Below are 56893 nucleotides of genomic sequence, written 5' to 3'. Positions count from 1 at the left end.
CGGGCACGGTGTACTGCGGTGTGGGAGAGGTGTCGGGCACGGTGGGTCTCCTCGGCGTGCCCTCCCGCGGAGGGCTTGGGGAACATGCCTCTCCCATGGGAGCACCGCCCGCCGCGCTCGGCGCGCCGGGCGGGGCGCCGGGCCGCCGTCCGGGCGACGCCGCGCCGGGTCAGCCCGCCCGGCGGCGCGGCCAGGGGCCGCGGGCGCCCGGACGGCTCAGGCTCCGGCGCGGGCCCCCGCTCCCCCCGAGCAGGGCCGGGGCCCGCCGGGTGAGCGCGGTGCACAGGACGCCGATGACGGCGCCGGCGAGCACGTCACTGCCGTAGTGAGCGCCGGACTGGACGCGCTGCACGGCCACGAGGGCCGCGGGCACCGTGAGGGCGGCGCCCACCGCGGGCTGCCGGAGGGCGACCGCGCTCGTGTAGGCGGTCGCCGCGGCCACGTGGCCCGAGGGGAACGAGGAGCTGCCGGGCCGGCCGGCGATGTCGCCGTGCCGCACCAGCGACCTGGGCGGGCGGTCCCGGTCGTACGCCTGCTTGGCCAGGGCGTTGCACAGGACCTGCGTCACGCCCAGGCTCAGCAGGCCGGAGAACGCGGACGCCCGGCCGGGACGGCCGCCGAGGGCCGCCTGTACGGCCGCCGCGCCGACCCACAGCTTCGTGTGGCGGGAGGCGGTGCCGACGTGGCGGAGCGCCGTGACGAGGCGGGGCGCGCGCAGGGCGGTGAGCCGCCAGGTCAGTTCCCGGTCGGCACGTCGGATGCGGTCCGCGGTCGTCACGGGCGCTCGTCTTCCCGGCCCCGGCCCGTTCACACCTCCGAGGGACGGCCGCGCCGCACGGCCGGGAAGTTCCGGAACTCCGCCCTCCTTGACGGGTTCTCGTCAAAGCAGTTAACTCGCAGAGCCGAACTGGTCCGGACCTTCACCGCTTCCGGTTCACTTCTTGCAGCCACACGTCTCAGCGCTCCTCCCTCATCGAAGCGCCCCCACCGCACGGACGAGGAAACCGCCATGCTCTCGCGCCCCCGCAGATCCCGTACCCGCGCCTCGGCCCTCACCGCACTCGGCCTCGTGTCCACCCTGTGCTGGTCGCTGCTCGCCTCCGGTCCCGCAGCGGCCGGGCCCGAGGCGCGGCCCGGTCCCGCCCAGGCGCCAGGCCCGCTCGCCGTCGTCTTCGAGGACACCTTCGACGGCCCGGCCGGAGCCGCCGTGGACGGCTCCAAGTGGCAACTGGAGACCGGCGACAACGTCAACAACGCCGAACGGCAGTACTACACCTCCGGCAACCGCAACGCCGCGCTCGACGGGCGGGGCAACCTGGTGATCACCGCCCGCCGGGAGAACCCGCAGAACTACCAGTGCTGGTACGGGCGGTGCGAGTACACCTCGGCCCGGATGAACACCGCCGGGCGCTTCGCGGCCCAGTACGGCCGGGTGGAGGCCCGCATCCAGGTGCCGCGCGGCCAGGGCATGTGGCCCGCCTTCTGGATGCTGGGCAACGACTTCGGCGACGTCGGCTGGCCCGCCAGCGGCGAGATCGACATCATGGAGAACGTCGGCTTCGAGCCCGGGACCGTGCACGGCACCGTCCACGGTCCCGGCTACTCCGGGTCCGGCGGCATCGGCGGCGGGTACACCCTGCCGGGCGGCCAGGCGTTCGCCGACGGCTTCCACACCTTCGCCGTCGACTGGGCGCCCGACTCCCTGCGCTGGTCCGTGGACGGCAACACCTACTTCCAGCTCACCCCCGCCGACCTCGGCGGCCGCCAGTGGGTGTTCAACAAGTCCTTCTTCATGATCCTCAACCTGGCGGTCGGCGGGCACTGGCCCGGTGACCCGGACGGCGGCACCGTCCTGCCGCAGCGCATGACCGTGGACTACGTGCGCGTCTCCACCGGCTCCGGCGGCGGCGCGGGCGGCCCGGTCACCGGCCTGGGCGGCAAGTGCGTCGACGTGGCCGGCGCCAACCCGGCCAACGGCACCCCGGTGCAGCTCTACGACTGCAACGGCACCGCGGCCCAGCGCTGGACCCGCGCCTCCGACGGCACCCTGCGGGCCCTGGGCAAGTGCCTGGACGCCGCCGGTGGCGGCACGGCCGACGGCACCCGGGTCCAGCTGTGGGACTGCAACGGCACCGCGGCCCAGCAGTGGGTGGTCACCGGGGCACGGGACATCGTGAACCCGCAGGCCGACAAGTGCCTGGACGCCGCCAGCCACAGCTCGGCCAACGGCACCCGGCTCCAGCTGTGGACCTGCACGGGCACGCCCAACCAGAAGTGGACGGTCGCCGGCTGAGCCCGGCGGCCCCCGCCCGCACCGGCCAAAAGCCGGGCCCCACCGCGTGACGCGGCTGCTCCCGCCCCCTGCCCGGGGCGGGAGCAGCCGCGTCACGCGCGCCGCCGCCCGTGCGCCCGCCGGATCGGCGGCCGTCCCGGCCGGTCCGGCTGACCGGCGGACCGGCTGACCCGGTTGGCGCAACCGCGCACCGCCTTTCCGCCCGTGAGGGAGCACGCTTGAGACAGCGTCGGCTCCACGCGGGAGCGCGGAGCCGGACACGTCGCCGGGAGGGAGGACCCATGACCGCAGCGCCGTCCGGGGAACCGGACGCCGCGACGCCGTTCAGCGGCCTGGCGGCGGTGGTCCTGGGCGCGGACGGGCGGGTGCTGCGCTGGTCCCGCGAGGCGGCGGCGCTCCTCGGCCGGCCCGCACGGGACGTCGTGGGCCGTCCGGCCCGTGACCTGGTGGCCCCTCCCGCCGTGCTGCGCCGCCGGGGCGGGCGCCCGGCCCAGACGGTGTACGGCGGCCGGGTCATGTGCCTGCTGCACCGCACGGGCCACCCGGTGGAGACGGTGGTGCGCCTGGTGCCGCTGTCGGGGACGGCCGACGTGGTGGCACTGGCGGCACCGGCCGGGCACGCCCTGGTCTGGGAGCAGGACCGCGCGATCGGCCGGGCCCTGTTCACGCAGGACCGGATGGCGGTGGCCCTGCACGACGCGGAGCAGCGCCCGGTGCGCGCCAACGCCGCCCAGGAGAGGCCGGACTGGCCCCGCACCGGCGACGGCAGGCCCGCGCACGTGCTGGACCTGGTGTCCTGGGAGGGGCACGAGGAGGCGGCCGGGCAGCTCGCGCGGACCCTGCGCGACGGCGTTCCGCTGCCCACCACGGAGCAGCGGCTGCGGGAGCCGGGGCCGGGAGCCGCGGAACGGGTGCTCACCCTGACGGCGCTGCCCCTGCGGGACGCGGACGGCGGCCCGTTCGGCACGCTGGCCGTCGTCACCGACGCCACCGAGCAGCGCCGCGCCTGGCACCAGCTCCAGCTCGTCTACGACGCCTCCCGGCGGATCGGCGGATCGCTGGACGTGACCCGCACCGCCCAGGACCTCGTCGAGGTGCTCGTCCCGGTGCTCGGTGACATGGCGACGGTCGAGATCTCCGAAACGGTCCTGGCGGGCGGCGACCCCGCCGCCCGCATACGGGGCTCCTCCCTCGAACCGACCCGGCGGGTCGCCGCGAAGCACGCCGCCGGGGCTTGGCCCGCCGACCTCGTGCAGCCGGGGCAGCTCCTGCCGCGCATCCCGGACCGGCCGGAGTTCAGGCGCGTGGGCGTCGGCGGTTCGATCATCGCCAGCGACGCGGCGCAGTCGCGGGCGATGCTCGGCGACGACCCGGAACTGGTGAGGCTGATCCTCCCCGAGGGCCTGCGCGCCTCCCTCGGCACGCCGCTGTTCGCCCGCGGTCTGCCCCTGGGTTACGTCCTGGTCTACCGCACCGAGAACCCGGTGCCCTTCGACGAGGAGGACACCCGGCTGCTGCGCGAGATCGTCACCCGCGCGGCCCTGAACGTGGACAACGCGCGCCGCTACACCCGCGAGCGCCGCATGGCGGAGATGCTCCAGCGCAGCCTCCTGCCGCCCGTCTCGACGAGCACGGCCGCCGCGCAGACCTCCGGCCTGTACCTGCCGGCCGGGGGCGGCGCCAGCGTCGGCGGCGACTGGTTCGACGCCCTGCCGCTGTCCTCGCTGCGCGTGGCCCTGGTCGTCGGGGACGTGTACGGACACGGGCTGCGCGCCACCGCCACCATGGCGCGGCTGCGCACCGCCGTCCAGACGCTCGCCGAACTCGACCTGGAGCCGGACGAGCTGCTGATCCGGCTGGACGACCTCGTGCAGCGCATGGCCGGGGAGAGCGACACCCCCGACGCCATGGGCGCCACCTGCCTGTACGCCGTCTACGACCCGGTCACCGGATGCTGCCGGGTGGCCAGCGCCGGGCATCCAGCGCCCGCCGTGGCGCGTCCCGACGGCAGCTCCGCCCTGATCGGCGTCACACCGGGGCCGCCGCTGGGCGTGGGCGGCATGCCGTTCGAGATGACCGAGACAGAGCTTGTGCCGGGCAGTGTCCTCGCCCTCTACAGCGACGGACTGGTCCGCCACGGCCCCCGCTCGGCGTCCGGCGCCCCCGACACCGGGGCGCTGCCCGCGCGGCTGGCCGCCGCCTGCCGGCCCGGCCGGACGCTGGAGGAGATCGGACAGGAACTGGCCGGCCCGCTGACCGCCTCCCCGCCGCCGGACGACGTGACCCTGCTGCTGGTGCGCACCCGCACCCTGCCGGACGCCGCCACCGCATGCTGGCAGTTCCCCGCCGACCCGCAGGCCGTCGCCGAGGCCCGCGAGGCGACGGCGGGCCAGCTCGCGGACTGGGGCCTGGAGGAGCTGTCCTTCACCACGGAGCTGGTCGTCAGCGAGCTGATGACGAACGCGATCCGCTACGCGGGCGGCCCCGTGGGCCTGCGGCTCATCCGGGACAGCCGGCTGGTCTGCGAGGTGACGGACACCAGCAACACCCAGCCCCGGCTGCGCCGGGCGCACACGACGGACGAAGGGGGCCGGGGCCTGTTCCTGGTGGCCCAGCTCACCAGCCGCTGGGGCAGCCGCTACGGCGCCCGCGGCAAGACGATCTGGACCGAACAGGCGATCGGGCCGGACTGAGCGCTCACCCGGCCCCTCCCCCGCCGCGGACGTCCTCGGCCACGGCACGCAGGTCGCGCTCGGCCAGGATCAGCGCGCGCTCGCGCACGCAGTCGGCGTGGACGACCACCTCGGTGGGGTCCAGGGCGTCGATGGCCGCCTCCACCTCCGTGAGCGCCGCCCGGTACGCACCGGTCTTCCGCAGCGCGAAGGCGCGGCGGAAACGGGCCTCCGGGTCCGCCCCGCCGGCGAAGGCCGGGCCGTCCAGCACGGCCAGCATGCGCCGGGCCTGGCCGGGGAGGTCCTCCCCCAGCCACAGGCCGTGCAGCACGGCGTGGGCCACCTTCGCGTCCGTCCCGGCCCGGGCGAGGACGCGGTCGGCGGCGGGCAGGCCCTGCGGCCGGGACCGGCCGAGCAGGGCGAAGACGCGCAGCGACTCGGTGTACGGGTCGAGTCCGTCGAGGGCACCGTCCGGCAGCCTCCCGAAGAGGGCCGTGACGGCGCGGCAGCGGAAATCGTAGCGCAGGGTGGTCAGGTAGAGGTGCCACAGCGCACGGCCGCGCACGGTACCCGGATCGGTGAGCGCCACCTGCTCCTCGGTGAGGAACTCCAGGGCGCTGCGCCGTTCGGCCCGGGTGCGCCAGGCCAGGTCGGAGGTCAGGCGCGCCGACCGCGCCCAGGAGGCGCCGCCCCGCTCCAGCCACGCCGCCGCCTCCCGCGTCCAGTCCCGTCCGGCCGCGGCCTCCTCCAGGACGCGCACCCGCACCATCGCCCAGCCGCGCTCCCGCACCTCCCGGTCCGCTCCGCCCGGCGCCGCGTCCCCCGCATCCCGTCCCGGCTCGCGTTCCGCTTCCCGCCCCGCTGGGGTCAGCGCCTCGATGACCGCCTCCGCGGCGCCCGGCAGCCGCCACACGCCGCTCGCCGCGCGTTCCGCCGCCCGGGGCGGCTCCCGGGGCAGCGCGCGCAGGGCGGCCAGCGTCTCGGGGACGCCCGAGCCGCCGGGCGGGCGGACGGGTCCGGGCGGGGGCGCGGCGGGGGAAGCGGGCATGCGGGCATTGTGCGCGCGGCCGCCCGGCGCTCCGGCCGACGCACCCGGGCCCCGGCGCGGACTCACCCGTCCCGGCCCGCCGGACGGAGCAACCGGGCACGCCGGGGACGGCTGGACGGACGGGCCGGGCCGGAGTCAGACTGCCCCCACTGTGAACGCCTCTCCGCCCGGCGCCGGCCAGGGCGCGGCCCCGCCCGCCGTCCGGCCCGCCGCCCCGCCGACCGAGCGCCTGACCTCGCGCGACTTCCTGTTCTTCCTGGCCGCCCGCGCGGTCGCGCGGCTGGGCGACGCCATGCTGCCGGTGGCCCTGGCCGCCGGGCTCATCGCGCACGGCCTGGGGGCCGGGGGCATCGGACTGGCCATGGCGTCGTACTCGGTGTGCTTCGCCGGGTTCGTCGTCTTCGGCGGCGTCTTCTCCGACCGCACCGAACCGCGGCGCCTCATGGTCACGGCGGACGTGGTGCGGGTGGGGACGCAGGCGCTGGCCGCCGCCCTCTTCCTGTCCGGGCACGTGGTGCTGTGGCAGATCTGCGCCATCGGCGCGGTGAACGGCGTCGCGGCGGGCGTCTTCCAGCCCGGGGTGGCGTCCGTGGTGCCCCGGATCGCGCGGGACGTGCAGGGCGCGAACGCGGTGATCCGGACGGCGGAGTCCCTGGCGCTGCTGGCCGGACCGGCCGCGGCCGGGCTGCTGGTGGCCACCGTCTCGCCCGGCGGGGTGCTCGTCGCGCACGCCGCGACGTACGCCGTCAGCGCCGGGTGCCTGGCGTTCGTGCGCCTGGGGCGCCGCGGGAGCCGGGCGGCGGGCGGCACCGCGCCTCCGGTCGGCTACTTCGCCGACCTGGCCCAGGGCTGGCGCGAGTTCAGGTCCCGGTCGTGGATGTGGTCGGTGATCCTGCTGTGGATGGTGCTGATGGTCACCGTGTGGGGACCGCAGACACCGCTGACGGCCGGTGAGATCATCCCCCGGCACGGCGCGGACGCCTACGGGCTGGTCAACTCCGCGCTCGGCGGCGGCACCGCGCTCGGCGGGCTCCTCGCCTTCCGGCTGCGGCCCGCGTTCCCGCTGCGGGCCGGGGCCGCGGCGCTCTTCGGCGCCGCCCTGTTCCCGGCCGCCGTCGGCGCCGGGCTGCCGGTGCCCGCCGTCGCCGCGTGCACCGCCGTCGCCGGGGCGGCCGTCGGGTTCTGGGGCGTGATGTGGATGACCTGCGTGCAGACCCAGGTGCCCGGCCCGGTGCTCGGCCGCATCCACGCCTACGAGGTGGCCGGCTCGCTGGCCATGATGCCCGTCGGGCAGGCCCTCGCCGGCCCGGCCGCCGGGTGGCTGGGCGCCCGGGTGGTGCTGCTGGCGGGCGCTGTCGCCGCCGTCGTGGTGAGCGCGACGCTGCTGGTCCTGCCCGCCGTCCGCGGGCTGCGGCGCGTCCCGGCGCCCCAGCCCGCTCCCCCGCCGCGCTGAGCCGTGCGGCGACCGGGCGGTGCGGCACGGCACCGCCCGGGGCGTGCTCAGGCCGTCGTGCGGGAGACGGCGTCGGTGACGACGTCGCGCAGGCTGCCCGTCCTGGTGTGGCGGGCGCGCTGCCGGGCGGCGCCGTTGCCCCGGTGCAGCAGCTCGGCCAGCCCGTCCTTGACCAGTTCCAGGTCCCCGGCGTCGGTAAGCGCCGTCCGCACGTGATCGACCAGGGAGCGCACGACCGTCCCGGCCGGTGCCGGGGTCCAGGTCAGCGGGTGGACGAGTTCCTCCGTCAGGCCCGAGCGCGCCGCGCGCCAGGCCGCGAGCCGCAGCAGCCGGGCGCTGACCGGAGCGGGCGGCTCCCCCGCCTGCCAGGCACGCGAGGCCGTCTCCACCAGGCCGCGTACGAGAGCGGCCAGGAGCACGGTGTCGGCCCGGTCCAGGCAGACGTCGGCGACCCTGATCTCCACGGTCGGATAGGAGCGGGAGAGCCGGGCGTCGAAGTAGATCATGCCCTCGTCCAGCAGCGTGCCCGTCTCCAGCAGGGTGCGCACCTCGTGGTGGTAGCGCTCGGGCGAGCCGAAGACCTCCACCGGTCCCGCCGAAGGCCACCGCCCCCACACCTGCGTGCGGTAGCTCTCGTGGCCGCTGTCCCGGCCCTGCCAGAACGGCGAGTTCGCGCTGAGGGCCAGCAGCGGCGCCAGCCACGGCCTGATCCGGTCCAGGACGGCCACGCCCTCCTCGTCACTGTCCACGCTGACGTGGACGTGGCAGCCGCAGGTGAGCTGCTCGTCGGCGGTCATGCGGAACTCGTCGCGCAGCCGCTGGTAGCGCTCCCCGGTACTCACCGAGGGTTCGACGGGCAGCGGCGACGTGGCCAGCGCCGCGACCTCGGCGCCCGCCTGGCGCGCGCGGTGGGCCGCCTCCCTGCGCCAGCGCAGCACTTCGGCGGCGAGGTCGCCCATCGACGTCCTGGGCCGGGTGCCGGTCTCCACCTGCTCACGCTGGAGTTCCTTCTCCAGCCGGGTGTCGTCGTCGGCGAACGCCAGCACCGCGCCGGAGACGGCCCGCGGCTCGCCGGTGTCCGGGTCCACCAGGAGGAGTTCCTCCTCCACACCCACGCTTCGCATCATCGCGGCCTCCTGTCCGTCCGTGGGCTGGCCGTCTGCCCCCGCGGGCCTGCCCTAAGCGCGCCGCGGGTCACCGGCCGCGGGATGCGCGGGGTGCCACCTCCCGCGTTCGGCCTGTGAACGCGGGAAACCGTTCCGGCCCGTGGAGTTCCGGAACTCGCGTGAAGTATTGACGGCCGGGTTTCGGGACGGTTAACTCACCGCCCAGTCACCGAAACCGGTTCCGGAATCGGTACCGGAAGCGGTACCGGGCAGGCAGCGCCGCCGCCTCCGGTACGTTTCCCCTGGCTGACCCGGGCTGCCCCCGGGCCCCCCGTGCCCGTGCTCACCTGCGGAGCACCAGTTCCTGGAGGATCGGAATGCGCGTCACCATCGCCGACGTCGCCCGCGAAGCGGGCGTCAGCAAGACGACGGTCTCGCGCGTCCTGAACACCAAGGGTGAGGTGGACGACCGGACCGCGGCCCGCGTGCGGTCCGTGATCAGCCAGCTCGGCTACGTGCCCAGCTCACGGGCCGTGGGCCTGGCGCGGGGCAACAGCCGCACGGTGGGCATGCTGGTGCCGACGCTGACGTGGCCGTGGATGGGCGAGGTCCTCCAGGGCGTCGTGGACACGGTCGAGGCGGCGGGCTACGGCATGCTGCTGTTCACCTGCAACCGAGGCGTGGAGTCCGTCGCGCGGTTCACCGGCCAGGTGTCGGCGCGGGCCTTCGACGGCCTGGTCGTCGTCGAACCGGAGAACACCCTGGAGACGATCACCGGGCTGCACCGCAAGGGCCTGCCCGTCGTGCTGATCGACGACCGGGCGCAGAGCCCCGCCTTCCCGTCCGTGGCGACCACGAACCGGGAGGGCGGGGCGAGCGCCGCACGGCACCTGCTGGCGGGCGGCCGCTCCCGGCCGCTGGTCATCACCGGGCCCTCGCACTTCGGCTGCGTCCACGACCGGCTGGCGGGCTTCGGCGGCGTCCTCGCGGAGGCCGGACACGGGCTGCCCCCCGCCCGCGTCCACCACGGCGACTTCACCGAGGCGGCCGGCTGCCTGGCCGTCCAGCAGCGCCTGGCCACCGGCGAGGAGTTCGACGCCGTCTTCGCCCACAACGACGTCAGCGCCGCCGGTGCCCTGCGGGCGCTGCGCGCGGCCGGACGCCGGGTGCCCGACGACGTCGCCGTGATCGGCTTCGACGACGTCCCCCTCGCCTCGCACACCGATCCGCCCCTGACCACCGTCCGACAGCCCATGCGGCGCATGGGGGAGACGGCCGCCCGCGTCCTGCTGGACCACCTGGGCGGCACCCCGGCCCCCGGCACCCCCGTCGTCCTGCCCACCGAACTGGTGGTGCGCAACTCGGCCCCGGCCGCCTGACCCGGCCGCGCCCCGGCTCCGCCCACCGCTCCCTCCCCGCCCGGCCGCGCTGCCGCCACCCCGGCACCGCGCGGTCCCGCACACCCGCACCGCCCTCCTCACCCCCGGGCACGGCCAGCCCTGCCCTGCGTCCTTGCTTTTGCCCCGCTTCCTCCGCATCTGTCGTCCCACCCGGTCCACCGCACGCGATTCCCGCCAGGAGTTCCCCATGAGAGACACCCGCCCGCGTCACACCACCCGCGTCATCGCCGCGGCCATCGCCGTGGCGGCGCTCGCCACCGGCTGCTCGTCCGCCAACAGCAACGCCAACCGCGGCACCGGGGCGTCCGGTGTGCTCAGCATCGGCATGCCCAACGGCCCCCAGACCAACAACAGCAACCCGTTCCTCGGCACGTCGGCCGGCGCGTCGCTCGGCTACCGGTTCATGATCTACGAGCCGCTGGTGATGACGAACATCATCCGCCCCGGCGAGGAGGGCACGCCCTGGCTGGCCAAGGAGTGGGCCTGGGAGGACAACTTCACCAAGGTCACCTTCACCATCGACTCGCGGGCCACGTGGTCCGACGGCGAGCCGCTCACCGCGGAGGACGTCGCCTACACCTTCGGACTCCTGAAGGAGCACGAGGCGCTCAACGGCAACGCCATCCCCTACGACGGGATCACCGCCTCCGGGGACACCGTCGAACTGACCTTCACGTCCTCGCAGTTCGTCAACCAGATGAAGATCCTCAGCACGTTCATCGTGCCCCGGCACATCTGGGAGAAGGTCGAGGACCCGACGACCTGGCCGAACCGCGAGCCCGTCGGTTCCGGCCCGTACACGCTGAAGACCTTCACGCCGCAGACGACGACGCTGGTGGCCGCGCCGGACTACTGGAAGGGCGAGACGCAGGTCAAGGAGCTGCGCTACACGTCCTACAACGACAACAGCGCGCAGACCACGGCGCTGGCCAACGGCAAGACCGAGTGGTCGTTCGTGTTCATGCCGAACCACGAGGAGCTTTACACCTCCAAGGACCCGGAGCACAACAAGCTCTGGTTCCCCTCCGGGCTGGGCATCCACGGCCTGTGGTTCAACACCACCCGGGGGGCGCTGGGCGACCCGGCGCTGCGCAAGGCCATGGCGATGGTCATCGACCGCGAGGCGATCCACGTCCAGGCCCAGGCGGAGCTGTACCCGGAGATCACCAACCCCACCGGCATACCGCTCCCGGCCGGTGAGCCCTTCCTCAGCCCGAAGTACCGCGACGCCGAGGTCGAGGTGGACGTCGAGGGCGCGAAGAAGGTGCTCGACGAGGCGGGTTACGAGCTGAGCGGCGGCACCCTCAAGGACCCGGACGGCAAGCCCGTCAAGATCACCCTCACCGACCCGGCCGGGTGGAACGACTACATCACCGGCCTGTCGATCATCAAGGACAACGTCAAGAAGATCGGCGTCGAGGCCAGCGTCAAGACCCAGACCGCCGAGGCGTGGACGGCGGCCGTCTCCAACGGCGACTTCGACGCCACGCTGCACTGGACCAACACCGGGCCCACGCCGTACGACATGTACCAGAACATCATGGACGGCGAGCTGCTCCAGCCCGTCGGCAAGAGCGCCCCGCTCGGCAACTTCGGCCGCTTCGACAGCCCGGAGGCCACGAAGGCCCTCAAGGAGTACGCGAACGCCACCGACGACGCCACGCGCACCGAGGCGCTGAACACCCTCCAGGACGTGATGGTCGAGCAGGTCCCGATGGTGCCGACGGCCGCCGGACCGATCGGCGCCGAGTACTCCACCAAGAACTGGACCGGCTGGCCGACCGAGTCGGACCCGTACGCGCCACCGCAGCCCACCCAGCCCAACGCGCTGGACATCGTGCTGCGGCTCAAGCCCGCCTCCTGACAGTCCAGGGCCCTTCGAACGGAGCGAAACGGAAGCCGGTCATGACCGAACACCGCGAGAGCGAGACCGTGCTCGAGGCACGGACCGTCACCAAACACTTCCCCGTCCGCCGCACCGCCGGCGACCTGCTCGCCCGCAGGCGGCGCACCGTGCACGCCGTGGACGACGTCTCCCTGAGCCTGCGCCAGGGTTCCGTCACCGCGCTGGTCGGCGAGTCGGGCTCGGGCAAGTCGACCGTCGCGCGGCTGCTGGCGCAGCTCTACCCGCTCACCTCGGGGGAGATCCTCCTGGCGGGGCGGCCCACGGTGGCCGGGCGCGGCCGGTCCTTCCGCCGCTACGTCCGCCGGGTCCAGATGATCTTCCAGGACCCCTTCGCCTCGCTGAACCCGGTGCACACCGTGCGCTACCACCTCACCCGTGCCCTGCGCGTCCACGGACGCCAGGGCACGGACGAGGAGCTGGGCGAGCTGCTGCGCCGGGTGCAGCTCACCCCGCCCGAGCGCTACCTCGACGTGTTCCCGCACGAGCTGTCGGGCGGGCAGCGCCAGCGGGTGGCGATCGCCCGCGCCCTGGGCGCCGACCCGCAGGTGCTGCTCGCCGACGAGCCCGTCTCCATGCTGGACGTGTCCATCCGGCTCGGCGTGCTCAACCTGCTGCGCGACCTCAAGGAGCGGTGGCGGCTGGCGATCCTCTACATCACCCACGACATCGCCTCCGCCCGCTACTTCGCGGACACCACCCTGGTGATGTACGCGGGCCGTATCGTCGAGGGCGGCGACAGCGAGCGGGTCACCCAGTCCCCGGCCCACCCCTACACGCAGCTCCTCATCGCCTCGGCGCCCGATCCCGACCGGGCCGGCGAGGGCGGCGAGGGCGGGGCGCGGGAGACGACCGGCGGGGAACCGCCCTCCCTCATCTCCCCGCCCGACGGCTGCCGGTTCCATCCCCGCTGCCCGCACGCCATGGAGCGCTGCCGCACCCAGGTGCCGCCGCGCTTCCCGCTGGCCGACGGGCACTGGGCGGCCTGCTGGCTCTACGCGGACGGCGGCGCGCAGCCGCAGGCCGCCGGCGCGGCGGACGCGCAGACCCCGCAGGGCGCCGGAGCCGCGAAGGACACCCCGGGCACGGCCGCGGCGCACGGGACGGCGAAGGGGGCGGTCCGGTGAAGTACTTCCTCCAGCGGCTCGCGTTCTACCTCGTCACCGCCTGGGCGGCGATGACCATCAACTTCCTCATCCCCCGGCTCATGCCGGGCGACCCCGTCCAGGCGCTGATGACGCGCTTCCAGGGGCAGCTCGACAGCAAGGCGATCGCGTCGCTGCGGGCCCTGTTCGGGCTCAACGAGGACGCCTCCCTGTGGGAGCAGTACACCGACTACTGGTCCCACCTGCTGCGCGGCGACCTCGGCATGTCGTTCACCTTCTTCCCCACCCCGGTCGGTGACGTCATCGCCCAGTCGCTGCCGTGGACGCTCGCCCTGGTGGGCACCACGACGCTGATCAGCTTCCTGGTCGGCACCGGCATCGGGGTGTTCAGCGGCTGGCGGCGCGGCTCGTGGCTCGACTCGCTGCTGCCGGTCACCACGTTCATCTCCGCGATCCCCTACTTCTGGCTCGGCCTCATCGCCATCGCGGTCTTCGCCGTGGCCTGGCCCCTCTTCCCCGCCGCGGGCGGCTACGACCCGGCGCTCATCCCGGCGTTCGACTGGCCGTTCATCTCCAGCGCGCTGTACCACTCGTTCCTGCCCGGGGTGACGATCGTGCTCAGCGCCATGGCGGGGTGGGTCCTCGGCATGCGCAACATGATGGTCACCGTCTCCTCCGAGGACTACGTGACGGTCGCCCAGGCCAAGGGCCTGTCCGAGCGGCGGGTGATGTTCTCCTACGCCGCCCGCAACGCCGTCCTGCCGAACATCTCCGGCTTCGCGCTCTCGCTGGGCTTCATCGTCGGCGGAACGCTCCTGGTGGAGATGGTCTTCTCCTACCCCGGCATCGGCTTCCAGCTGTACCAGGCCGTCAACGCGAAGGACTACCCGCTCATGCAGGGCGTGTTCCTGATCATCACGCTCTCGGTCCTGGCCGCCAACCTCCTGGCCGACCTGATCTACATGCTCCTCGACCCCCGCACCCGCAGGGAGAACTGAGCCGTGACCGCAACCGTCTCCCAGCCGGCGGCCACCGAGGCCGACGCCCCCGGCACCCCGCACGCCTCGCCCGCGCGGCAGCGGCTGCGCTTCCTGCGCGGCGGCAAGACCCTCACCGGGCTCGCGCTCCTCGGCTTCTTCGTCGTGCTCGCGGTCGTCGGCCCCTGGCTGGCGCCCTACGACCCCGACGCGATGAGCGACGCCATCCTCCAGCCGCCCTCGGCCGACCACTGGCTCGGCACCACCCAGACCGGCCAGGACGTGCTCTCCCAGATCCTGGTGGGCACCCGGGGCGTCCTGGTGGTCGGCTTCCTGGCGGGTCTCATCGCCACCGTGCTGTCCGTCCTGATCGGCGTCAGCGCCGGTTTCCTCGGCGGCGTCGGCGACGAGCTGCTGTCGGCGCTGAGCAACATCTTCCTCGTCATCCCGGGGCTGCCGCTCATCATCATCGTCGCCAGCTTCGTCGCCGACACCAGCGACCTGTTCATCGCCGCCGTCATCGCCCTGACCTCCTGGGCGTGGGGGGCGCGGGTGCTGCGCGCCCAGACGCTGTCGCTGCGCGGCCGCGACTACGTACAGGCGGCGCGCGCGACCGGGGAGCCCACCTGGCGCCTCATCTGCTGCGAGGTCCTGCCGAACCTCACCGCGGTGATCGCCTCCGGGTTCGTCGGCACCGTCATCTTCGCCGTCCTGTCCGAGATCACCCTCGCCTTCATCGGCGTCGCCGACATCTCCAACTGGAACTGGGGCACGGTGCTGTTCTGGGCGCAGTCCAACCAGGCGCTCGCGCAGGGCGCGTGGTGGTGGTTCGTGCCCGCGGGCCTGTGCATCGCCCTGCTCGGCACGGCGCTCGCGCTCATCAACTTCGGCATCGACGAGTTCGTCAACCCCCGGCTGCGCGTCGCCCCCGGCGCCTCGCGCACGGTGCGGATGCGGGTCGGGTTCACCCCGGTGGCCCGCCGCCCGGCGGCACGGGCCACGGCACCGGCGGCACGCCCGGAGCGCGCCGATGACCCCGTGGAGCACAGCCCGCACGACAAGGAGCACCCCGCATGACCGGCACCAGGCAGCCCGTCCTGAGCGTCCGCGAGCTGAACGTCGACTACGGCACGGGCGACGGCGCCGTGCACGCCCTGCGCGACATCGACCTCACCCTGCACCGCGGCGAGGTCCTGGGCCTCGCGGGCGAGTCGGGCTCGGGCAAGTCCACGCTCGCCTACGCCGTCACCCGGCTGCTCGCGCCGCCCGGGGTGATCACCGGTGGCGACGTGCTCTACCACCCGCGCGAGGGCGCGCCCCTGGACATCCTCGCCCTCACCCCGGCGGAACTGCGCGCCTTCCGCTGGCAGGAGCTGTCCATCGTCTTCCAGGGCGCGATGAACTCGCTCAACCCCGTGCACACCGTGCGCAGTCAGCTCACCGACGTGCTGAAGGCCCACCGGCCGGGCATGACCCGCCCCGAGCGCGACACCAAGGCCGCCGAACTGCTCGCCCTCGTCGGCATCTCGGCCGACCGGCTGGCCGCCTACCCGCACCAGCTCTCCGGCGGCATGCGGCAGCGGGTGATGATCGCCATGGCCCTGGCCCTGGACCCCGAGGTCGTCATCATGGACGAGCCGACGACGGCGCTGGACGTCGTCATGCAGCGCCAGATCCTGCGGCAGCTCGTGCGGCTGCGCGAGGAACTGGGCTTCTCGGTGGTGTTCATCACCCACGACATCTCGCTGCTCGTGGAGTTCTCCGACCGCGTGGCCATCATGTACGGCGGCCGGGTGGTGGAGGAGGCCACGGCCGGGGCACTCTACCGGGATGCCCGCCACCCCTACAGCCACGGCCTGCTGCACTCCTTCCCCGCCCTGCACGGTCCGCGGCGCGAACTGAGCGGCATCCCCGGTTCCCCGCCGCACCTGACCGCGATGCCCTCCGGCTGCGCGTTCCACCCCCGCTGCCCGAAGGCGTTCGAACCCTGCGCCGTCCGGGTGCCCTTCCTCGGCCACCCGGAGGGCGAGGAGGAGCGCACCGTCGCGTGCTGGCTCCACCACGACCACGATCACGACCACTGATCCGCCGATCTGCGAAACGGGAGACTCCCCCATGACCGTGACCCCCACCCGCTCCCTCACCCCGGCGGCGGTCCCCGGCATCCCCGCCGGGTTCCGCTGGGGCGTGGCCACCTCCGCGTACCAGATCGAAGGGGCCGCGGCCGAGGACGGCCGGACGCCGTCGATCTGGGACACCTACTGCCGCGTTCCCGGCGCCGTGGCCGGCGGCGAGAACGGCGACGTGGCCTGCGACCACTACCACCGCATGCCGCAGGACGTGGAGCTGCTCGCCGGGCTGGGTGTGGACACCTACCGCTTCTCGCTGTCCTGGCCGCGCATCCAGCCCGGCGGACGCGGCCCGGCCAACGCCAAGGGCCTGGACTTCTACCGGCGGCTCACCGACACCCTGCTGGAGGCGGGCGTCACCCCCTGGGTGACCCTCTACCACTGGGACCTGCCGCAGGAACTGGAGGACGCGGGCGGCTGGCCGGCCCGGGAGACCGCGTACCGGTTCGCCGAGTACGCGCAGCTCGCCTACGACGCGCTCGGCGACCGGGTGGAGCACTGGACCACCCTGAACGAGCCCTGGTGCTCGGCGATGCTCGGCTACGCCTTCGGACAGCACGCCCCGGGCCGCACCGACCTGCCCGCCGCGCTGGACGCCGTCCACCACCTGCTCCTCGGCCACGGCCTGGCGGCCCGCGCCGTGCGGGACGCCGCCGGGAGCCGCCCGCTGGAGCTGGGCATCACCCTCAACCTGGGCACCGCCGACCCGGAGACGGACTCGGACGCCGACCGTGAGGCGTGCCGCCGCGCGGACGGCATGGGCACCCGGCTCTACCTGGACCCGCTGGTGCACGGCCGCTACCCGGCCGACGTCCTGGCGGACCTGGCCGCCCAGGACATCGAACTGCCGGTGCAGGACGGGGACCTGGAGGTGATCGCCACGCCGCTGGACGTGCTCGGGGTGAACTTCTACCGGGGCGCGCTGTTCTCCGGCGTCACCGAGGACGGCTCGCCCACCGGCCAGGACGGCCTGCCGGTGACCCGCGCCGTGGAGCGGGACCTGCCGCGCACCGCGATGGACTGGGAGATCACCCCCGGCTCGCTCACCGACCTGCTGGTGCGCCTCCAGAGGGACTACGGCCTGCCGACGGTGATCACCGAGAACGGAGCCGCCTTCGACGACGGGCCGGTGACCGGCGGCGCCGTCCACGACGAGGAGCGCGTCCGGTACCTCGCCGACCACATCGCGGCGGTCGCCGCCGCGCGGGAGCAGGGCGCGGACGTGCGCGGCTACTTCGCCTGGTCCCTGATGGACAACTTCGAGTGGGCCTACGGCTACGACAAGCGCTTCGGCATCGTCCACGTGGACTACGCCACGCAGGTCAGGACGCTCAAGGACAGCGCGCTGTGGTACCGCGACACCGTCCGCCTCACCCGGCAGGCGGCGCGCTGACCCCCGCCCGGGGGCGCGGGCCGGCGCGCCCGCGCTCCCGGGCGCGGGTCCGCCCGGAGCGGCACCCGGTGCCGGCCCGGGCGGGCCGTGCGTAGGCTTCCGGCATGCCCGTCCCCGCACACCGCGTCCTCACCGGCACGGCGGCCGCCGCACTCGCCGCCGTGCTCGCGTGGGACCTCGGCCACCTCGACGGCGCGCCGCCCGGACGCGTCGCCCTCGGCTGGGCGCTGACCCTGACCGGCTGCGGCGCGCTGTACTGGCGGCTGCGGTGGCCGGTCCCCGTCGCGGTGGTGGTGCTGCTGTGCAACACCGCGTACTACCCGCTCGCCCAGCGTGACTGGCCCCTCCTGCTGCTGGCCCTCGCCCTCGCGCTGTACACCGTCGCCGTGCGCGGGCGCCTGGCCGCCGCCGTCGCCCTGGCCGCGGTGACCCTGCTGGCCGTCGTGGCCGGCGAGCACGCCGCCGCCTCGGACGCACGGCACGTGGACAACCTGGCCCTGTTCCTGCTGGCCGGGCTCGTCGCCGTGGGACGCGCCCTGCGCGTGCGCCAGGCGTACGCGGTGACGCGCTGCTGGCCCCCTCCGTCACCCGGCGGCTCATCGCCGAGTTCGCCGCGGCCGGCCCCGCCAGGCGCCGGCCCGACCCCCGGCAGGCGGCGCGGCTGCGCGCGCTGACCGAGCGGGAGCGGGAGGTCATGGAGCTGGTGGGGGCCGGGCTGTCGAACGACGAGATCGCCCGCCGCCTGGTGCTCAGCCCGGCGACGGCCAAGACGCACGTCAGCCGGGTGATGACGAATCTCGGCGCGCGGGACCGGGCGCAGGTGGTGATCCTCGCGTACGAGACGGGGATGGTCGCCCCCGGCTGGCTGAGCTGACCGCGCTTGCCCCGGCACAGGCGCCAAGCAGGCTCTGTGCGGCGGAAGTTACGGCCGGGGCCTGGTGTGGCGCCATGGAGAGCGGTTACCGTCGTGACGAGGCGCGTCGGCGTACGGAATGCGACTGGTTCCGAGCACTTCCCTCACCTGTGGCCGCGCACGACCGGTACCGGTCGGCGCGCCGCGGACCGCGCGCGTCTCGTCGCCCGTGAAAGCGCCCCCAACGCGTCCTGGAGCCACCATGTTACGACGGCGATGGTCCGGTCCCCTGCTGCTCGCGCTGCTGCTGACCGTGATCGCCCCCCTGCACGCGTCCGCCTCCGCGTCCCCCGCCGGGACGCTCCCCTCCCCCGCGCCGACCGCCTCCGGGGCGGACGCCGCCCCGGCGCCCCTGGCGGACATCACCACGACCACCACCCAGGTCGCCTACGGCCTGAGGCGCCCCACCGCCATCGTCGCCCCCGACGACGGGACCGGCCGCCTGTTCATCACCGAGAAGCCCGGCACCGTCCGCGTCTACCACCCGGACACCGGCCTCGCGCAGACCCCGCTCCTGGACGTCAGCGAGGCCGTCGACACCTCGGGCAACGAGCGCGGGCTGCTCGGGATCGCCCTGGCCCCGGACTTCGCCACGAACCAGGACCTGTACCTGGCGTACACGGCGCTGCCCGACGGCGCGGTCACCCTGGCCCGCTACCGGCTGGACGAGAGCCGCCTGGAGGTGCTGCTGTCGCAGGAGCACTCCGAGTACAGCAACCACAACGGCGGCCAGATCGCCTTCGGCCCCGACGGCCACCTGTACTGGAGCATCGGGGACGGCGGCGGCTCCGGCGACCCCTTCCGCAGCGGCCAGCGCCTGGACACCCTGCTCGGCAAGATCCTGCGGATCGACGTGAGCCGCTCCTGCGGTGACCTGGCCTACTGCGTGCCCGCGGACAACCCGTTCGCCGGGGTCGAGGGCGCCCGTGACGAGATCTGGCTCTACGGGCTGCGCAACGCGTGGCGGTTCTCCTTCGACCAGGCCGACGGCTCCCTGTGGATCGGCGACGTCGGGCAGGGCCGCTGGGAGGAGGTCAACCACCTCGCGCCCGGTGAGGGCGGGGCGAACCTCGGCTGGTCCTGCTACGAGGGGCTGGAGATCTTCGACGCCGGCCACTGCCTGCCCGGCGAGGAGTACACCGAGCCGGTCTTCACGTACTCCCCGTACACCGGCGGCTGCTCGGTCATCGGCGGACACGTCTACCGCGGCGAGGAGTCCGCCCATCTGGTCGGCGGCACCTACATCGCCACCGACTACTGCTCCTCGACCGTGTGGGCGCTGCGCGAGGACGGCAGCGGCGGCTACCAGCAGGCCGAGATCGGTGAGATGCCCACCCAGGTGACGGCGATCGGCACCACGGCCGAGGGCGAGTTCTACGTCGTCAACGACCTGCCCGGCGGTCTGCACCGGGTCTCGTTCGAGCGGGAGCAGGCCACCTGCCGCGTGGACCTCGCCTCCACGTCCTGGGGCACGGGCATGACGGTGGACCTCACCGTCACCAACACCGGCACCACCCCGGTCGACGGCTGGGCGCTGAGGTTCCCGGTGGCGCTGGGCCAGACGGTCATCTCCGACTGGAACACCGACCTCACCCAGCTCAGCAACGTGATCACCGCCTCCGCCGCCACGCACAACCGCACGATCGCGCCGGGGGCGAGCGTCACCCTCGGCTACCTCGTCGAGCACACCGGCGACACCGGCCTCCCGGAGCGGTTCACGCTCAACGGCGACGCCTGCGCCATCGGCGGCTGACACCCGCCTGCGCGCCCCCGGCGCCACCCCGCCCCGGCCGGTCCCTCCGGCCGGGGCGGTGGTGCGTACGCCCCGGCCCGGACGGCACGGCCGTCTCCGGCGACGGCACCATCGCCCACGCCGCGGTGACGCCGGAGACCCGCGCGGAGCGGATGCCGCCGCAGGACACCCGGCGCATCATCGACACCGCGCGGGGCGCGGCAGGCGGCGGCCTCACCGTCGAACTGGGCGGCGAGGCCGTGCGCGGCGCCGAGGAGGGCGGCGGCGGGGCGGCCGAGGGCGCGGGGCTCCTGGGAGCCCTGGTGATCCTGGTGTTCCTCTTCGGCTTCCTGGTCGCTGCGGCCCTGCCGGTGGTGACGGCGCTGTTCGCGGTCGGCGGCACGCTGGGCTGCATCGCCCTGGCCTCCCGCCTCGTCACAGTGGCCGACTTCACCCCGCCGCTGATGACGCTGGTGGGCCTGGGCGTCGGCATCGACTACGCGCTGCTCGTCTTCTCCCGCTACCGCACCGAGGTGCTGGCGGGCGCCGGACCCGAGCGGGCGACGCGGGCGGCGCTGCTGAACCTGCTGAGCATCGGGGCGTCGCTGGGCGCGGTCACCCTGGTGTTCCAGCACGGCTGGCTGGGTCCGCAGCCCGGACCCGTGGAGGCGTTCATCCCGGTGATGATCTTCGCCATCGTCTTCGGGCTGTCGATGGACTACGAGGTCTTCCTGCTGTCCCGCATGCACGAGGAGTACCGGCGCGGCGGCGACCCGCGGGCGGCCGTGCGGGAGGGGCTGGCCCACACGGGCCGTGTCATCACGGCCGCCGCGGCGATCATGATCGTCGTCTTCGGGGCGTTCCTGCTCAGCCCGGACCGCATGCTCCAGCAGTTCGGCCTCGGTCTCGCGGTGGCCATCGCCCTGGACGCGGTGGTGATCCGCTGCCTGATCGTGCCCGCCGTGATGCAGCTCCTGGGCCACCGCGCCTGGTGGCTGCCCGGGCCGCTGGCGCGGTGGCTGCCCGCCGTCGCGCTGGAGCGGCACGGGCGGCACTGACCCGAAGCGCGCACGGCGCGGCCCCCGGACCCGTCGAGCGGGTTCCGGGGGCCGCGCCGTGCGCGTGCCGGTCACAGGGCCAGCAGACGCTCGGTCAGTTCCCGGTACTGGCGCAGGGCCAGCCGCAGTTCCTCCGTCTCGCCCTTCGCCCCGCCGCCCTGCCAGGGCTCGCGCAGGGTGTGGCGCCGTTCGTTGAGGGAGTCGGTCAGGTTCCGGACGGCCTGCTCCAGGACACCGTCCGCGGCCTCGACGGACTCGTGCGGGCTGTCGACGAACGTGTTCACCGCGTGGTGCAGCTGCTCGCCCAGCCGGTCGCGCTCGCCGTGCGGCAGCAGCGTCTCCCGGTGGCCGGCGTGCCGGCCCGGCTCGTCGGCGTGCGGGGCGGCGCCGTTGCCGTAGCCGGTGCCGTTGCCGAGACCGGCACCGTTGTCGTAGCCGTTGCCGGTGTCGTAACCGGCGGCCGGAGCGGCCACCGTGCCCGGGGCGGCGGGGCGTTCGTGCGCGGCGCCGGGCGGGCGCTCGTCCGGTGCGGTGACCGGGCCGGGCGCCGGGGCCGCGTCCGGCGCCCCCTGCTGCGGCCCGCCGGTGCGCAGACCGGCGGTGGGCTGGTCGAACTGGTCGCGGTGCGTGCCGGTGCCGTACTCGTTGTGCGGGGTCACGACGTCTCCCTCTCCTTGCGGTGGTGGCTGCCCGTCGACGCGTCGGCGCCCACGAGGTCGTCGAACAGGGCCCGTGCCTCGATCATGGCTCCGCGCATCTGCTCGGTGCCGTACTCGCCGCGGGCCGCCGCGTGCACCTGCCGGTAGCCGTCGACGTGGTCGGCGTGGTGCACCGACAGGGCGTCCACCTGCTCCTCGTAGGGCTGCGCCGGGGGGAAGCCCGTCTCCTGGGCGACGTGGGCGAGGAGCTGCTCCGCCTCGGCGACGGCCTGCTGCGGCGCGTCGACGAACCGCTCCTGGACGGCCGTCCACTGCTGGGCGTAACCCTCCTTGGCCTGCGGCGGCAGCGGGTGCGGGCGCAGCGACCCGTGCCGGTCGAGCCGGGCGCCGAGTTCCTCCTCGGCTGCCTTCTTGTCACCGTGGTGCCGGTCCAGGACCCGTTCGTACTCGGGCCCGAAACGGCGTTTGAGGTCGCGCCCGCCGCCCTTCGCGCGGGCCATGTACAGCCCCGCGGCGAGGAGGACGACGAGCACCGCGACCACTGCGATGATCACGACCGTGTTCATGCTGGGGTACCCCGGCTTCTCTCGTCTTCGGGTTCGTCCCACGGTCGGATTGCCAGGAAGGTGATCGGTAAACCGCCGCGGCGGGTACCACTTGGCCGCCGACGCCTCCCGGACCGCCCCGCCAAGGCGCCCCTCCGGGACGCCGCGCCCGGGTGCCCCGGGCGGAGAACCCGCGGCGCCCCAGCGATTGACAGCCCGTCCGGCCCACGCCACCATCCCCCTTTGGGAGCGCTCCCACTCCCGTAGGGCCGCACCGACACCCCAAGGAGCGACACATGACCCGCACACGGACCGGCTGGGCGGGCCGGTTACGCCTGCTCCTGGCGGGCTCGCTGCTCGCCGGGGCGCTGGTGCCCCTGAGCGCGACGGCGGCCCAGGCCGCTGCTCCCCGGTTCGACTACGGGGAGGCGCTGCAGAAGTCGATCCTCTTCTACGAGGCCCAGCAGTCCGGTGAGATCCCGGAGTTCAACCGGGTCTCCTGGCGCGGCGACTCGGGCATGGCGGACGGCGCGGACGCCGGCGTGGACCTCACCGGCGGCTGGTACGACGCCGGGGACCACGTCAAGTTCGGCTTCCCGATGGCGTTCTCGGCCACCATGCTGGCCTGGGGCGCCGTCGCCAACGAGGACGCCTACGCCGACGCCGGGCAGCTCGTCCACCTCAAGAACAACCTGCGCTTCGTGAACGACTACTTCGTCAAGGCGCACCCCGAACCGGACGTGCTGTACGGGCAGGTGGGCCACGGCGGCAGGGACCACGCCTGGTGGGGCCCGGCCGAGGTGATGCCGATGGAGCGGCCCGCCTACCGGATCGACGCCTCCTGCCCCGGTTCCGACCTCGCCGGTGAGACGGCGGCGGCCATGGCGGCGTCCTCGATCGTCTTCGCCGGTGACGATCCGGCCTACTCCGCGACGCTGCTGGAACACGCCGAGGAGTTGTACGCCTTCGCCGACACCCACCGGGGCAAGTACTCCGACTGCATCACCGACGCCCAGAGCTACTACAACTCCTGGAGCGGCTACCACGACGAACTGGTGTGGGGCGCGCTGTGGCTGTACCAGGCCACCGGGGACGCCGCCTACCTCGCCAGGGCCGAGGACTCCTACGCGGACCTGGGCACCGAGCCGCAGACTGACACCAAGTCCTACCGGTGGACGATCGCCTGGGACGACAAGTCCTACGGCGCCTACGTCCTGCTCGCCCAGCTCACCGGCGAGCAGCGCTACCGGGACGACGCGAACCGGTGGCTGGACTACTGGACGGTCGGCGTGAACGGGCAGCGGGTGCCCCACTCCCCCGGCGGGCAGGCCGTACTGGACCGCTGGGGCTCCCTGCGCTACGCCGCCAACACCGCCTTCGTCGCCCTCGTCTACGCCGAGTGGCTTCCCGCCGACGACCCGCGCAAACGGCGCTACCACGACTTCGCGGTACGCCAGATCGACTACGCGCTCGGCGACAACCCGCGCGGCTCCAGCTACGTGGTGGGCTTCGGCGAGAACCCGCCGCGCAACCCGCACCACCGCACCGCGCACGGCTCGTGGACGGACCAGCTCAGCAGCCCCGCGGGCAGCCACCACACCCTCTACGGCGCGCTGGTCGGGGCCCGAGCGGGCCGGACGACTCCTACACCGACGAGCGTGACAACTACGTGAACAACGAGGTGGCCACGGACTACAACGCCGGGCTCACCGGCGCCCTGGCCTACCTGTACGAGGAGTTCGGCGGCAGTCCGCTGGCCGGTTTCCCCCAGCCGGAGGCACCGGACGGCCCGGAGATGACGGTGCGGGCGTCCGTCAACGCCGCGGGTGAGCACTTCACCGAGATCAAGGCGTACGTCGTCAACACCTCCGCGTGGCCGGCGCGGGCGCTGACCGAGGGGACGTTCCGCTACTACTTCACGCTGGAGCCGGGCGTCGACCCGTCCGACATCACGACGACGACCCGCTACAACCAGTGCGGCGAGGTGCGCGGACCGACCCGGTACGCCGGTGACGTCTACTACGTCACCGCCGACTGCTCGGACACGGTCATCGCCCCGGCCGGGCAGTCGGCGTACCGCAAGGAGATCCAGTTCCGCCTCACCTCGGCCGGCGCCTGGGACCCGTCCGACGACTGGTCCTACCAGGGCATCCCGGCCGTCCCCGGCAGCACGCCCGTCCCCACCGAGCGGATCGTGCTCTTCGACGGCGCGGACGAGGTGTGGGGCCAGCACCCCGACGGCACCGCTCCCGGACCCGGCCCGGAGCCGGACCCGGAGCCCGAGCCGGAGCCGGAACCGGAGGAGCCTGAAGAGGGCTGGTTCTGCTCCGCCACCCTGGCCGTGACCAGCAGCTGGAGCAGCGGCTACACCGCGGAGGTGACGATCCGCAACACCTCGATCACGCCCGTGGACGGCTGGACGCTCTCCTTCCGCCTCCCGGGCGGCGAACGCATCGTGCAGAGCTGGAACGGCACGGCCACCCAGGAGGGGGACACCGTGACCGTCACCGACGCCGGGCACAACGCCGCCCTCGTGCCCGGTTCCCCGGTGACCTTCGGGTTCCAGGCGTCCGGCACCGCGAGCCCGCCGGAGGGGTGGCGGCTCAACGGCACCGACTGCGCCTGACGGCCGGGGACCGGCCGCGCCCGGCGGACGCGGCCGGTCCCCGGCGGACGCACCGGATCAGGAGTCGGCGGGCTCCTGGTCCGGCCCGCCGCCGGCCTGCCGCCGTTCCTCGGCGCGGCGCCGCTCCAGCCGTTCGCGCTGCGGCACGACCGTGTATTTGGGGTCCTCGGCGGAGGCGATCCCGGCGTGGAAGACGCCGAGGCGGGTGCACGCCGAGGCGGCGAGCAGCGCCGCGCCCGAGACGGCCGCCGCCGCCCGGCTGCGGCGGCCCAGCAGGGCGGCACCGGCGGCGCCCGCCACCGACAGGGCCTGCGCGGCCCGCAGGTACCTGCCCGCCCTCCCGGTGCGGTAGGTCTCGGCCGCCAGTCCCATCCGGTGCTCCATGGTCTTCGTGGCGGCCACCTCGGCCACCGCGCCGAGGACGGCAGCGCCCCGGGCCGGGCCGTTCTCCCGCACCGGTGAGGCGGCCAGTGCCATCCCCGAGGCCGCGACCGCGGCCGAGCCGGTGAAGACGAACGGCATCTGGCGGTAGCCGTCGTGCCAGCCGGGCACGGCGGTGTCGGACGCCAGCACCGCCGTGTAGGCGGCGACCGCGGGGCCGAGCAGCGCCGCGGCCCCCGTCGCGGCGCGCTCGAGGCGCGGCAGCCGGCCCCACACGTCGAGCACGGCGGCGGCGCCGGCCGCCGGTCCGTAGGCGGCCAGCAGCCAGGAGCCGACGCTCATGGGGGACGTCGGCTTCACCACCCGCAGCATGTTGGCGAACCGTCCGGGCCTGCCCAGGTCGTGGATGAGCAGCCCGGTGGAGCCGGAGACGGCGGCCAGCGAGGACACCTTCATGGCCCGTGCCATGCCGGGCCGTCCGGTCAGCGCGGCTCCGGCGGCGAGCACGGACCCCGCCCCGGCCAGACCCCCGAGGAAGAAGTACCCGGCGATGTCCCGGGCGCTCCACGCGGGCGCCTTGATGACCGGCCTGCCGTAGTAGGAGGAGAACTCGGCCTCCGGCACCATGAGCTGCTCGCCCCTGCGCCCCCGGCGGCGGCCGGAGCGGCGGCCGTCCGGGCGGGTCCCGTCGGCACCTGCCCCGTCCAGGCCCTGGCCGACCAGGGCCTCCCGCGGGGGCCGCTCGCCCCGGATGCCCTGCCGGGTCACGTCACCGCTGTTCATCGACGCCTCCCGGGCAGTCGTCCGCTGGCCGCGAAGACGGCGGCCAGGCCACCGAGCAGGGTCGCGGCGGCGGCACCGGCGTGCCGCCACATCGAGGACAGGTCCCGTGTGGTGACGACCGGGTCCGGCGGCAGTCCGTAGACCTCCGGCTCGTCCAGCAGGAGGAAGAACGCGCCGTCGCCGCCCACGCCGTCGTCCGGGTCCTCGCCGTACAGGCGGGCGTCGGTGACGCCCGCCGCGTGCAGTTGCGCCACCCGGCCCGCGGCCCGCTCGCGCAGTTCGTCCAGCGGGCCGAACTGGATCGACTCGGTGGGGCACGCCTTGGCGCAGGCGGGTTCCTGGCCCGCGCCGAGCCGGTCGTAGCACAGCGTGCACTTCCAGGCCCGGCCGTCGCCGGGGCGCTGCTCGATCACCCCGTACGGGCAGGCGGGCACGCAGTAGCCGCAGCCGTTGCAGATGTCCTCCTGCACCACGACGGTGCCGAACTCGGTGCGGAACAGCGACCCGGTGGGGCAGACGTCCAGGCAGGCCGCGTGCGTGCAGTGCTTGCACACGTCGGAGGACATGAGCCAGCGCAGCTCGGTGCGCCCGTCGGGTGACGGCGCGCCCCCGGGCGCGGGCGTGGTGGGCGTCATCGCCGCCTCGGCGGGCGGGGTGCCCGAGCCCTGGGCGGCGAGCGCGAACACGTCCACGTCGCTGTGGTCGGCGGCGGTCTGCGCGTGGCCGAGCGGCTTGTTCTGCTCGATGAACGCCACGTGCCGCCAGGTGGAGGCGCCGAGCTGCTGGCTGTTGTCGTAGGACATGCCCGTGAGTTCGAGGCCGTCCTCGGGGAGGGCGTTCCACTCCTTGCAGGCGACCTCGCACGCCTTGCAGCCGATGCACACGGAGGTGTCGGTGAAGAACCCCATGCGCTGGCGCGCGTCGGTGTGCCCGGAGTCGCCCGCCGGGTCGGGTTCGGCGCCCGCGAGCAGGTTGCGGCCGACGAGGGAGCCGGGTGAGGCGGCGGTCTCCGTCATCCGCGCACCTCCGTCCCCGTGCGCTCGGTGAGGCCGGCGCGCTCCTGGTAGGAGTGGAGCAGGTCGAGCAGGGCGGGGCCGCGGGGCCGTCGTCCGGGCCTGATGTCGGCGGTCAGCGCCTTCACCTCCTGGATGTGTACGTTCGGGTCGAGTGCGATGGCCGACAGCTCGTTGGCCGCGTCACCGCGCGCGTAGCCGTTGGGGCCCCAGTGGTAGGGCAGGCCGATCTGGTGGACGGTGTGCCCTCCCACGGTCAGCGGCGCCATCCGCTGCGTGACCATGACCCGCGCCTCGATGACGCCGCGCGCGCTCACCAGCGTCGCCCACCCGGTGTGCTCCAGACCGCGTTCGGCGGCGAGCTGCGGGGAGACCTCGCAGAAGAACTCCGGTTGCAGTTCCGCCAGGTAGGGCGACCAGCGGGTCATGCCGCCGGCGGTGAAGTGCTCGGTGAGCCGGTAGGTCGTCACCACGTAGGGGTAGACGTCGTTGCCGGGTTCGCCCGCGGTGGGGTGGAAGCGGTTGTGCTCGGAGGAGATCGCCTGCCGCACCGGGTTGCGCTGCTGGTCGGGGTAGAGCGGGTTGCGGACGGGTGAGTCCTGCGGCTCGTAGTGCGTGGGCATCGGGCCGTCGACCAGCCCGGCCGGGGCGTAGAGCCACGCCTTGCCGTCCGCCTGCATGATGAAGGGGTCGGTGCCGCTGAGGGCGTCGGAACCCTCGGCGTCCTGCGGAGGCCGGTAGGACGGCGCCCGGTCGGCGATGAAGTCCGGCGTGTCGTGCCCGGTCCACCGGCCGGCTTCCTCGTCCCACCACACCAGCGCCTTGCGCTCGCTCCAGGGCCGGCCCTCGGGGTCGGCCGAGGCGCGGTTGTAGAGGATGCGTCGGTTGGCGGGCCAGGCCCACGCCCACTCGGCCGCGATCCAGTCCTGCTCGGTGTGCGGCTTCTTGCGGGCGGCCTGGTTGACGCCGTCGGCGTACACCCCGCAGTAGATCCAGCAGCCGCAGGACGTGGAGCCGTCGTCGGTGAGCTGCTCGTAGGAGTGCAGGGGGGTGCCGTCGGCCGCGCGGCCGTTGATCTCGGCGAGCACCGCCTCGGCGTCCGGTTCGGCCAGGGGGCCTTCGGTGGGGTAGTCCCAGGTGAGGTCGAGCAGCGGACGGTCCCTGGGGTCGGTGGAGCCGCGCAGCCGCTCCCTGAGACGCCGCCCGAGGTGGTACATGAACCACAGGTCGCTGCGTGCGTCGCCGTCGGGTTCCTTGGCCGCGGAGTGCCACTGGAGCATGCGGTTGGTGTTGGTGAAGGACCCGGACTTCTCGGTGTGCGCGGCGGCGGGGAAGAAGAACACCTCGGTGGCGATGTCCTCGGTGCGCAGCTCCCCGGTGGCGATCTCGGGGCCGTCCTTCCACCAGGTGGCCGATTCGATCAGCGAGAAGTCGCGCACGACGAGCCAGTCCAGCTCGGCCATGCCCAGCCGCTGCATCTTGGCGTTCGCCGAGCCGACGGCCGGGTTCTCGCCCATCAGGAAGTAGCCCTTGCAGACGCCGTCGAGCTGGGCCAGGACGGTGTCGTAGGTGCTGTGCGAGCCGGTCAGCCGGGGCAGGTGGCCGAAGCAGTAGTCGTTGTCCGCGGTGGCGGCGTCGCCGAAGTACGCCTTGAGCAGGCTCACGGCGTAGGAGCGCATGTTGGCCCAGTAGCCCTTCTTCGTCCGCACGCCCTCCACGAAGGCGTCCAGGTTCTCGTGGGCGTGGGCGTGCGGCATGGGGAGGTAGCCGGGCAGCAGGTTGAACAGCGTCGGGATGTCGCTGGAGCCCTGGATGCTGGCGTGGCCGCGCAGCGCCTGGATGCCGCCGCCGGGCCGTCCCATGTTGCCCAGCAGCAGCTGGAGGATGCAGGCGGTGCGGATGTACTGGGCGCCGACGGTGTGCTGCGTCCAGCCGACGGCGTACACGAACTCGCTCGTGCGCTCCCGGCCCGAGTTCTCCACCAGGGCCCGGCACACCTCGGCGAACACGTCCCTGGGGATGCCGCAGGTCTCCTCGACCATCTCGGGCGTGTAGCGGGCGTAGTGGCGCTTGAGGATCTGGTAGACACAGCGCGGGTGTTCCAGCGTGCGGTCCTCGTGCTGCTCGCCGGAGATGGCCGCGCCGCCGGAGCCGTGCGACTCCGCGCCGCCGGAGGAGGAGCTGTTGCGCCCGGGGCCCGAGCGCTCCCGGTACAGCTCGTCGCGCTTGCCCGACGCGGCCTGGACGCTGGCGCCCTCGTACTGCCAGGTTTCGACGTCGTACGCGCCGCCCTCCTCGTCCAGACCGGAGAAGAGGCCGCCCAGGTCCTCGGTGTCGCGGAACTCCTCGCCGACGATGGTGGCGGCGTTGGTGTACTCCAGCACGAACTCGCGGAACTCGTGGCCGCCGCTGAGGACGTGGTTGATGATGCCGCCGAGGAAGGCGATGTCGGTGCCCGCCCGGATCGGCACGTGCAGGTCGGCCAGTGCGCTGGTGCGGGTGTAGCGGGGGTCGACGTGGATGACCTTCGCGCCGCGCGCCTTGGCCTCCATCACCCACTGGAAGCCGACGGGGTGGGCCTCGGCGAAGTTGGAGCCCTCGATGACGATGCAGTCCGAGTTCTGCAGGTCCTGCATGAACGTCGTCGCCCCGCCCCGCCCGAAGGAGGTGCCCAGACCGGCGACCGTGGAGCTGTGGCAGACCCGGGCCTGGTTCTCCACCTGCACGACGCCCAGCGCGGTGAGGAGTTTCTTGATGAGGTAGTTCTCCTCGTTGTCCAGCGTCGCGCCGCCGAGGCTGGCGATGCCCAGCGTGCGGTTGACCCGCAGGCCCTCGTCCTCCTCCTGCCAGTTCTCCTCGCGGGTGCGCAGCACCCGGTCGACCACCATGTCCATCGCCGTGTCCAGGTCCAGGCGTTCCCAGTCCCCAGCGTGGGGGCGCCGGTAGAGGACCTCGTGGCGGCGGGCGTCCCCGGTGGTGAGCTGGAGCGTGGCCGAGCCCTTGGGGCACAGGCGGCCCCGGCTGACGGGCGAGTCGGGGTCGCCCTCGATCTGGACGACCCGCTCGTCCTTGACGTACACGTTCTGCCCGCAGCCCACCGCGCAGTAGGGGCAGACGGACTTGACGACCCGGTCGGCGTCTTCGGTGCGGGGGGTGAGGGAGCGTGTGGTCCGTGACGTGGCGGCCGCTCCGCGTCCGAGCGGGTCGCTGCCGGTGAGCTGTCGGTAGACGGGCCAGTCCTGGATCCAGGTCCGCATGCCCATGTGGAAGTCCCCTCCGCCGGTCCGGGCTCGTGTCTCGGCGCGCTGGGTGCCCGCCCGGGGCGGGTTTCACACCTGCGGCGACCCGGTGCGCGTGGCGCAGGGGCGGGTCAGCCGACCGGGACCCCCGGGTTGACCAGGCCGTCTCCCCCGGTGACGGTGTTGTCGCCGGTGACGGTCACCGGGCAGGTGAGCGGATCGTGGTGGGTGATGTCGAAGGCGTAGCGGCCGGTGCCGCGCGCGCCGCTGAGGTCGGAGTGGTTGGCGCGGAAGACGGTGCCGCAGCCCCATCCGGGGCGCTGGCTGTGCGTCTGGTAGCCGTCCTGGAGGGTGCCGTGGCCCCGGTTGTTCTCGATGAGGTAGCCGTTGCCCTTCACATCCACCCACGAGTCGTCGTAGTGGGCCCCGGTGAGGCCGTCGCCCAGGAAGGTGTTGCCGGAGACGACACCGCCCGTGGTGCCCTCCTTGAGGTCGATGTTCTCGCCGCCGACGCGGGGGCCGATGACGTTGTCGAGGATGCGGACGTGGTCGCTGCGGTCGGTGAGGGTGTTCGCGGAGCCGACGTAGACGCCTTCCCCCATCCCCCTGCCGTTGGTGCCGGTGTCGCGGATGGTGGAGTTCCGCAGCACCCCGTGGCTGCTGGAGGTGCGGAAGTGCACGCCCTCCATGGTGAGGGTGTGCACGGTGACGGCGTCGATGACGACGTGGTCGGAGGCGTCGACCATGATGCCCTTCTGCCCGCCGGTGACGGTGATCCCGTGGATCGTCCAGTGGCTCGCGCCGTTCACGTGCAGCCCGTAGCCGCCGCCGGGGTTCCAGGTGACGAGCACGGCGCGGGGCGAGCCGGTCAGCGTGATGCGGCGCTCGGCCGTGCCGGGGCGGCTGATCTTGAAGTTGCCCCGGTAGGTGCCGTCCGCCAGCCGGATCGTCTGCCCCGGCGCGGCCGCGTCCAGCGCCGCTGCCAGCCCGGCGCCGTCGGTGACGGTGACGGTGTCGCTGCCGGTGTCCCCGGGGCCGGGCGGGACGGTGGCCGCGGGCCGGGCGGTGGCGGCGGGGCCGGCGCTGACCGGCGGCGCGGCGAGCACCGTGACGCCGAGGCCGAGCAGGGCGGCGGCGGACGCGGCGTACCGGGAGCGGCGGTGCGGGCGGCGGGGGCGGGGGCGGCGGGTCTCAAGCATGGCGGGCTCCTTGCGGACGGGCCGGTGGGGGCGGAGCGCGGGGCGCCGGTGCGCCCCGCTGTCAGCCGGACGGAGCCGGGTCCGCCATGGTGACGGTGCGCTCGGGGGTGAAGCCGCCCCAGTGCCCGTCGGGCAGCTTGGCTCGGATCTTGACGGTGTGCCGGGTGCCCGGTTCGCCGCCCACGTGGAGCCGGTGGGTGACGCGTTCCTCGGACGCCGAGGTGTCCCACACGAGCGTGGTGGCGAACTTTCCGTCGAGGTGGATCTCGTACTCGGACGTCCGCACTCCGGTGTCCGGCGGGACCCACGACAGTTCGAGGTGCTGCCCGTCCTCGTCCGCGACGGCCCGGAAGCCGTCCGGCGCGGTGCTTTCGCCGCCGCCGGACCCGGCGGCCGTGGTGAGCGCGGCGGCGGGGCTGGCGGGCGAGACGTTGCCGGCCGCGTCCCTGGCCTGGACGGTGAACCGGTACGCGGTCTCCGGGCGCAGTCCGGTGATCAGGGCGGAGGTGGAGTCCCCGGTGACACTGTGGATCCTGGTGCCGCTCTGCAGGACGTCGTAGGAGGTCACACCCGTGTCGTCGGACGCCTCCTGCCAGGTGAGCGTGGCCGCGCGGGAGCCGTCCGCCCGCGCGGTGAGGCCGTCCGGCCGGGTGGGGGGCGTCTCGTCCTGGTGGTCGGACAGCGTGGTGACGGTGACCTCCCTGCTGTACGGCGAGAAGTTGCCGTCGGCGTCCTTGGCCCGGACGGTGAACGTGTACCGGGCCGAGGGCTTCAGTCCTTTGACGTCCACCATGTACTTCTCGCCGGGCACCTCCGTGACGCGTTCCCCGTCGCGGTAGACCTCGTAGCCGCTGATGTCCTCCCCGGCGTCCGCCCGGTTCCACATCACGTGCACGGACGTGGCCGTGCCGGCGTGCACGGTCAGGCCGGCCGGTGCCTCGGGGCCGGGCGGCCCCTCCCCCGCGCCGGCCGCGCAGGCGGTCAGCGGCAGGGCCGCGGCGACCAGCAGGGCGGCGGTGGCAACTGTCCGTCTCACAGCGGGTCTCCGTTCGCCAGTAATGGTCTAGACATATATGGCACACAGGCCGGTCGACAGCAAGAGTCCGGCCGTCACCGCCGGTTGCCCGGAAAAAGTTCCGGAACTCTCACGACCACGGCACCGGCGGCTCTGCGGCCCTCCTGCCTTCCCGGGTGCAACGTTCCGACCGCGTCGGGCACTTACCGGCGATGCTCGGCCGTTGCGCAGGGTGCACGCCTGGGCGGCATGATCGCAAAGCTTGCACCACCGGCCGGCCCCCGCACCGGTTCGCAGTCCCGAAGCACCGGCCAACCGGAATCCATGCGTCGTTGGCCTGGACATGCCGGAAACCCAGAGTTACGGTCAGCTTGGTCTAGACCTGCTCAACCGACGTCAAACTCCAGTGATTTCAGGCCCCCACGTTCAGGAGTGAGGCATGCACAAGAAGCTCACGACGGCCCTGGTCGCCCTCGGCACCGCGGCCACCACGGTGCTGGTCGCCGGCGGCTCCGCCCAGGGCCACGGCTACAGCCAGGCCCCCACCAGCCGGCAGGCGTACTGCGCCAACGGCACGGTGTCCAACTGCGGCGCCATCCAGTGGGAACCGCAGAGCGTCGAAGGCCCCAAGGGCTTCCCGGCCGGCGGACCCGCCGACGGCAAGATCTGCTCGGCGGGCAACGGCGGCTTCGCGGCGCTGGACGACCCCCGGGGCGGCAACTGGCCGACCACGCAGCTGCGTCCGGGGCAGGGCTACACCTTCCAGTGGAAGATGACCGCCCCGCACCGCACCACCGACTTCCGCTACTACATCACCAAGGACGGCTGGGACCCGACCAAGCCGCTCACCCGCGCCGACCTGGAGCCGCAGCCGTTCATGACGGTGCACATGGGCGGCCGCCAGCCGGCGTTCAACGAGACCCACCAGGGCTCCGTGCCCACGGGCAAGTCCGGCCGCCACCTCATCCTCGGGGTGTGGAGCGTCCACGACACCACCAACGCGTTCTACTCCTGCGCGGACGTCAAGTTCTAGACCTGCGCATTCGGCGGTGGGCGCCGGCGGCATCCGTGCCGCCGGCGCCCACCGCGATCCTCCGCTCCCAGGCCGTGCACGCGCCGCCCGCCGGGCGGACGCGGGGAAGGGCTGTCATGGCACTGCCGCCGTACCAGCACAGGGACCACACCGTTCTCGCACTGTTCCGCGCCGTCGTGGGACTGCTGTTCGCCTGCCACGGGGCCGCCACCCTCTTCGACGTGTTCGGCGGCGCCTACGGCGCACCACCGGCCGTCGGGCAGTGGCCCGGATGGTGGGCCGCCGTCATCCAGCTCGTCGGCGGCGGGCTCGTGCTGCTGGGCGTCGGCGCCCGCAGCGCCGCCGTCGTCTGCTCCGGGTCGATGGCCTACGCCTACTTCGTCAAGCACCAGCCCGGTGCCCTCCTGCCGATCGAGAACGGCGGTGAGGCGGCCGCGCTGTTCTGCTGGTGCTTCCTGCTCGTCGCCGCGCTCGGCCCCGGCCGGTGGACGCTGGACTCGCTGCTGACCGGACCCCGCCGCGCCTCCGCGCGGCCGGACGCCGCCGGCCCGGCACAGGCCGGTGGCGGCGCCCCCCACGCCACCGCGCCCTGACCCCGCCGCGGCGGCTCAGCGCAGCAGCTTGTCCGGGGTGACGGGCAGGTCCCGCACGCGGACGCCGGTGGCGTTGTGCACGGCGTTCACGACCGCGGCCGGGGAGCCGACGATGCCGATCTCCCCGATGCCGCGCGAGCCGACCGCGTTCGCGTGCGGATCGCTCTCCTCCAGCCACACCGCCTCCATGCCGCCCACGTCCGCGCAGACGGGGACGTGGTACTCGGCCAGGTCGTGGTTGACGACGTGACCGGTGGCCGGATCGAGGCGGCTCTCCTCGTGCAGTGCCATGGACAGGCCCATCACCATGCCCCCCAGGAACTGCGAGCGCGCCGTGACGGGGTTGATGATCCGCCCGGCGGAGAACACCCCCAGCATGCGGCTCACCCGCACCTCGCCCGTGCGCCGGTGCACCCGGGCCTCCGCGAAGTGGGCCCCGAAGGAGTACAGCGCGAACCGCTCGCGGTCCGGGTTCGGCGGCGCGTCCGCGCGGACCCGGGCACCGGGCCGCGGCCGCTCCCCGTGCTCCGCGCGGAAGGCGCGGGCCGCGGCGACGACCGCCGAGCCCCACGACGTCATGCCCGAGGAGCCGCCCGCCACGGTGGCGTACGGCAGCGCGGTGTCCCCGATCTCCACGCGCACCGCGGCCACGGGGACGTCCAGGGCGTCGGCGGCGATCTGGGTCAGCGCCGTCCAGGTACCGGTGCCGATGTCGGCGGCGCCGGTCCGCACCGCGTAGCCGCCGTCGGCCAGGTACTCGATCTCCGCCGACGTGCCGGGGCCGCCGAAGAACGGGTACGTGGCGGCCGCCACGCCCAGGCCGACCTGCCAGTCCCCCACGCGCCGGGTCCCGGCGGGCCCGCGCCGGTGCCAGTCGAAGCGGCGGGCCCCGGTGTGCAGGCACTCGATCAGTTTGCGGCCCGACCACGGTCTGCCCGACTCGGGGTCCGTCTCGGGCTCGTTGCGCACCCGCAGCTCGACCGGGTCCAGGTCCAGGGCGCAGGCCAGCTCGTCCATGGCGGACTCCAGCGCGTACATGCCCGGGGCCTCGCCCGGGGCGCGCATCCAGGACGGCACGGGGACGTCGAGGGCGGCGACGCGGTGCCGGGTGCGGCGATGGGGCGCCGCGTACATCATCCGCGTCACCACCGCCGCCTGTTCGGCGTACTCCTTGACGCGGGAGGTCTGCACGACCGCCTCGTGGCTGAGGGCGAGCAGCCGTCCGCCGTTGTCGGCGGCCAGCCGCAGGCGCTGGATCGTGGGCGTGCGGTAACCGGTGAGGGAGAACATCTGCTGCCGGGTGAGCGCCAGTTTGGCGGGACGCCCGCCGGCGCGCTGCGCCGCCATCACCGCCAGGACGTTGTGCGCGTGCGGCATGCCCTTGGAGCCGAACCCGCCGCCGACGTGCGGCGCGATCACGCGCACCCGCTCCGCGTCCAGGCCGAAGACGGCCGCCACCGCCTCGCGCACCCCGTGCGCGCCCTGCGTGGAGTCGTACAGCGTCAGGCGGGGACCGCCTTGGCCCGGCTCCCACAGGGCGACGCAGGTGTGCGGCTCCATCGGGTTGTTGTGCTCCATCGGCGTGCGGTAGGTCTCGTCGATGACGACCGGGGCCTCGGTGAAGGCCCCCAGCACGTCGCCGTCCTCGGTGTCGGCCGCGAATCCGGCGTTGACCTTCCGCGGCGTGTACAGGTCCGTGCGGTCGGCGCGCAGCTCGGTGTCGTGCGGCTCCGCGTCGTACGCGACACTGACGAGCCCCGCGGCCTCCCGGGCGGTCTCCGGGCTCTCGGCGACCACCGCGCCGATGAACTGCCCGCGGAAGGCCACCTCGGCGGACTGGAGGACGGCCAGCTCGGCGTCCCCGGTGTCCTGGAGCCGGGGCGCGTCGTCGTGGGTGAGAACGGCGATGACGCCGTCCAGCGCCGCCGCCGCCGCGGTGTCCACCGTCCGGACGCGGCCGCGCGCGACGGTGGCCTGGAGCGGGTGGACGTGGACCGGGCCGGGCAGCGGGTGTTCGTAGGCGTAGGGGGCGGTGCCGGTGACCTTCGCCCGCCCGTCCAGCCGCCGCAGGGGGGTGCCGACCGCCCGGGGCGTCACGGTGCCGTTCACGCGCGCTCCTCGCTCGCCCGCTCCGCGCGGCCCTCCGGCCCTGCCAGCTCCCGCAGCACGGCCGGCAGCGTCCGGCGGACCATCGGCACTTTGAAGGCGTTGCCCGCCAGCGGGCGGGCGTCGGCCAGTTCGGCGTCGGCGGCGGCCAGGGCCGCCTCCTCGGTGGGCCCGGCGCCGCGCAGGGCGTCCTCGGCGCGCAGCGCCCGCCACGGCTTGTGCGCCACGCCGCCCAGGGCGATGCGCACGTCCCGCACGGTCCCGTCCCCGGCCAGGTCGACGGCGGCGGCGACGGAGACGAGGGCGAACGCGAACGACGCCCGGTCGCGGACCTTGCGGTAGGCCGACCGGGCGGCCCAGGGCAGCGGGGGCAGCTCCACGGCCGTGATCAGCTCCCCGTGCTCCAGCACCGTGTCGCGTTCCGGACGGTCCCCGGGCAGCCGGTGGAAGCCGGTCAGCGGTACCCGGCGCTCCCCCTCGGTGCCCAGGACGACGACGGTGGCGTCCAGGGCCGCGAGCGCCACCGCGAGGTCGGAGGGGTGCGCGGCCACGCAGAGTTCGGAGGCGCCGAGCACCGCGTGCTGGCGGTTGACGCCGGACAGGGCCGGGCAGCCGGTGCCCGGTTCCCGCTTGTTGCAGGGCGTGGTGACGTCGCGGAAGTAGACGCAGCGGGTGCGCTGGAGGAGGTTGCCGCCCGTAGTGGCGGTGTTGCGGAGCTGGCCGGAGGCGCCGGACAGCAGGGCCTGGGCGAGGACGGGGTAGCGGCGCCGCACGAGCGGGTGGGCCGCCAGGTCGCTGTTGCGCACCGCCGCGCCCGCGCGCAGTGTGCCGTCGGGCAGTTCCTCGACGCGGTCCAGCGGCAGCCGGGAGACGTCCACGAGCAGTCCGGGGGCGGCCACGCCCAGCTTCAGGTGGTCCACGAGGTTCGTGCCCCCGCCCAGGTAGGCGGCGTCCGGCCGGGCGCTGACGGCGGCGACGGCGGCGCGGGGATCGCCGGCGCGCTGGTAGGCGAAGGGTTTCACCGGCCGGCCACCTCCCGGATCGCGGCGACGATGCCGGCGTAGGCGCCGCACCGGCACAGGTTGCCGCTCATCCGCTCGCGGATCTCCGCGTCGTCCAACGGCACGCCCCCGTCCCGCGCCGGGGCCCCGTCCGGGACTCCGGTACCGCCGGGCCCGCCGGGCTCGTCCGGCAGGCCCGTGACGGCGCTGGGGTGGCCCGAGGCGGCCTCGGCGAGCATGCCCACCGCCGAGCACACCTGGCCCGGGGTGCAGTAGCCGCACTGGAAGCCGTCGTGGTCGAGGAACGCCTGCTGGACGGGGTGCAGCGCGCCGTCCTCGGTGACGAGTCCGGCCGCCGTCGTCACCTCCGCCCCGTCGTGGGCGACGGCCAGCGCCAGGCAGCTGACCTGGCGGCGGCCGTCCAGGAGCACCGTGCACGAGCCGCACTGGCCGTGGTCGCAGCCCTTCTTGGGCGAGGTCACGGACAGCCGGTCGCGCAGGGCGTCCAGGAGCGTCGTGCGCGTGTCCACGGTCACCGGCCTTTCCCGGCCGTCCACCCGCAGTGTGATGTCGGTGTCCACCCGTCAGCGGTTACCACGCGAGCGCGCCCCGCCAAACGTCCCCGCCCGGGCCCGCACCCGGCCGTGCGGCTGTTCAGCGCAACGGAGGCATTGAGCGGGGCGCCCGGGGAACGCGTCTGGCCGTCACCCGAGACGCGGCGGCCGCGGGGCCGCCCAGAAGGAGGTTCCACGTGGCGGACGAGCGGCGCGGCCGGCAGAACCCGGCGGAGGAGTACCCGCAGCCCGAGATGCCCGCGCAGGAGCAGTCCCACCCGGGGTGGACGGGACCGATGGACCCGCCGCCGGACCACGGCGAGGAGTCCTACCGGGGCAGCGGGCGGCTCGCGGGCCGCAAGGCCGTCCTCACCGGCGGCGACTCCGGCATCGGCCGGGCCGTGGCGCTGGCCTTCGCCCGGGAGGGCGCGGATGTCCTGTTCACCTACCTGGAGGAGGAGGCCGAGGACGCCCGGGAGACCGCGCGCCTGGTCGAGGAGGCCGGACGCGAGGCCGTCGCCGTGAGCTGCGACATCCGCGAGGAGGAGAACTGCCGGGCGCTGGTGGACCGGGCCGTCTCCGAGTTCGGGCGCATCGACGTGCTCATCAACAACGCGGCCTTCCAGATGTCGCAGCCGGACGGCATCGAGGCCATCACCACCGAGCAGTTCGACCGCACGGTGCGCACCAACCTCTACGGCATGTTCTGGCTGTCGAAGATGGCCCTCCCGCACATGCCCGAGGGCGGCAGCATCATCAACACCACCTCCGTCCAGGGGTACAAGCCCAGCCCGCACCTGCTGGACTACGCGACGACGAAGGGAGCCATCGCCACGTTCACCCAGGGCCTCGCGCAGATGCTGGCCCCGCGCGGCATCCGGGTCAACGCGGTGGCGCCGGGACCGGTGTGGACGCCGCTGATCCCCGCGACGATGCCGGACACCACCAAGTTCGGGGCGCAGGCCCCGCTGGGACGCCCCGCGCAGCCCGCCGAGATGGCGCCCGCCTACGTCTTCCTCGCCTCCCGGGAGGCGAGTTACATCACCGCCGAGATCGTCAACGCCACCGGCGGCACGCCGCTGCCCTGAGTGCGGCCGCCACCGGCTACGGCGGGGTGAGGGTGAAGGGCAGCGACCGCACGCGGTGGTCGAAGCTGGAGGGGGCGAGCACCGGTTCCCCGGTCGCGCGGATGCCGGGGGTGCGGGCCAGCAGTTCCCCGAACAGGGCCCGCATCTCCAGCCGTGCCAGGTGCGCGCCCAGGCAGTAGTGCGGCCCGCCGCCGCCGTAGCCGAGGTGCGGGTTCGGGCTGCGGGTGATGTCGAACGCGTCGGGGTCGGGGAAGACCTCCGGGTCCCGGTTGGCGGCGGCGTAGCAGAGGACGACCGTGTCGCCGGGCCGGAAGGTGCGGCCGCCCAGCGCGTACTCCTCGGCCACCGTGCGGCGGAACTGGATGATCGGGGTGGCGTGCCGCACGATCTCCTCCACCGCGCCGTCCGCGTACCGCTCGAAGTCCCCGGCGAGCAGCGCCCGCTGCTCCGGGTGGGCGGTCAGCAGCACCAGGCCGTGCGCGAGGGCGTTGCGGGTGGTCTCCACCCCGGCGACCATCAGCAGCGAGAAGAACGCGCCGAGTTCGCGGCCGGACAGCGTCTCGCCGCCCGGCCGCGCGGTCACCAGCGCGGACAGGAGGTCGCCCGCGGGTTCGCGGCGCCGCTGCCTGCCCAGCCGGGCCACCATGCGCTGCATCCGGGCCAGGGCGCGCAGCCCCCGGCCCGGCAGGCGCAGCCCGCGGTGGACGCCGGTGTTCTCGGAGGCGCGGCCGACCTCGTCCAGGATGGCGGGCCGGCAGTGCGCGGGAATGCCCATGAGGTCGCAGATGACCTCGAACGGCACCCGGGAGGCGACGGCGCTGACGAAGTCACCGGGGCCCGCGGCGATCATGTCGTCCACGACGCGGGCGGCCACCGCCGCGACGTCCCGTTCCGCCTCGGCGAGGACGCGGGGCGTGAACGCCCGGGAGACGACGCGGCGCAGCCGGGCGTGCCCGGGGCCGTCCAGGTTCACCATGGAGTCCCCGAACAGTGCCCGGACCCAGCGCGCCGGAGGCGGCGTCGTGGCGCCCGGGGCGCTGGTGAACACCCGTGGCGTGCGGCTGGCGGTCACGACGTCCGCGTGCCGGACGAGCGCGTGGAAGCCGCGCTCGCGGCCGTGCCAGGTGGCGGGCCGCTCGACGAAGTACGCCGGTTCCGCAAGCGTGCGCAGCCGGGCGAACGCCTCCAGCCGCCGGGACGGCGGCAGCCGCCAGAAGCCGGGACCGGCCAGGTCCGGCAGGTCCGCCCGCGCGGGCCCTGCCCGGCGGGTTGTGGCCGCGGCCCGCAGCGGGACGTCCATCTTGGAACCACTCCTTCACCTCGTGGGTTCCGCGGCGGGCCGCTCCGGCGAGCGGGGCGTGGGGCGTGGGCGGGCGTACGGGGCCGCCCGGCGGGCCGCGGCGGGTCCATGCAACAGGCCGTGGCGGCCCGCGGGGCGCCGCCACGTCGGGCGGGCCGCGTCGCGGGCGCCGGATTGCGCCGAACCGGCTACCCCGTACCACCGCCCGGTACCGGCTCGCGCGACGGCGCGCTCCCGGCTCCCGGTGCCAGGGCCCAGGACCGGCCCGGGGAGTACGGATATAAGGTGGTCGCACGCCGTCTACCCGAGGACTGGAGGCGCCGGTCGCCTTTCCCGCGCTGACAAGTCCGATGCGGAGTGTCACAGTTATGGGCGTGAATCCCGCCACCCCGTCCCGGCAGTCCCGTACGGCCGCTCACCTGGCCTACGAGATCATCGAGTTGCTCGAAGTGCTGTGGGAGCGGGGCAGGGACGCCGTCTCCCCCGCGCCGGTCTCCACCTCCCAGTTGCGGGTGATGTACGTCCTGGACCGGGACAGCGGCATCAACCTGCGCACGCTGGGCGACCTCCTGGGCTCGGCGCCCTCCTCGGTCAGCCGGATGTGCGACCGCCTCGAGGCGCTGGGGTTCGTCGAGCGCGCGGCGAGCCCGGTCAGCCGCCGGGAGGTGGAGCTGCGGCTCACCAGCCACGGCGAAACGTATCTGACGGACCTGCGCGCCCGCCGCGAGGAGGCGCTGCTGGCGGCCATCTCCGGCATGCCGCCGTCCGCCAGGAAGGCGCTCGTCGACGGGCTGCGGGGGTTCAGGAGCGCTGTCGGCGAGGCCGCGGTGCCGCACCGGGAGCAGGACGGTTCGGCGCGCTCGGCCTGACGTCCTGCGGCCCTGCGGCGCGGGCGTCCGGCGCGGCCGTCACCTGCCGAACCAGTCCAGGCACACCACGACGGCGTCGTCGTCCAGCGGCTTCGGCCCCCGGTAGGCGGCCAGCTCGCGCAGGACGGCCCGGGGCACCTGGGGGGCCGGCAGCAGCCGGGTGGCGGTGAGGGTGCGGGCCAGCGCCCGCTCCCCGTAGCTCTCGCCGGCCGAGGACAGCGCGTCGTAGACCCCGTCGCTGCCGCACAGCAGCCGGTCGCCGGGCTCCACCCGGAAGCGCTCGGTGGTGTAGACCGTCTCCTCGAACATGCCCAGCGGCAACTGGTGTTCGAAGGACACCTGCTCGACCTGCCCGGCGCGCATCCGCCACAGCCGCGGTGACCCCGCGTCGACCACCTCCACCTCGGCCTTGACCAGGTCGAAGCGCATCAGCAGCACCGACACGTAGGCGGCGCCGCGGTGCTCGGCGTAGACGGCCTGGTCGGCCAGGTACGCCTGGTCGGCCAGGCTCAGCCCGGCGCGACGCGCGTTGCGCAGCGCGTTGACGGCCAGGTTGGTCAGCAGGGAGGCCGCCATGCCCTCGCCCATGCCGTTGGTGACGGTCAGCGTGAGGTCGTCGGCGGACGCGGACCAGTCGTAGTTGTCCCCGTGCACGGAGTACGCCGGCTCCAGGTGGCCGCCGAGGGCGAACTCGGTGCGGGAGCAGGACCGTCCGGGCAGCAGCTGCCACTGCATCTCGGCGGCGAGGGTGAGCCGGGCGGCCCGGCGGGCGAGCAGGTAGAAGTCGGTGTCCCGTTCGGCGACGAGGATCTCGTGGCCCAGCGCCTCGCAGATGTGCTGCAACTCCGGCACCAGGTCCGGGCTGTAGCGCTGAGCGGGCAGGTCGACGCTGAGGACGCCCATCCGGTCGCCCCGGATGGTGACCGGCAGGTGCAGCGTCACGGTGGCGGCGTCGTCGCCGGACTCCAGGCACGGTTCCTGGGAGCCGAAGGCGCGGCCCTGCGGGCTGTCGTGGACGGACACCGGGGCGGTGGTGCCGGGCACGGACTCGACGGCCCGCAGGACGGTGACGCCGTAGTCGGCGAGCCGCAGCCCGACGCCGGTGGCACCGTAGGTCTCCGTCAGCGCGGCCCTGACGACGTCGAGCAGCATGTGCGGGGCGGCCGTACGCAGGGCTCGCTCCACGGCGGCGAATCTCTCCACACCGATCACTTTGCTTTCATCCGGCCGCAGACAGTGGGTGCCGCACCGCGGGAACTGGGCTTTGACGTGCCACGGCAGCGACGGCGATGACCCTGCGGCCATGGTGTGCACCACCTGACCGGAAAGAATACCGTTGCCGTAATGCAACGGTTCCGGGGGCTGCGGAGACCGGCCGGCCCGGGTCCGGCCGGGCCGCGGGAGGGCGGGGTTGACCCCGCGCCGCACGCTGCATTACAACTCTGAAGCATTGTCATGGGTCAAGGGTTTCGCCGTGGCCCGTGCGGATCGGCCGGGTGCGGGGAGATGAGGAGACAGCGATGCACGGTAGCGGTCCCGACTCGGCATCCGGCGGGCAGGCGGCCCCTGCCCCCTCCCCTCCCGCGCCGCGCCTGGGCGACCTGGACGGCCACCGGGTCGTGACCGTCAGCGGCGACCTCGACATGGACACGGCGGCGGCCGTGCGCGAGACGCTCGCCGGGGTCGTCGACTCCGGCGGCACCCGGCTCATCGTCGACCTCTCGCCCCTGGCGTTCTGCGACTCCTCCGGACTGCGCGCCCTGCTCACCGCGCACCGGAAGGCCGCCGGGGCGGGCGGTGTGCTGTGCCTGGCAGCCGTCCCCCCGCAGCTCGAACGGCTGCTGGAGATCACCGGACTGCTGACGGAGTTCTCCTGCCACCCGGACGCGGCCGCCGCGGCGGCCTTCCTCACCGCCACCCGCTGAGGGCCGCCCCGCCCCGCTCGGTACCGGGCCGGGCGCGCGGGCCGGAACGCGCCACTCTCGCACGCGCCGGACGGCCGGTGCGGGGCGCTCGGTGCGGCGGGGCGGGCGGCCGGGGCTCCGCGCGGCAGGGCGAACCTGTCACCGGGCCGAAGGGCCGCGGGCGCCGCGTTGTCACCCCGGCACGGAAGCGCGCGGCGCCGGACGCGGGCCCGGCGCCGGGCCCGCGTCCGGCGCCGGTGGCCGGTTCCCGCCGGTCGCGCAGCGCGCCGGAGCCGGGCCTGTTGGCCCGTCAGCGGCGCGCCGACATAATCCGGGAGCCGGCGCCGTCGGCTGAACACCGCTTTCCGGAAGGGTTGAGCCATGTCCGCGCACGCCGCCGACGTCCCCTGGCCCCCGGACGGCGCGCCGGGGCGCCCCCGGATCGCGCCGCAGCCGGAAGCCTTGTGGGCCGCGTCGGCGCGGGACGTGCTCGACACGGACCTCAGCGCGTCCGGCCTCGGCGCGGGCCGCCTCGGTGACCTGCACCTGTTCTCCACCCTGGCGCGCAACCCGGACCTGCTGACCTCGTGGCTGGGGTTCGGCGCCCACCTGCTGCTGGCCGCCGGACTCCCCGCGCCCGACCGGGAGCTGGTGATCCTGCGGGTGGCCCGCAACTGCCGCTGCCGGTACGAGTGGGTGCAGCACGAGCGGCTGGCGGCGGGGACCGGGCTGTCCCCGGCGGACGTCGCCCGGGTGGCCGAGGGGCCCGGCGCACCCGGGTGGAGCCCCCGGCAGGCGCTGCTGCTGACCGCCGCCGACGAACTGCACGCCCACGCCCGGCTGTCGGACGCGACCTGGGCCGCGCTGGCCGGCGAGCTGTCCGAACGGGACCTGGTGGAACTGCCCATGCTGGCGGGTCACTACCACATGCTGGCGTTCGTCATCAACACCCTGGGCATCGAGCCGGAACAGCCCTGACGCCGCGCGCCGCCCGGCGGGCGGGGCCGGCCGTTGGCCCGGACGGCGGTCCGGGCCAACGGCGGCGGGGCTCACTTCCGAACCCCGGGTGCTCGGGCCTGCGGCGGACCCCGTTGAGTCACACGGAACAGCGCCCGGAAAACCTCTCGATTCGCGGTTCCGCGCGCCGCGCTTGGCCCGGACGGGTGCGGGTACCCGGGTCCGTCGGGCGGGCCGGGCCACGGTCCGCCGTCGCAATCCGGTCCGCGAAGGATCAAGGAGGTCACAGCATGCGTGTGCGCGATTCCGTGGTCGTGGTGACGGGGGCGTCCGGCGGCATCGGCCGGGCCACCGCCGAGGCGTTCGCCCGCAAGGGCGCCGCGGTGGTCCTGGCGGCCCGCCGGGAGCGGGCCCTGGAGGCGGCGGCCGAGGAGTGCGGGCGGTTCCGCGGTGCGCGCACCCTGGTCGTCCCGACGGACGTCACCGACAACCAGGAGGTGAGCTGGCTGGCGCACCGCGCGGTGGAGGAGTTCGGGCGGATCGACGTGTGGGTCAACGCGGCGGCCGTCACGGTCTTCGGACCGTTCCAGGAGGTGCCGCTGCGCGACCTGCGCACGGTGCTGGACGTCAACGTGCTCGGCTCGCTCCACGGCGCCCGGGCGGCACTGCGGGTGATGCGGGAGCAGGGCAGCGGCACGGTGGTCAACGTCTCCTCGGTGGTGGCCGAGGTCAGCCAGCCGTACACCCACGCCTACGGGATGTCGAAGGCGGCCGTGCGGTCGCTGAGCGGCAGTCTGCGGCAGGAACTGCGGCTGGACGGCCACAAGGACGTGCACGTCTGCACCGTGCTGCCGGCCACGGTCGACACCCCGCTGTTCGAGCAGAGCGCCAACTACACCGGACGCAAGGTGCTGGCCATGCCGCCGGTCTACAGCCCCGAGCGCGTCGCCCACGCGATCGTCGGCCTGGCGGACAAGCCGCGCCGCGAGGTGGTCGTCGGACCGGCGGGGCGGGCCCTGGTGCGCTCGGCGCGGCGCTCCCCCGCCCGCGCGGAGCGCCTGATGACGCGGCAGGTGGACAAGGCGCACCTGTCCCGCAGGAAGTCCGCGCCGTCCGGGCACGGCAACCTGTACACGCCCGCCCCCGGCCGGGGCGCCGTGCACGGCGGCTGGGGCGGCCGCCGCCGCACCGCCGCGCGCCGGGTGGCGCTGGCGACCGGGCTCGTCGCCGCCGCGGCGGCGGGACGGCGGCTCGTGGTGCGCTGAGCCCGCGGGACGCGTGGGGCGGCGGGCCCGGTCCACCGACCGGGCCCGCCGCCCCACGCGTGGTCACGCGCGCCGTCACCGCCCCCGCCCGCCCGGGCCTGGCGCCCTCCCGGGCCGGGCGGGGGCGCGGGTCAGGTGCGGCGCTCCTCGGTGCCCCTGCCCAGCGCCCGCATGATGTCCTGCACGTTCTCGTAGGACCGGCCGCCGGGCAGGTTCGCCGCGAGGGAGACCAGCCCGTCGGGCGCGTTGTTCTCGCGCAGGGCGCTCAGGACGCCGTCACGCTCGGCCGGGTACACGCTCATGCCCAGGTGGCGGGCCAGGTCGTTGCGCAGCTCCACGTCGTCGGCGTCCATGCCCGGGGGCGTGCCGCCGGTGAGCGTGGTGTCCGGCGCCCGGTCCGTCTCCGGCTGGTCCTCGCCCGGTGCCTCCGGCTCCCGGAACTCGTCCGCGCGTACCGAACGGCCCGCCTTCATCTCGCCCTGGACCTCGTGCTTGGCCTCGTCGTCCCGGAGCGGGCCGGTCTTGTTCGGTCCGTGCTCGGTGGTCATGGATGTCTCCTCTCGACGACCGGAGCCGGTCACCTCGGCGGCGCGGGCGCGGCGCGGGCCGGGTTCGCGGTGTGCGGCGTCCGGTGTACCCGGGAACCCGGTGGTGAAACAGCGCCGGGACCGCACCGCCGTCCGGCGGTACGGCCGTGATTACGCCGTACCGGGCGGGGAACGCGCTGGGCCCGGGCACCCTCACACCAGGGTCCCGAGCGACCACATCCTGCACAAGGAGGGCTTTCACCATGGGACACGGCGGGAACGTCATCGACGAGCTGACCACCGACCACCGCGAGGTCGAGGAGCTCTTCGGCCGGATCGAGGCGCTGCCGGCCGGGGACGGGCAGCGCAAGACCTACGCCGAGCAGGTGTCCATCGAGCTGGTACGGCACTCGGTGGCCGAGGAGATGCACCTCTACCCGGCCGTCCGCGAGCACGTGCCCGACGGTGACGCGATCGCGGACCGGGAACTGGCCGACCACCAGGAGGTCGAGCAGATCCTCAAGGACCTGGAGGGCTGCGGCGCCGACGACCCCGAGTTCGACCGGCTGCTCGGCCGGCTGATGCAGGAGGTCCGTTCGCACGTCAGGGACGAGGAGGAGAACCTCTTCCCCGCGCTGCGTGCCTCCACCGCCCCCGGCACGCTGGACGAGCTGGGCGAGAAGGTGCGCAAGGCGAAGAAGTCGGCCCCGACCCGCCCGCACCCGTCCGCGCCGGACACCCCGCCCGGGAACAAGCTGCTCGGGCCGGGCGCCGGGATGGTGGACCGCGTGCGCGACATGCTCTCCAGCCGCGGCAAGCCGGGCTGACCGCCCGGGCGACCGCGGCGCCGGGCGGGCTGGGAGACCAGCCCGCCCGGCGCCGCGGTGTGCCGCGGGCGGTTTCCGCGCGGCCGGGCGCGCGGGAGGGACGCCCCGGGGAGGGAGCGCGCCCCGGGGCGCGCTCCCCCGGGTGCGGTCAGAAGTCCACGCGGACCCGGGCGTCGACACGTCCGACGGATTCGAGCTCCCACCGGGTGGTGTAGGCGCGGCGTATCTCCTCTATGGCCGCGTCGCTGTCCTTGGCCGTGGTGGTCGGGTACAGGAGGATCAGCTCGTAGGAGCGCTCCCTGTTGACGTCGCCGTCGCGGTCGCGCCACTGGCCGTGGCCCTCCTGCAACGTGAGCCCGGCGGGGAAGCGCGGGGTGATGTAGTCGTTGAGGAAGGCGTGGAACTCGTCCTCGGTGATGGGCGGCTTCCCGTCATGGCGGCCCGTGCCGAAGAACAGCCGGGTCTCCATGTACTCCTGCCCCTGGGCGGACGCCTGCCCGGCGAGGACGTGGGGAGTGCTGACCGGCCGGTCGGCGCCGCTCGCCTCCTGCCGGCCGAGGGCGAGGAAGACGAGCGCCAGGGACACGGCGCTGAGGATCAGGGCGGCCGCCGTCAGGCTCGGCAGCAGCCAGTGCGGCGTTCTCGCCACGGGGGTCGGGGGTTCCTTCGACACGTTACGTGTTCCCTTCGTGCGGTTCGGTGGGCATCCGGGCGGCGTCGCCGGGCGGCGTCCGCAGACCGGCGGACAGCCAGTGCGCCGCCTCGCGCACGGGGCCGGGCACGGCGCCGGCCTCCGTGACGGGCCGGGCGGCGTCCGGCCGTGCGACAAGAGGGGCGAGCGAGCGCCGCAGGACGCCCGCGGCCCGGCCCGAGCCGATCGCCGCCGCCCGCGGCGCGATCCGGGCGGCGAGGCGGGCCGCGTCGTGCCAGGCCCCGGCGTGGAGCTGGGCGGCGAGGAGTTCGGCGGTGAACAGGGCGCGGAACGCGGTGGGGCCGGCGAGGTCGCCCGCCGCGCCGGCCGGTTCCAGCCGGTCCACGGCGCGGCTCCACTCGCCGAGCCCGGCGTGGACGAGTCCGAGGTGCCCGGCCAGTTCCCGCTCGTCGATCCACCACGTCCAGGCGGGGTCCCCCGGCTGCGGCCCGTCCAGGAACAGGGCGCGGGCGTGGCCGGCGGCGTGCAGCGCCCGGGCGCGCTGGCCGGTGAGCGCGAGGGCCCGGGACTGCCGGACGCGGAAGACGGCGGCGACGCGGGCGGGCATCCTCGGCGCGTCCAGGAGCGCGGCCTCCGCCAGGCGCAGCGCCGCGTCGGGGCGCCCGAGGTGGGCGGCCTGCATGCTGAGCGTGGCCAGGACGAGCTGCTCCACCGCCCGTTCGCCGCAGGCGCGGGCGAGGGCCCGGGCCTGCCAGCAGAAACGGTTTGCCAGAGGGTGGCGGCCCGCGTCGAACAGCAGCCAGCCGGCGACCTGCGACAGCTCGGCGAAGGCGGCGCACGCCTCGCTGCCCGGCCGCAGCTCGCGCGCCGCCACGCGCCGCCACCCTGCTCCGGCACGCCGGGCGGCGCGGGCGGCCGCCGGTCCGGCGGTGACGGCGCCCGCGCGGGCCTCCAGGGCGAGCGCCTGTTCCGTCAGAAGGCGCACGGCGCGGGCGAAACAGCGGGCATCACGGTCCGGTGGACCGGGCTCCATGAAGGCTCCCTCGGGAAATGGAGTGCCGGACGGCACCCTGGCGGACGGCTGCGCGCGGGCTCAGGACCCGGCGGAGGTGCGCTCCGCGCCCGCCGGGGCGCGGCCCGCGGGCAGGTCACGGAAGTGGCCCGCCACCTGCGTCAGCCACGCGATCTCCTCGGTGATGTCGCCGTCGGGGGCGTGGGTGACGGTCTCCGACGGCCCGGCGGGCGCGGCCGAGCCGGTGTCCCGGGCGGTGAGCGCCGTCCGCAGCAGCAGGGCCTCGTACGCGGTGGACGGGGCCTCGGCGGACACGCCCAGGCGGGCGGCCTCGGCCCGCACGGCGGCCGGGTCCATGTAGGGGCGCAGGGCGAGCTGGCCGTCGCGGATCTCGATGACGCGGCGGTAGAGCCGGTACTCCAGGTCGCGCGGGGGCACCAGCTCCCACCACCGCGACGCGGGCGGGGCCAGCGCGATGGCCGGGTTGGCCCGGTACAGCGCCCACCACAGGGGGCGCAGCCGCCGGTAGGAGCGGAAATTGGCCACCCACTGCGCCGCTTCCGACAGCCGCGGGCCCCAGGAGGGGACCGTCCAGCCGAAGACCTGGCACAGGGAGCCGACACTGCCGGCGATCCAGTACAGGTCGTCCCACGGTTCGGGCAGTCCCGTCCAGATGGCGATGATCTGGAGGTAGCGGATGAGGCAGTAGACGAGGATGAGGGAGGCGCCGACGGCGACCGCCCACATGCCCGAGCGCAGCCAGGAGCGGTGCGCCATGCGGGCGTAGCGCGTCGACAGCCGGACGGCCTCCACCTGGCCGACGGCGCACACGGCCAGGTAGAGCGAGAAGTACACCGCGTAGCGCGGGTTCTCCAGGTTGAGCAGGACGGTGACCTCCGCCGTGCCCACCCGCTGCGGCGGATTGACGAAGAAGAACAGCCCGGCCAGCACCGCGAGGGCCGCCCCGTACCCGATGATCCGCGTCCGGGCCTTGGCGCGCGCCTGCGCGGGCGGGTGGGACCAGTGGACGAGGACGACCTGCTGGGCGCCGGTCAGCACGACCACCAGCGCCTGGCACAGGAACGTGGTGATGTTCTGGTAGCGCAGGATCTCGGCGATGTGGGTGCGCAGCTGGTCCAGTTCCACGAAGAAGCTGAGGCTGGAGCACAGGAAGTACACGCACAGCGCGATGAAGGCGGCGTCCCCGCGGTGCCGGGGCAGGGCCGGGAGCTTGTAGACGAGGGCGACGAGCCCGCCCAGCGCGCAGCTCCACGACAGCACCTGGTAGAACATCGGTGTCAGCTCCGGTCCTGCCGTGCGTCGAGTCCGACGACGCTCTCGATCCTGGCGATGGTCTGCGCGTCCTCGGCGGGCAGTTCCCACACCGCCTCGGCCGACTTGCGCTGCACCCGGGTGAGCAGCAGCGAGGCCATCAGCTCGGCCTCCTGCTCCTCGGCGTCCAGGTAGCCGCACCGCCCGAGCATGCCCCGCACCGTGGAGGGTTCCAGGCTGGGGAAGAGCAGCCGGGCGGTGGCGTCGTCCAGGGCGTCGTCCCGGTGGTGGTCGCAGATGATGTGCGCGAGTTCGTGCGCGATGATGTGCTCCTGGTGGAGCTTGCTCGTGTGTGCCTCGTAGAGGACGAAGTCGGCGTCCTGCGTGGCGATCCACAGGCCGTAGACCCCGGAGTTGCGCAGGTCCACCGGGGCCGGGCGGACGGGGCGGCCACGGCGCTGCCCCAGGTGCTCGCACAGGGCGAGGATGTCGGCCGAATCGACGACGTCCAGCGCGGTGAGGAGCCTCTCGCAGGAGCGGCGCAGCCGCTTGAGGTGCCGCCCGTGCAGCTGCTGCCGCGCGGGGCGGCGAGGAGGGGCCGCGTTCATCACTACTCCGTGGGTCGGGTCCCGGACGACCAGGTCTGCCAGGGCGGGTCGGGGCCTGTCCGTGGTGCGACAAGAGTAATGGGACGGTCACCGAACTGGGCACCCCGTGCGGGTGACGGAAAGGCGTGACCCGGGCGTTCCGGCACGAACCGGCGCCGGACCGCCCCGTGCCGCCGGGCCGTCGCGCCCCGGCAGGGCCGCACCGCCGCAGCGCCGCGCCGCCGGACGGGTCCGCCGCCCGGGCGGCTGTGCGTCCCGCACCGGGACGGCGTGGCGCGATGTGCGCGGTATCCAGTACAGGCGTTCGCCTCCTGCCCTAGCCTGGCCCGCGAGGCCGCCGGCGAACCGCACAGTGAGGGGCGTGGATGGGCGCGTTGCGCGTGGCGTTGGACATCGGCGGGACGTTCACCGACGTGGTCGTGTACGACGAGCGGACCGGCCGGTACCGCGCGGCGAAGGCGTCCACGACACCGGACGACCTCACCGAGGGGGTGCTGACGGCGCTCGGCCACGTGGTGGACCGCGCGGGGGACCTCTCCTTCCTCGTGCACGGCACCACGCAGGGCCTCAACGCGCTCCTCCAGCGCCGGGGCGCCCGGGTGCTGCTGCTGGCCGGCGCCGCCGCCGCGGACACCTACCACATCGCCAGGGGCCCCCGGACGCGCCTGTACGACCTGCACTACCGCAAGCCCGAGCCGCTGGTGCCGCTGCGCGACATCGTCCCCGTCGGCGGCCGGCTGGACGCGTCGGGCGCGGAGATCGAGCCGCTGGACGAGGCGGCCGTGCGCGAGGCCGCCCGGCGCTACCGGGACGAGGGTTTCACCGCGATCGCCGTGGCCTACCTGTTCAGCCACGCCAACCCGGTGCACGAGCTGCGCACCCGCGAGATCCTCACCGAGGAGCTGGGGGACGGCCTGACGCTGTCGCTGTCGCACGAGGCGGCCAACGAGTGGCGCGAGTACGAACGGACCTCCTCCGCCGTGCTGGAGTCCTACATCGGCCCGGTGGTGCAGCGCTACCTCACCTCCCTCACCGGGGCCCTGGCCGAGCGCGGGGCCGGTGCGCCGCTGCACGTCATGCAGTCCTCGGGCGGCGTCATCACCGCCGAGTCCGCCCGGCGCCGCCCGCTCCAGACCCTGCTGTCGGGGCCGGTCGGCGGGACGATGGCCGGCGTCGCGCTCGCGGAGACGCTCCAGCGCCCCGACCTGATCTGCGTGGACATGGGCGGCACGTCCTTCGACGTCTCGCTCGTGGTGGACGGGCGCCCCGACATCGCCCCGGAGGCGCGCCTGGAGGGGCTGCCGGTCCTCATGAGCGTGGTGGACCTCCACACCATCGGCGCCGGGGGCGGCTCCGTCGCCTGGGCGGAGGCGGGCGGGCTGCGGGTGGGGCCGCGCTCGGCCGGGGCCGACCCCGGCCCCGCCTGCTACGGCAGGGGCGGCACGGAGCCGACCGTCACCGACGCGAACCTCCGCCTCGGCCGCCTCGACCCCGCGGCCTTCGGGGGCGGGATCGCGCCGCGCGCCGACCTCGCCGAGGCGGCCCTCGCCCGGCTCGGTGCGGAACTCGGCCTGGACGCCGCCGCGATGGCGGAAGGGATCTGCGACGTGGCCAACGCTAAGATGGCGCAGGCCATCCGCACGATCACCGTCTCGCGCGGCATCGAGCCGGCCCGCTTCACGCTGGTGGCCTTCGGCGGGGCCGGCCCGATGCACAGTGTCTTCCTCGCCCGGGAGCTGGGCATCGGCGAGGTCGTCGTGCCGCGCTTCCCCGGGGCGCTGTCCGCCTGGGGCATGCTCCAGAGCGAGATCCGCCGGGACTTCGCCGAGCCCTACTTCCGCCTCGACGCCGACCTGGACGGCGCCGACCTCGCCGGCCGGCTGCGCGCCGCCGCCGGCCGGGCGCTGGCCTCGCTGGACAGCGAGGGCGTGCCGCCCGGGGCACGGCGCGTCCGGGCGGCGCTCGACGTCCGGTACGCGGCCCAGGAGTACACCCTGACGGTGCCGCTGACGGCGCCGGACGAGCCGGCCTCGCCCGGTTTCCGCCGCCGGGTGGCCGAGCGGTTCGCGCGGCTGCACGAGAGCCGCTACGGGCACGCCAACCCGGGCGCCCCCGTGGAGTTCACCGCGCTGCGGGTGACCGCGCTGGGCGACCTGGGGCGCGCGGGGCCGGAGCGGGTGCCGCCGGCCGGCGGCGCGCCGGTCCCCGGGCGCGGGCGTCCGGTGGTGTTCGCGGGGCGGCGCCACCCGGCGCGCGTCGTGGCGCGCGAGGAGCTGCGGGCCGGGCACGCGTTCGCCGGGCCCGCCGTGGTCACCGAGCCCACCGCCACGACGGTGGTGCCGCCGGGCCACCGGGTCACGATGGATTCCTTCGGTTCGCTCGTCATCCGCCGGGAGGGGAAGTGACACTCACGCACGCCGGCCGCGCGGCGGCCGGGATCGACCCGGTCACCGTGGAGATCATCCGCAACGCGCTGATCTCGGCCGCCGACGACATGAACGCCATCCTGATGCGCTCGGCGTACACGCCCGTCATCTACGAGTGCGGCGACTGCGTGGTGGCGCTGCTGGACGACGAGCACCAGGTGCTCGGGCAGTCGGCCGGTCTGCCGATCTTCCTGGGCAACCTGGAGAGCTGCACGAGGGCCACCGAGGAGCGGTTCGGGCGGGACGCCTGGCAGCCGGGCGACGTGTGGGTGCTCAACGACAGCTACCTGGGCGGCACGCACCTGAACGACGTGACCATCTTCGGTCCGGTGTTCACCGGCGGGGAGCTGGCCGGGTTCACCGCGACGCGGGCGCACTGGATCGACGTCGGCTCCAAGGATCCGGGCGGGTCGATGGACTCCGTCTCCATCTTCCAGGAGGGCCTGCGCATGGGTCCGCAGAAGCTGGTCGAGGGCGGGCGGGACGTGCCGCAGGTCATCGACACCATCGCGAGCAACGTGCGCTTCCCGTACCCGACGACCGGCGACATGAACGCGATGATCGCCACCATCCGGATGGGCCAGGTGCGGCTGGCGGAGATCGTCGCCCGGTTCGGCCTGGACACCGTCCGTGCCGCCCGCGACGAGATCTTCCGGCAGACCGAGCGGCTGGAGCGCGAGGTGATCGCGGCGGTCCCGGACGGCGTGTACACCGCCGAGGGGTTCCTCGACAACGACGGTGTCGACCTGGACACGCCCGTGCCGGTGCGGCTGCGCGTGACGGTCGCGGGGCCGGAGATCGAGTTCGACGTCACCGGGTCGGCCGACCAGACGACGGGGCCGGTCAACTGCGGTACGGCGCAGGCGGTGTCGGCCTGCCGGGTCGGTTACAAGCTGCTGGTGAGCCCGGACGTGCCGGGCAACGGGGGCTCGTTCCGGCCACTGAGCGTTCGGGTGCGCGAGGGTTCGGTGTTCGGGGCCCGGTCGCCCGCCGCGTGCCAGTGGTACTTCTCCCACCTGGGACTGCTCATCGACCTGGTGGCCAGGGCGCTGGCGCCCGCGCTGCCGGACCGGGTGGCGGCGGCCAGCCACGGCGACTCGATGGTGGTGATGTTCGCGGGCACGGACCCGAGGGTGGCGCGTCCCTACGTCAGCCTGGAGGCGACGCTCGGCGGCTGGGGCGCGTGGCGGGGTTCGGACGGGCAGGACGCCCTCATCAACAACGTCAACGGCTCCCTGAAGGACCTGCCGGTGGAGGTGTTCGAGGCGCGCTACCCGCTGCGGGTGACGCACTACGGCATCCGTCCCGACTCCGGCGGCGCCGGGCGGTGGCGCGGCGGCAACGGGGTGGTCCGGGAGTACCGGGCGCTGGCCGACTGCACGGTGTCGCTGTGGTTCGAGCGGTCGGTGACGCCGGCCTGGGGGCTGTCGGGCGGGCAGGACGCGCGGCCGCCGGAGGTCGTCATCAATCCGGGGCGCCCGGACGAGCGGCGGCTGCTGAAGTGCAACGGACTCGCGCTGCGCGCCGGGGACGTGGTGCGCTGCATGACCGGGGGCGGCGGCGGGTACGGGGACGCCGCCGGCCGGGACCCGGCGGCGGTGCGGGCGGACGTGCTGGACGGCCAGGTGTCCGCCGCCCACGCGGCGGACCGCTACGGCGCCGGGCGGGGCGGCACCGGCGGCTGACGCGGGGTCATGCGGCGGGCCGCCGCCGGCGGGCCGCTCACCCGTCCGGCCGCCGCGCGGCCGCGCCGCCGGTGCTGAGCAGGGCGTGGCAGGCCAGGTGCAGCGCGAGGCGTCCGTCGTGCGCGTCGGGGTCGACGCCCCGCCCCCGGATGCGCTCCAGCCGTCCCAGCACCGTGTTGCGGTGGACCCCGAGCCGGGTGGCGGCCTGTCCGGTGGAGCCCGCGCAGTCCAGCAGGGCGGCCAGGGTGGCCAGCAGCACGTCCGCCTTGGGGTCGGCCAGCAGGGGGGCCAGCAGGGTGCGGGCCGCCTCGGCGAGTTCGGGCACCGGCAGCGCGGCCAGGACGGCGCGCGGCCCGAGCCGGGCGTAGCGCTCGACGCTGCCGGGGGCCAGCCTGCTCGCGGCGGCCGCGGCCAGTTCCGCCTCGGCGACCGAGCGGCGCAGCCCGCTCACCCCCTCCCCCGGTTCGCCGACGCCCGCCGTCAGCGGCAGCGGGATGCGGGCCTGGGTCAGGCGGCGCCGCACGAGCTGGGCCACCCGTTCGGAGTCGGTGTCGGTGAACCAGGTCGTCCAGCCGTGCCGCTGCGGCACCAGGGGGGCGACGGACCGGCCCGTCTGCCAGGCGGCGATGACGCCGGGCGCGACGGTCTCCAGGTCGTCCGGGGCGTCGTGGGCCGGGCGCAGCTGGACGGCGACGTGGTGGCCGTCCACCGGCCAACCCGCCTCCCGGGCCAGTTGTTCGGGCCCGGGGGCGGCCCCCTCCGGGGGGCAGGGGGCCGCGGCGGTGCCGTGCTGCGCGGGGAGCGCGGGTTCACCGCGCAGCAGGGTGTCCAGGAGCAGCCGGTCGCGGCCGGCCTGGTGGGACAGGGACAGGCGCAGCCCGGCTCCGGCCGCCGTGATCGGGGCCCGCGCCAGCTTGAGTATGGTGCCCACGGTGTCCGCCCAGGACGGTGACGCCTCGGTGAGCTGCGCGACGAGGGTGGCCCACGGCCGTCCGTCCGGTCCCGGCACCGGCACGGTGATCCGGTGGCCCTCGTCGTCGCCGCGCCCCGCGGCCGCCCGTCCGGCCAGCAGGTAGCCGTCGCGGGTGAGGAGGGCGGCGAGGGCCCCGGGCACCTCGGTGTTGATGACGCCCACGATGTCCCGCAGCGAGGACCGTTCGCCGAAGAGCACGGCGCAGCGCGCGATGAGCCGGGCGCGGGCGGCCTCGGTGTCGGCGATGGCCACGGCGAGGTCGAGCGCGAGGCGGGGCGGGTCGTCGACCGAGAGCAGCGGCATGCGCAGCCGTTCGGCGAGCTGCGGCGTGGAGCCGGTGACGGGGACGGCCCGCGGCGCCACGACGCAGGAGGCGTTGCGCTCCCAGGCGAACCGCAGCGCGGCCTCCAGCGCCCAGCTGCCGTGTGCGGCGGCCGGGTGCAGCACCATGGCGGTCTCGGGGGTGCACTGCCGCGCCTGGTCCAGGTCGGAGACCAGGCTGACCCCGGTGACCGGGCGGTCCAGGTGGCTCCCGGCGCACACCGTGGCGCTGCACAGCGGCCCGAATCGCACGAGTTCGGCCACGGTCAGGGGCCCGGCGGGGCGGGCGCGGGTCATCGGCTGCCTTCCTCGTTCGGGTGACGTACCGGGAACCCGAAGGCGCGGGGCCCGGCGAGGGCGAGTCCGGCCGCGGTGTGCCACATCGGCGCGGCGGGGACGACCAGGACGTCCACGTGGTCGCCGACGGCGACGCCCTCGATGCCCACGGGGCGGAGCTTCTGGCGGTCCAGAAGGCACACCACGTCGGGCACGGCGGCGGCCACGGCGCCGTCGATGAGGGCGAGCAGGATCTCGTTCTGCGCCTCCAGGCGTACCACGGGGCCGTCGGAGGCCGGGTCGCAGACGACGATGGACGTCGGCACCGAGGGGTACTGGCGGGCTCCGGCGGGCGGCGTGGGCAGGTCGAGCGCCTCCACCCGTCCGCTGGCCAGCAGCCGGGCGCCGGTGGTGCGGGCGAGTCCGGCGAGCACGGCGGAGTGGCGGCTCGGCGCGGTCAGCAGTTCGCCCATGCGCATGATCCGGCTGGTGGCGCCGCGGATGGCGGCGGGCCGCAGCCGGGCCGCCGTCGCCGGGTACATGGCGCAGGTCATCAGTCCGCCGGAGGCGTCCACGACGCCGCGCAGCAGCAGGTCGGCCCGGGCGCTGGAGGTCTCCAGCAGCACCGTGTCCCCGGCGGCGCTCATGCCTGCGAGCGGGGTGACCGGCAGTCCGGCCAGGGCGTAGGTGGTCTGGTGGATGAGCGGCAGGATGCGGCCCATGCCGTCGCAGTCGACCAGGGGCAGGCCGAGCGCGGCGGCGGCGGCGATGGGGACGAGCGCGTTGGGACCGGCGGAGTTGAGGGCGACGACGGCGTCCAGCGGCGCGCCGGTGCGGTCCTCCAGCATCCGCACGGCTCCGGCGAACTCGTCTCCGGTGAGCGGGAGTTCGATGAGCGGGGCGAAGCCGCCGACGGCGCCGACGGCCGCGCAGCGGGCGTCGGGCGGCAGGGCGTCCAGCGGGACGAGCGGGACGGGGCCGTGGCGTTCGAGCAGGGCGGA

47 protein-coding genes and 2 pseudogenes (2 of these 49 cut by a window edge) are annotated in these 56893 nt (G+C 74.7%); 26 read left to right on the top strand and 23 right to left on the bottom strand.

Annotated elements, in window-relative coordinates; genetic code table 11:
* Together V1J52_RS02820 and V1J52_RS02815 are read right to left on the bottom strand one after the other, a co-directional pair.
* On the bottom strand, window positions 1-40 hold the 5' end (the start) of the coding sequence (locus V1J52_RS02820; RefSeq protein ID WP_330137907.1) for a Dps family protein. The gene continues 539 nt to the left of window position 1, outside the view; 40 of the gene's 579 nt are visible here — the first part of the coding sequence; it begins with the start codon at window positions 38-40; its stop codon lies beyond the left edge, outside the window.
* A gap of 129 nt (window positions 41-169) precedes the next feature.
* Window positions 170-778 carry a phosphatase PAP2 family protein gene (locus tag V1J52_RS02815; protein ID WP_330137906.1) on the bottom strand — a complete coding sequence of 203 codons (609 nt, stop codon included), beginning with the start codon at window positions 776-778 and terminating at the stop codon, window positions 170-172.
* A 231-nt stretch (window positions 779-1009) separates the two neighbouring features.
* Between V1J52_RS02815 and V1J52_RS02810 the strand changes: the two genes are divergently transcribed.
* Together V1J52_RS02810 and V1J52_RS02805 are read left to right on the top strand one after the other, a co-directional pair.
* Window positions 1010-2293 carry an RICIN domain-containing protein gene (locus V1J52_RS02810; protein WP_330137905.1) on the top strand — a complete coding sequence of 428 codons (1284 nt, stop codon included), beginning with the start codon at window positions 1010-1012 and terminating at the stop codon, window positions 2291-2293.
* A 281-nt stretch (window positions 2294-2574) separates the two neighbouring features.
* A complete protein-coding gene (locus tag V1J52_RS02805) occupies window positions 2575-4986 on the top strand; it encodes an ATP-binding SpoIIE family protein phosphatase (RefSeq protein ID WP_330137904.1) in 2412 nt (803 codons plus the stop codon).
* Between the two features lie 4 nt (window positions 4987-4990).
* Here V1J52_RS02805 and V1J52_RS02800 read toward each other — a convergent pair whose 3' ends face one another.
* Window positions 4991-6013 (bottom strand): hypothetical protein, encoded by a 1023-nt coding sequence (locus V1J52_RS02800; RefSeq protein WP_330137903.1) that lies wholly within the window; start codon window positions 6011-6013, stop codon window positions 4991-4993.
* 151 nt (window positions 6014-6164) lie between these two features.
* On the opposite strand from V1J52_RS02800, the gene V1J52_RS02795 reads away from it, so the two are divergent.
* Window positions 6165-7466 carry an MFS transporter gene (locus V1J52_RS02795; RefSeq protein ID WP_443075692.1) on the top strand — a complete coding sequence of 434 codons (1302 nt, stop codon included), beginning with the start codon at window positions 6165-6167 and terminating at the stop codon, window positions 7464-7466.
* Between the two features lie 47 nt (window positions 7467-7513).
* Here the strand turns inward: V1J52_RS02795 and V1J52_RS02790 are convergent, their stop codons facing one another.
* Window positions 7514-8590: a glutamate--cysteine ligase 2 gene (locus tag V1J52_RS02790; protein ID WP_330138105.1), complete on the bottom strand. Its 1077-nt coding sequence runs from the start codon at window positions 8588-8590 to the stop codon at window positions 7514-7516.
* A 359-nt stretch (window positions 8591-8949) separates the two neighbouring features.
* Here V1J52_RS02790 and V1J52_RS02785 point away from each other — a divergent pair, with 359 nt between their 5' ends.
* From V1J52_RS02785 to V1J52_RS02735, 11 genes and pseudogenes are all read left to right on the top strand, one after another.
* The gene (locus tag V1J52_RS02785; RefSeq protein WP_330137902.1) at window positions 8950-9951 is read left to right on the top strand and encodes a LacI family DNA-binding transcriptional regulator; all 1002 of its coding nucleotides are present in this window, start codon (window positions 8950-8952) and stop codon (window positions 9949-9951) included.
* A 208-nt stretch (window positions 9952-10159) separates the two neighbouring features.
* Window positions 10160-11836: an ABC transporter substrate-binding protein gene (locus V1J52_RS02780; RefSeq protein ID WP_330137901.1), complete on the top strand. Its 1677-nt coding sequence runs from the start codon at window positions 10160-10162 to the stop codon at window positions 11834-11836.
* A 41-nt stretch (window positions 11837-11877) separates the two neighbouring features.
* Window positions 11878-13002 (top strand): ABC transporter ATP-binding protein, encoded by a 1125-nt coding sequence (locus V1J52_RS02775; RefSeq protein ID WP_330137900.1) that lies wholly within the window; start codon window positions 11878-11880, stop codon window positions 13000-13002.
* Window positions 12999-13979 (top strand): ABC transporter permease, encoded by a 981-nt coding sequence (locus V1J52_RS02770; protein ID WP_330137899.1) that lies wholly within the window; start codon window positions 12999-13001, stop codon window positions 13977-13979. The genes V1J52_RS02775 and V1J52_RS02770 overlap by 4 nt, the downstream gene beginning before the upstream one ends.
* A gap of 3 nt (window positions 13980-13982) precedes the next feature.
* Window positions 13983-15035 (top strand): ABC transporter permease, encoded by a 1053-nt coding sequence (locus V1J52_RS02765; RefSeq protein WP_330137898.1) that lies wholly within the window; start codon window positions 13983-13985, stop codon window positions 15033-15035.
* Complete coding sequence (locus V1J52_RS02760) at window positions 15032-16042, top strand: ABC transporter ATP-binding protein (RefSeq protein ID WP_330137897.1); 1011 nt, start codon at window positions 15032-15034, stop codon at window positions 16040-16042. The genes V1J52_RS02765 and V1J52_RS02760 overlap by 4 nt, the downstream gene beginning before the upstream one ends.
* Before the next feature lie 31 nt (window positions 16043-16073).
* Window positions 16074-17480, top strand: a complete 1407-nt coding sequence (locus tag V1J52_RS02755; protein WP_330137896.1) for a GH1 family beta-glucosidase — start codon at window positions 16074-16076, stop codon at window positions 17478-17480.
* 104 nt (window positions 17481-17584) lie between these two features.
* The gene (locus V1J52_RS02750; protein ID WP_330137895.1) at window positions 17585-18154 is read left to right on the top strand and encodes a hypothetical protein; all 570 of its coding nucleotides are present in this window, start codon (window positions 17585-17587) and stop codon (window positions 18152-18154) included.
* Window positions 18037-18354, top strand: a pseudogene (locus V1J52_RS02745) (response regulator transcription factor); the annotation flags it as partial. The gene V1J52_RS02750 and the pseudogene V1J52_RS02745, both read left to right, overlap by 118 nt.
* 241 nt (window positions 18355-18595) lie before the next feature.
* A complete protein-coding gene (locus tag V1J52_RS02740; protein WP_330137894.1) occupies window positions 18596-20146 on the top strand; it encodes a PQQ-dependent sugar dehydrogenase in 1551 nt (516 codons plus the stop codon).
* Window positions 20147-20217: 71 nt separating this feature from the next.
* A pseudogene (locus V1J52_RS02735) lies at window positions 20218-21183 on the top strand (MMPL family transporter); the annotation flags it as partial.
* A gap of 71 nt (window positions 21184-21254) precedes the next feature.
* Here the strand turns inward: V1J52_RS02735 and V1J52_RS02730 are convergent.
* Together V1J52_RS02730 and V1J52_RS02725 are read right to left on the bottom strand one after the other, a co-directional pair.
* A complete protein-coding gene (locus tag V1J52_RS02730; protein ID WP_330137893.1) occupies window positions 21255-21842 on the bottom strand; it encodes a hypothetical protein in 588 nt (195 codons plus the stop codon).
* A complete protein-coding gene (locus V1J52_RS02725; protein WP_330137892.1) occupies window positions 21839-22408 on the bottom strand; it encodes a hypothetical protein in 570 nt (189 codons plus the stop codon). Before V1J52_RS02725 ends, V1J52_RS02730 begins: the two co-directional genes overlap by 4 nt.
* Before the next feature lie 275 nt (window positions 22409-22683).
* Here V1J52_RS02725 and V1J52_RS02720 point away from each other — a divergent pair, with 275 nt between their 5' ends.
* Both V1J52_RS02720 and V1J52_RS02715 read left to right on the top strand, forming a co-directional pair.
* Window positions 22684-24060, top strand: coding sequence for a glycoside hydrolase family 9 protein (locus V1J52_RS02720; RefSeq protein WP_330137891.1), 1377 nt, complete (start codon window positions 22684-22686; stop codon window positions 24058-24060).
* Window positions 24057-25013 (top strand): cellulose binding domain-containing protein, encoded by a 957-nt coding sequence (locus V1J52_RS02715; RefSeq protein ID WP_330137890.1) that lies wholly within the window; start codon window positions 24057-24059, stop codon window positions 25011-25013. The genes V1J52_RS02720 and V1J52_RS02715 overlap by 4 nt, the downstream gene beginning before the upstream one ends.
* A gap of 57 nt (window positions 25014-25070) precedes the next feature.
* Here the strand turns inward: V1J52_RS02715 and nrfD are convergent, their stop codons facing one another.
* The 5 genes from nrfD to V1J52_RS02690 form a co-directional block, all read right to left on the bottom strand.
* A complete protein-coding gene (nrfD, locus tag V1J52_RS02710) occupies window positions 25071-26177 on the bottom strand; it encodes an NrfD/PsrC family molybdoenzyme membrane anchor subunit (RefSeq protein WP_330137889.1) in 1107 nt (368 codons plus the stop codon).
* Complete coding sequence (locus tag V1J52_RS02705; protein WP_330137888.1) at window positions 26174-27193, bottom strand: 4Fe-4S dicluster domain-containing protein; 1020 nt, start codon at window positions 27191-27193, stop codon at window positions 26174-26176. The genes nrfD and V1J52_RS02705 overlap by 4 nt, the downstream gene beginning before the upstream one ends.
* Window positions 27190-30453, bottom strand: coding sequence for a formate dehydrogenase (gene fdh / locus V1J52_RS02700; protein WP_330137887.1), 3264 nt, complete (start codon window positions 30451-30453; stop codon window positions 27190-27192). The genes V1J52_RS02705 and fdh overlap by 4 nt, the downstream gene beginning before the upstream one ends.
* A 107-nt stretch (window positions 30454-30560) precedes the next feature.
* A complete protein-coding gene (locus V1J52_RS02695) occupies window positions 30561-31628 on the bottom strand; it encodes a right-handed parallel beta-helix repeat-containing protein (RefSeq protein WP_330137886.1) in 1068 nt (355 codons plus the stop codon).
* 61 nt (window positions 31629-31689) lie between these two features.
* Complete coding sequence (locus V1J52_RS02690) at window positions 31690-32664, bottom strand: fibronectin type III domain-containing protein (RefSeq protein ID WP_330137885.1); 975 nt, start codon at window positions 32662-32664, stop codon at window positions 31690-31692.
* Window positions 32665-33082: 418 nt separating this feature from the next.
* Between V1J52_RS02690 and V1J52_RS02685 the strand changes: the two genes are divergently transcribed.
* Together V1J52_RS02685 and V1J52_RS02680 are read left to right on the top strand one after the other, a co-directional pair.
* Window positions 33083-33676 carry a lytic polysaccharide monooxygenase auxiliary activity family 9 protein gene (locus tag V1J52_RS02685; RefSeq protein WP_330137884.1) on the top strand — a complete coding sequence of 198 codons (594 nt, stop codon included), beginning with the start codon at window positions 33083-33085 and terminating at the stop codon, window positions 33674-33676.
* A 116-nt stretch (window positions 33677-33792) separates the two neighbouring features.
* Window positions 33793-34269, top strand: a complete 477-nt coding sequence (locus V1J52_RS02680; protein ID WP_330137883.1) for a DoxX family protein — start codon at window positions 33793-33795, stop codon at window positions 34267-34269.
* Window positions 34270-34284: 15 nt separating this feature from the next.
* Here V1J52_RS02680 and V1J52_RS02675 read toward each other — a convergent pair whose 3' ends face one another.
* The 3 genes from V1J52_RS02675 to V1J52_RS02665 are packed head-to-tail and all read right to left on the bottom strand — an operon-like array spanning window position 34285 to window position 37957.
* A complete protein-coding gene (locus tag V1J52_RS02675) occupies window positions 34285-36378 on the bottom strand; it encodes a xanthine dehydrogenase family protein molybdopterin-binding subunit (protein WP_330137882.1) in 2094 nt (697 codons plus the stop codon).
* Window positions 36375-37397 (bottom strand): FAD binding domain-containing protein, encoded by a 1023-nt coding sequence (locus V1J52_RS02670; RefSeq protein WP_330137881.1) that lies wholly within the window; start codon window positions 37395-37397, stop codon window positions 36375-36377. The genes V1J52_RS02675 and V1J52_RS02670 overlap by 4 nt, the downstream gene beginning before the upstream one ends.
* Window positions 37394-37957, bottom strand: a complete 564-nt coding sequence (locus tag V1J52_RS02665) for a (2Fe-2S)-binding protein (RefSeq protein WP_330137880.1) — start codon at window positions 37955-37957, stop codon at window positions 37394-37396. The genes V1J52_RS02670 and V1J52_RS02665 overlap by 4 nt, the downstream gene beginning before the upstream one ends.
* A gap of 227 nt (window positions 37958-38184) precedes the next feature.
* Here V1J52_RS02665 and V1J52_RS02660 point away from each other — a divergent pair, with 227 nt between their 5' ends.
* The gene (locus tag V1J52_RS02660; protein ID WP_330138104.1) at window positions 38185-39018 is read left to right on the top strand and encodes an SDR family oxidoreductase; all 834 of its coding nucleotides are present in this window, start codon (window positions 38185-38187) and stop codon (window positions 39016-39018) included.
* Between the two features lie 16 nt (window positions 39019-39034).
* On the opposite strand, the gene V1J52_RS02655 is transcribed toward V1J52_RS02660, so the two are convergent.
* The gene (locus V1J52_RS02655; protein ID WP_330137879.1) at window positions 39035-40318 is read right to left on the bottom strand and encodes a cytochrome P450; all 1284 of its coding nucleotides are present in this window, start codon (window positions 40316-40318) and stop codon (window positions 39035-39037) included.
* A 368-nt stretch (window positions 40319-40686) separates the two neighbouring features.
* On the opposite strand from V1J52_RS02655, the gene V1J52_RS02650 reads away from it, so the two are divergent.
* Window positions 40687-41187, top strand: coding sequence for a MarR family winged helix-turn-helix transcriptional regulator (locus tag V1J52_RS02650; protein WP_330137878.1), 501 nt, complete (start codon window positions 40687-40689; stop codon window positions 41185-41187).
* A gap of 39 nt (window positions 41188-41226) precedes the next feature.
* Here V1J52_RS02650 and V1J52_RS02645 read toward each other — a convergent pair whose 3' ends face one another.
* Complete coding sequence (locus tag V1J52_RS02645; protein WP_330137877.1) at window positions 41227-42390, bottom strand: PP2C family protein-serine/threonine phosphatase; 1164 nt, start codon at window positions 42388-42390, stop codon at window positions 41227-41229.
* A 317-nt stretch (window positions 42391-42707) separates the two neighbouring features.
* Between V1J52_RS02645 and V1J52_RS02640 the strand changes: the two genes are divergently transcribed.
* The 3 genes from V1J52_RS02640 (at window position 42708) to V1J52_RS02630 (ending at window position 45313) form a co-directional block, all read left to right on the top strand.
* Window positions 42708-43112 (top strand): STAS domain-containing protein, encoded by a 405-nt coding sequence (locus tag V1J52_RS02640; RefSeq protein ID WP_330137876.1) that lies wholly within the window; start codon window positions 42708-42710, stop codon window positions 43110-43112.
* A gap of 360 nt (window positions 43113-43472) precedes the next feature.
* Complete coding sequence (locus tag V1J52_RS02635; RefSeq protein ID WP_330137875.1) at window positions 43473-44069, top strand: carboxymuconolactone decarboxylase family protein; 597 nt, start codon at window positions 43473-43475, stop codon at window positions 44067-44069.
* A gap of 269 nt (window positions 44070-44338) precedes the next feature.
* Window positions 44339-45313 carry an SDR family oxidoreductase gene (locus V1J52_RS02630; protein WP_330137874.1) on the top strand — a complete coding sequence of 325 codons (975 nt, stop codon included), beginning with the start codon at window positions 44339-44341 and terminating at the stop codon, window positions 45311-45313.
* 131 nt (window positions 45314-45444) lie between these two features.
* Here the strand turns inward: V1J52_RS02630 and V1J52_RS02625 are convergent, their stop codons facing one another.
* Window positions 45445-45861, bottom strand: a complete 417-nt coding sequence (locus V1J52_RS02625; protein ID WP_330137873.1) for a DUF2795 domain-containing protein — start codon at window positions 45859-45861, stop codon at window positions 45445-45447.
* A 242-nt stretch (window positions 45862-46103) separates the two neighbouring features.
* On the opposite strand from V1J52_RS02625, the gene V1J52_RS02620 reads away from it, so the two are divergent.
* Window positions 46104-46667: a hemerythrin domain-containing protein gene (locus tag V1J52_RS02620; protein ID WP_330137872.1), complete on the top strand. Its 564-nt coding sequence runs from the start codon at window positions 46104-46106 to the stop codon at window positions 46665-46667.
* 148 nt (window positions 46668-46815) lie between these two features.
* Here the strand turns inward: V1J52_RS02620 and V1J52_RS02615 are convergent, their stop codons facing one another.
* The 4 genes from V1J52_RS02615 to V1J52_RS02600 are packed head-to-tail and all read right to left on the bottom strand — an operon-like array spanning window position 46816 to window position 50211.
* Window positions 46816-47316 (bottom strand): DUF3574 domain-containing protein, encoded by a 501-nt coding sequence (locus V1J52_RS02615; RefSeq protein ID WP_330137871.1) that lies wholly within the window; start codon window positions 47314-47316, stop codon window positions 46816-46818.
* A 25-nt stretch (window positions 47317-47341) separates the two neighbouring features.
* The gene (locus V1J52_RS02610) at window positions 47342-48352 is read right to left on the bottom strand and encodes an NsdA family TPR-like regulatory protein (RefSeq protein WP_330137870.1); all 1011 of its coding nucleotides are present in this window, start codon (window positions 48350-48352) and stop codon (window positions 47342-47344) included.
* Between the two features lie 60 nt (window positions 48353-48412).
* A complete protein-coding gene (locus tag V1J52_RS02605; RefSeq protein WP_330137869.1) occupies window positions 48413-49624 on the bottom strand; it encodes an MAB_1171c family putative transporter in 1212 nt (403 codons plus the stop codon).
* A 5-nt stretch (window positions 49625-49629) separates the two neighbouring features.
* Window positions 49630-50211, bottom strand: a complete 582-nt coding sequence (locus tag V1J52_RS02600) for a toxin (RefSeq protein ID WP_330137868.1) — start codon at window positions 50209-50211, stop codon at window positions 49630-49632.
* Between the two features lie 365 nt (window positions 50212-50576).
* Between V1J52_RS02600 and V1J52_RS02595 the strand changes: the two genes are divergently transcribed.
* Entirely contained in the window at window positions 50577-52616 is a 2040-nt protein-coding gene (locus V1J52_RS02595; protein ID WP_330137867.1) for a hydantoinase/oxoprolinase family protein, read from the top strand.
* Window positions 52613-54322, top strand: coding sequence for a hydantoinase B/oxoprolinase family protein (locus V1J52_RS02590; RefSeq protein WP_330137866.1), 1710 nt, complete (start codon window positions 52613-52615; stop codon window positions 54320-54322). Before V1J52_RS02595 ends, V1J52_RS02590 begins: the two co-directional genes overlap by 4 nt.
* Before the next feature lie 37 nt (window positions 54323-54359).
* Here the strand turns inward: V1J52_RS02590 and V1J52_RS02585 are convergent, their stop codons facing one another.
* Window positions 54360-55913 carry a PucR family transcriptional regulator gene (locus V1J52_RS02585; RefSeq protein WP_330137865.1) on the bottom strand — a complete coding sequence of 518 codons (1554 nt, stop codon included), beginning with the start codon at window positions 55911-55913 and terminating at the stop codon, window positions 54360-54362.
* A protein-coding gene (locus tag V1J52_RS02580) for an S-methyl thiohydantoin desulfurase family protein (protein WP_330137864.1) crosses the window boundary here: on the bottom strand, window positions 55910-56893 show its 3' portion. It continues 135 nt past the right edge of the window; 984 of the gene's 1119 nt are visible here — the last part of the coding sequence; its start codon lies off the right edge, out of view; it ends in the stop codon at window positions 55910-55912. The genes V1J52_RS02585 and V1J52_RS02580 overlap by 4 nt, the downstream gene beginning before the upstream one ends.

Source organism: Streptomyces solitudinis (assembly GCF_036323765.1).
In the GTDB taxonomy this organism is placed as follows: Bacteria; Actinomycetota; Actinomycetes; order Streptomycetales; family Streptomycetaceae; genus Streptomyces.
This window is presented reverse-complemented; position numbering and strand designations above follow the sequence as displayed.

Bases quoted from the DNA above. Each gene is read 5' to 3' on its own strand.
- V1J52_RS02725 (WP_330137892.1), bottom strand. From the start codon at position 22,408: ATGAACACGGTCGTGATCATCGCAGTGGTCGCGGTGCTCGTCGTCCTC.
- V1J52_RS02585 (WP_330137865.1), bottom strand. From the start codon at position 55,913: ATGACCCGCGCCCGCCCCGCCGGGCCCCTGACCGTGGCCGAACTCGTG.
- V1J52_RS02620 (WP_330137872.1), top strand. From the start codon at position 46,104: ATGGGACACGGCGGGAACGTCATCGACGAGCTGACCACCGACCACCGC.
- V1J52_RS02785 (WP_330137902.1), top strand. From the start codon at position 8,950: ATGCGCGTCACCATCGCCGACGTCGCCCGCGAAGCGGGCGTCAGCAAG.
- V1J52_RS02625 (WP_330137873.1), bottom strand. From the start codon at position 45,861: ATGACCACCGAGCACGGACCGAACAAGACCGGCCCGCTCCGGGACGAC.
- V1J52_RS02780 (WP_330137901.1), top strand. From the start codon at position 10,160: ATGAGAGACACCCGCCCGCGTCACACCACCCGCGTCATCGCCGCGGCC.
- V1J52_RS02695 (WP_330137886.1), bottom strand. From the start codon at position 31,628: ATGCTTGAGACCCGCCGCCCCCGCCCCCGCCGCCCGCACCGCCGCTCC.
- V1J52_RS02800 (WP_330137903.1), bottom strand. From the start codon at position 6,013: ATGCCCGCTTCCCCCGCCGCGCCCCCGCCCGGACCCGTCCGCCCGCCC.
- V1J52_RS02750 (WP_330137895.1), top strand. From the start codon at position 17,585: ATGCCCGTCCCCGCACACCGCGTCCTCACCGGCACGGCGGCCGCCGCA.
- V1J52_RS02600 (WP_330137868.1), bottom strand. From the start codon at position 50,211: ATGAACGCGGCCCCTCCTCGCCGCCCCGCGCGGCAGCAGCTGCACGGG.
- V1J52_RS02740 (WP_330137894.1), top strand. From the start codon at position 18,596: ATGTTACGACGGCGATGGTCCGGTCCCCTGCTGCTCGCGCTGCTGCTG.
- V1J52_RS02630 (WP_330137874.1), top strand. From the start codon at position 44,339: ATGCGTGTGCGCGATTCCGTGGTCGTGGTGACGGGGGCGTCCGGCGGC.
- V1J52_RS02790 (WP_330138105.1), bottom strand. From the start codon at position 8,590: ATGCGAAGCGTGGGTGTGGAGGAGGAACTCCTCCTGGTGGACCCGGAC.
- V1J52_RS02685 (WP_330137884.1), top strand. From the start codon at position 33,083: ATGCACAAGAAGCTCACGACGGCCCTGGTCGCCCTCGGCACCGCGGCC.
- V1J52_RS02720 (WP_330137891.1), top strand. From the start codon at position 22,684: ATGACCCGCACACGGACCGGCTGGGCGGGCCGGTTACGCCTGCTCCTG.
- fdh (WP_330137887.1), bottom strand. From the start codon at position 30,453: ATGGGCATGCGGACCTGGATCCAGGACTGGCCCGTCTACCGACAGCTC.
- nrfD (WP_330137889.1), bottom strand. From the start codon at position 26,177: ATGAACAGCGGTGACGTGACCCGGCAGGGCATCCGGGGCGAGCGGCCC.
- V1J52_RS02775 (WP_330137900.1), top strand. From the start codon at position 11,878: ATGACCGAACACCGCGAGAGCGAGACCGTGCTCGAGGCACGGACCGTC.
- V1J52_RS02610 (WP_330137870.1), bottom strand. From the start codon at position 48,352: ATGGAGCCCGGTCCACCGGACCGTGATGCCCGCTGTTTCGCCCGCGCC.
- V1J52_RS02805 (WP_330137904.1), top strand. From the start codon at position 2,575: ATGACCGCAGCGCCGTCCGGGGAACCGGACGCCGCGACGCCGTTCAGC.
- V1J52_RS02760 (WP_330137897.1), top strand. From the start codon at position 15,032: ATGACCGGCACCAGGCAGCCCGTCCTGAGCGTCCGCGAGCTGAACGTC.
- V1J52_RS02680 (WP_330137883.1), top strand. From the start codon at position 33,793: ATGGCACTGCCGCCGTACCAGCACAGGGACCACACCGTTCTCGCACTG.
- V1J52_RS02705 (WP_330137888.1), bottom strand. From the start codon at position 27,193: ATGACGGAGACCGCCGCCTCACCCGGCTCCCTCGTCGGCCGCAACCTG.
- V1J52_RS02655 (WP_330137879.1), bottom strand. From the start codon at position 40,318: ATGGACGTCCCGCTGCGGGCCGCGGCCACAACCCGCCGGGCAGGGCCC.
- V1J52_RS02810 (WP_330137905.1), top strand. From the start codon at position 1,010: ATGCTCTCGCGCCCCCGCAGATCCCGTACCCGCGCCTCGGCCCTCACC.
- V1J52_RS02650 (WP_330137878.1), top strand. From the start codon at position 40,687: ATGGGCGTGAATCCCGCCACCCCGTCCCGGCAGTCCCGTACGGCCGCT.
- V1J52_RS02755 (WP_330137896.1), top strand. From the start codon at position 16,074: ATGACCGTGACCCCCACCCGCTCCCTCACCCCGGCGGCGGTCCCCGGC.
- V1J52_RS02640 (WP_330137876.1), top strand. From the start codon at position 42,708: ATGCACGGTAGCGGTCCCGACTCGGCATCCGGCGGGCAGGCGGCCCCT.
- V1J52_RS02660 (WP_330138104.1), top strand. From the start codon at position 38,185: ATGCCCGCGCAGGAGCAGTCCCACCCGGGGTGGACGGGACCGATGGAC.
- V1J52_RS02605 (WP_330137869.1), bottom strand. From the start codon at position 49,624: ATGTTCTACCAGGTGCTGTCGTGGAGCTGCGCGCTGGGCGGGCTCGTC.
- V1J52_RS02635 (WP_330137875.1), top strand. From the start codon at position 43,473: ATGTCCGCGCACGCCGCCGACGTCCCCTGGCCCCCGGACGGCGCGCCG.
- V1J52_RS02595 (WP_330137867.1), top strand. From the start codon at position 50,577: ATGGGCGCGTTGCGCGTGGCGTTGGACATCGGCGGGACGTTCACCGAC.